Below are 43,245 nucleotides of genomic sequence, written 5' to 3'. Positions count from 1 at the left end.
ATCAATGCGGCCAAGGACATCCAGCAGACGGCGAACCAGAACATCCAGGTGATCGCCGGTGAAGAGATCCTGCTGACGGCAGGCGGCGGTTACATCCGGCTCAAGGGCGGGAACATCGAGATCCATTGCCCGGGGAAGGTGGATGTGAAGGGGGCGGATCACAGCTTCAGCGGGCCTGCCAGCTTCACATATTCCTTACCGTCGTGGACCAGTACCAACAAGAACCTTCCTTGCGCCGCTGCGGCCGCAAAGCAGGGTAGCGCTTTTGTGAAAATGAAATGATCAGAGATTCCAACGAATTCACCGAGCTGGCTTCGGATGACGATTTCCGTGTCTGGCTTCCAAAGGCACTGGGGCAGGAGGAGGCGGACGACAAACCGCTGTCGCTGTATCTCATGGTGGATACCGCAAGGTGCACGACCGATGAAGAAAACAGGCGTCTGGACGACATCTGCCAGGGCAGCGTCTGGACGGGGCTGTACGACGATTTTGAAGGCGACGAATGGAAACGTCTCGGCCCCCGCCTGATCCGTGTTGCCGACGTGCCGGAATTGATCGGGGGCACGTCTTTGGGTCTGCCGCGACAGGCCGTCAGCTATCTGCTCGCGCGGGATTCCCTGCCCTCGCTGAACGCGCACTTGCTGAAACTGCGGGAAATCGTCCTGCCTGACGGCGGGCGGTCACTGTTCCGTTTTCAGGATGCAATCGTGCTGCGGGAACTGGGCGGGCTGCTGAACGCAAGGCAAATCGCGATCATGCTGGGCGATGCGTCCAGCTGGGCGGTGCCATGCGCCTGTGGTGGATTTGGTGTTTTTGCAAGAAACACCGACCCGGTGAGTGGCGAGCTGGTGCTGGCCAAGGCTCAATTCGAAGCGCTGAACGAGCGGCTGTTGCCGTATTCGATAAAGGCCGAGGTCGACGAGGTCGATTCGGCCATTCTGCTCGGCAAGGATCCGTGTCAGGTCATCACCGATCTTCGTTCAAGAATCGAAGTCGCCAGATCGCATGGCATCGATCTTGACGATGATGTTTCGCTCTTCTGCGTTCTGGGTCTGCAGCTCCCGGCGGGATTCGAGGACGTAAAACCATTCAGCCGGATCTTGCAGTCCGTCCGACGCGACGGCAGGCGTTTTTCCGTCGAGGTCGGAAAAGTCACTGCTGAAGAGTGGGAGTCTTTTGAAGGCGCAGTCGGATTCGACGTCAATGCTTGAATCGGGTACGAGGAATTGTTTCATGATGAAGATGGTCGGTATTTTGTTCGCGCTTTCACTTTCCGCCTGCGGGGCGGAGTCGGCAAAGCTCAGTCGCATGTCGCTTCAGGTGTACAACTATTCCGGCGAGGACATCATGTCCGTAAAAACCGGCAATGGCGAAGGCGGCATGATCGGTTTGGACGGAACGAAACTGGGGGGCGTGACCGGGACCGGCATCATTTGCTGTTTGAGTGTCAAGAGCGGTGCAAAGGAACTGGATCTGCTTGTTGAATACGCGGGCAAGAAGCAGGTTCTGATCAAGGCGCCGGTCGAGCAGAATCCGTGGCCGGCGATGCCCGGTTATCTGACGCTTCACTTCCTGCCCAGAAACGAGGTGGTTGCGGAAATTTCGCCTATTCATGCCTTTCCGCGCCGGGACCTGATCGAGCGGCAGATGAAAAAGTACAAGTTGAAACAGGAAGTGCCATTCAGCGATGTCATGGACAACGGGCCTGTTGTTTCGGGACGGTGAGAAGTCATGGATGCAATCAAGCCGAAAGTCAGGTCGGTAGAAAACATGGTCGCGCGTGCGCAAGCCATTGCCGGAAAAAAGAAAGGTGCAGGGCCTGCCTGCCCCACTTGTCATGTCAAGCTGTGGTTGAGTTTCTTTTTCGACGGAACCGGCAACAACAAATGGAACGACTTTCCAAACAGTCATTCCAACGTGGCAGCCTTGTTTGACGCGCACGCCAATGATCCGGCCAACGGTATTACGTCGTTTTACTATGAAGGTCTGGGCACGCCGTTCGAATTTTCGCAGCGTTACGAGAAAAGGACCATCCACAACCCACGCGTCGGTCCTGTTGAAGTCGAGGATATCGGATACAAGGAAAGCGGAAACAGCAGCCTGGGGCTCGGCTTTGCAAACGGCATTACGGAGAGGCTTGAAAAGGCCCTGTTCGACTTTGACGTGGCCATTCAGAACTGGCAGCTGAAAAGGCGGGTGGATGAAATCAACCTGACCGCGTTCGGATTTTCGCGGGGCGCTACCGAAGCGCGTGCGTTCATGCACTGGATTGCCGCGCACAGCAAAGTCCAGAGCAGGGGCGGGAAGCTGAGCTATGACGGCATTCCGCTGAATGTGAAATTCCTGGGGATCTTCGATACGGTCGAATCCGTCGGGATGGCGGCGGACAACAAGATGCCGGAATTGATCAAAACGACCATTCCCGCGTATGTCGAAAAATGCACGCATATCGTTGCGGCAAACGAGCTCCGGCACGCCTTTCCCTTGACGCTGACCAATGGCGGCCAGCGGACCATCGTCTATCCGGGCATGCATGCGGATATCGGCGGGGGGTACAAGCTCATCGAGCAGGGCCGGAAAAACCACCTGGCCAGACTCGCATTGCTGCAAATGCACGACGAGGCGAGGGCGGCGGGGCTGAAATTCAAGTCCGTCGGCGAAATGAAGGCAGACTTCAGCTGGAAGGAAAAATACGCGCCGTCATTTTCGGTGCCGGAAGATGCCAGTACGACATTCAACCAGTACATGGCGGTTGCAAAACCGAGCGGGTCGGTCAGGCAGCATTTCGAAGCGCACATGAAACAGATGTGGGCGTGGATCGATTCCGGTCTGGCGCTGGAGGATGCGACATCAAAGCGGGCGAACGCCAAGTCGAAGGATGAAAAGGACGGTCTTCTGACGGTCGGGCACATTCTCCGGTACTCCGCGCGAACACCGGAAGGACGGACCGGCGTGAATCCGAAGAGGGGCAGCGTCAACCCGGTTGTCGAGAAGATGTTCGAGACATACATCCATGATTCGTTCGGACATTTTTCCATGTCAGGCGGAACCATGCAGACGGACATGTCGATTGCTGAGTACTACAAGATCCGGGAAATGAAGAACCCGACAGCATGAAGAACGGCGGCGCAGGCCGCCGTTCTTCATGCCGGGCGGATTGGCGCACGGCCATCCGGTTCAAAGCCCGTGACGCAGGCGCGCCGGGGGCTGCAGTACTTCAGCCCAACGGCCCCTGCAGGAGCCTGCCTTCCTGGTTCGCTGAAACGCGCAGGCCGTGCAGGACCATCTTCTTGTAGAAGGTGGCGCGGCCGATGCCGAGCCGGGCCGCGGCGTCGATGACGCGCCCGTTGCACGCCGCCAGCGCATCCTCGAGCAGCTGTTTTTCGAAACCGGCCATGGCGTCGGCGTAGTTCGGCGCGCTCGCCCGTTGGGGTGACGGCAGGCCGGGCCGGAGCAGCGGCAGCAGTTCGGCCGCGCCGAGCACCGGGTGGTCACTGAGCATGGTCGCGCGTTCGAGCACGTTGCGCAGTTCGCGCACGTTGCCGGGCCAGTCGTAGCCCTGCAGCAGGGCGATGCCGCCGGCGTCGATCCGGCGCACCGCGCCGCCTTCGGTCGCCGCGAGTTCAGCGAAGACCGTTGCGCACAGCGCGGCGATGTCCGAGCTGCGTTCGCGCAGCGGCGGCAGGCTGATCGACAGCACGTTGAGCCGGTAGAAGAGGTCGGCACGGAAGGCGCCGGTCTCGACCTGCTGCAACAGCCGGGCCGAGGTGGCGGCGATGATGCGCACGTCCGAACGGACGACCTGGTTCGAACCAAGGGCTTCGAATTCCTTGTCCTGCAGCACGCGCAGCAGCTTGGCCTGCAGTGCCAGCGGCAGGTCGCCGATTTCGTCGAGGAAGAGCGTGCCGCCGTCGGCGAGCTGGAACTTGCCGACCCGGCCCTTGCGGTCGGCACCGGTGTACGCACCGGCGGCCGCGCCGAATAGTTCGGCCTCGAGCAGCGCTTCGGGGATGGCTGCCATGTTCAGCGTCACCAGCGGTTTGCTGGCGCGGCGCGAGGCGCTGTGGATCGCGTGCGCGAGCACTTCCTTGCCGGTACCGGTTTCGCCGAGCAGCAGCACCGGCGAATCCATCGTCGCCGCGCGCTGCGCCTGGCGCTTGACCTCTTCGCTGGCCGGTGCGCTGCCGACGAAGTTGTCGAACGTATACTTGGCCCGGCGCGCCTGCGCCAGCGATTCGCGCGCGGCGGCGAGTTCGTCGTTCAGCCGGCCGACCTTGGCAATCAGCGGCGAAAGCGAACGGACTTCGTCGTACAGCGCGAAGCCGATCGCACCGACGATGAGACCGGCCTCGTCACGCAGCGGCAGCCGGGTGACGACGAGCGAACCGCCTCGCGTCGGCATCAGGTCGAGCAGCATCGGCTTGCCGGTGCGGACGACTTCGCGCAGCAGGCTCGACGGGATCACTTCTTCGACCGGCCGGCCGAGCGCGTCGGCCGGGTCCTTGAAGCCGAAACGGTCGGCGTAGCGGGCGTTGATCCACACCACGCGGGTGTCGGCATCGACGATGACCGTGCCTTCGCTGAAGGTTTCGAACGAGCGGAACAGCGAGGCGATCGCCCAGTCCCGCGTCTGTTCGTAATCGGCGAGGTGGGCGCCGAGGGCGGAAGCGGGCGGGAGATCGCTCATCGGTGTCAGATCCTTTCGGCGATATGACGCAACACGGTTCCGGCGAGGTCCGGCTGCTGGCAATCGATCGTCGTCACGTCGTCCATGCCGCGCAGCCAGGTCAGCTGGCGTTTGGCGAGCTGGCGCGTGGCGGCGATGCCCTTGTCGCGCAGTGCCTGTGCGCCGTAGTCGCCGTCGAGGTGTTCCCACGCCTGGCGGTAGCCGACGCAGCGCATGCTCGGCAGCTCGAGCGACAGCACGTACTTCTGCCGCAGCATCGCCACTTCGTCGAGCAACCCGCCCTTGAGCATCTGGTCGAAGCGCAGTGCGATCCGTTCGTGCAGCCAGGCGCGGTCGCCCGGCACCAGTGCGAGTTTGTGCAGTGCGTACGGCAACGGCTCGGCAGTCGGCGCGGCCAGCAGTTCGGCCATCGGCTTGCCGGCGAGGATGCAGATTTCCAGCGCCCGGCCGATCCGCTGCGAATCGTTCGGCGCCAGCCGTGCGGCGGTGACCGGGTCGAGGCTAGCGAGGCGCGCGTGCATGCCGGGCCAGCCGATCTCCTGCGCGTCGGCCTCGATCTGCAAGCGCAGCGCGGCGTCGGCCTGCGGCAGGTCGTGCAGGCCGTACTGCAGCGCGTTGTAATACATCATCGTCCCGCCGACCAGCACCGGCACCTTGCCGCGCGCCGAGATGTCGGCCATCAGCGCCAGCGCATCGCTGCGGAACTGCGCGGCCGAGTACGACTGCTCGGGGCTGATGATGTCGATCAGGTGGTGCGGGGCCCGGGCGAGTTCGGCGGCGTCCGGCTTGGCGGTGCCGACATCCATGTCGCGGAACACCAGCGCCGAGTCGACCGAAATCAGCTCGACCGGCAGCCCGGCCTCGACCAGCGCGATCGCACTGGCGGTCTTGCCCGACGCGGTCGGGCCCATCAGGAAAATCGCAGGCGTCATCGTTGCAGTCTTTGCATCAGCAGGTTGGCGGCATAGCCGGCACCGAGCGCGATGGCCGCGACCGGCAACGCGGCCCAGCCGCCCAGGTGACGGGCAAGCGGTGCCAGGCACAGGAAGCTGGCGCCGGTGCCGACGAGGCCGGTGAGAAAGCCGCGCAGCTGCACCAGTACGGCGTCGCGGCCGGCATTGGCGAGCGTGAATGCCGGGATCACGGTGGCGGCAACCGGGCCGGCCGACAGCACGCCGGTCAGTGCCGGTCCCAGTGGCAAGGTCAGCGCGGTCAGACCGGCGACCAGTACGAAGGCCGCCATCATCCGGGTAGCAAGTTCGGCTTTCGGCAGCGGCACGATACGCGGTGGCGCCGACGGTTTGGGCAGCAGAACGCCGGCGGCGATCAGCAGCCCGGCAAGTGCGGCAATGCCGAGCGGCACGCTGTGCGCGAGTCCGCCCCAGGCCAGGGCGAGCGCGGTTGCCAGATAGGCGACCCAGCCGCAGGCGAGCATGCCCGGCCAGCCGAAGCGCCGGCTGGCAAAACCGAGCGCCAGCATGTAAACGATGTTGGCCCAGAGTCCGGCCGGCGCGGCACTGGCGGCGGCGAGGGCGTAATCCTGACCGTGTTCGAGCCACAGTGCGGTGATCACGCACGCGGCGATCAGTGGCAGGCCGCCGAGCAGGCCGGCGGCGGCCGGGCCCCAGCGTTTGCCGGCAAGGCTGGCCAGCCCGATGACCGCCGGGCCGGCGAACAGCTTGACCGCGATGACGCTGGTCATCACTGGCCGCGCATGAAGAGTTTGTCGAGGTCGTTCATCGTCAGCCGGAACCACGTCGGCCGGCCGTGGTTGCACTGGCCCGATCGCTCGGTGACTTCCATCTCGCGCAGCAGCGCGTTCATCTCGGGAATCGTCAGCGCCCGGTTGGCGCGCACCGAACCGTGGCAGGCCATGGTCGCGAGGATCTCGTTGCGCCGGCCGGTCAGCACCTGGCTGGCACCGACTTCACGGATGTCGGCGAGTACCGACTTCGCCAGCTCGACCGCGTCGGCATCCTTGAGCAGCAGCGGCACACCGCGGATCGCAAGATGCGTCGGCGACTGCACCGACAGATCGAAGCCGAGCTGGGCCAGCGCTTCGCCGTGGTCTTCGACCGTGGCGACGTCGAGCCGGTCGGCCGGGAACACGTGCGGGATCAGCAAGGGCTGGGTCGGCAGCCTTTCCAGATCGAGCGCGGTCTTGAGCTTTTCGTAGACGACGCGTTCGTGCGCCGCGTGCATGTCGACGACGATCAGCCCGTCGGCGGTCTGCGACAGCACGTAGACGCCGTGCAATTGCGCCAGCGCGAAACCCAGCGGCGGCACTCCACCGTCGTAATCGGCCATGCGCTTTGTCGCCTCACCTTGCCGTACGAGTTGTACTGTCTGCGGCTCGCCTTCGCGATCACGACCGATTCCGACGGCGGATTGAGACGTATTGCTCGTGCGCAGATCGCCGAACATCTTCTCGTACAGCGCCAGCGGCTCGTTCGCCATCGGCAAGGGCATGGGCTGCTGGCTGTAGGCACCGCGCGCGGCGAAGTCGGCGTAGGTCTGCGGGCGCAGTACCGGCGACTGGCCGGATGGCGGCATCAGCACTTCGCCGGTCTCGGGGTCGACGTTGGCCGGCGCCGCATCGGTCGGCACCATGCCGGCCCTGGTGTCGGCGAGCGCCTTTTTCAGCGAATGCAGCAGGAAGCGGTACACCGCCTGCGACTCGCGGAAGCGTACCTCGATCTTGGTCGGGTGGACGTTGACGTCGACGCCCTCGGGTTCGAGGTCGAGGAACAGGCAGTAGGCCGCGTGGCGGTCGTGGTGCAGCACGTCGCGGTAGGCTTCGCGCAGCGCGTGCTGGATCACCTTGTCGCGCACGAAGCGGCCGTTGACGAAGAAATACTGCGCATCGCGGCTGGCCTTGCCCAGCGTCGGGCTGCCGGTCAGCCCGTGGATGCGTAACGGGCCGGCAGCTTCGTCGATCGCGATCGCGCTGGCGGCAAATTCGTCGCCGAGAATCGCCGCGGCGCGCTTGGCCAGATCGCCGGCCAGATAGCGCTGCTGGGCGCGGCCGTTGTGCGTCAGCGTGAACTGCTTGTCCGGATTGGCCAGCGCCAGCCGCTGCACCATGTCGGCGCAGTGCGCGTATTCGGTCGAGTCGGATTTGAGGAATTTGCGCCGTGCGGGCAGCTGGTAGTACAGGTCGTGGACTTCGATCGTCGTGCCGACCGACAGCGCCGCCGGCTCGGGCTCGGTCAGCCGGCCGTGATCGGCCTCGACCCGCCACGCGTGCGAACCGTCACGTTCGCGGCTGGTGAGCACCAGTCGAGACACCGAGGCGATCGACGCCAGTCCTTCGCCGCGGAAACCCAGCGTCGCGACGCGCTGCAGGTCGTCGAAATCGCGGATCTTGCTGGTCGCGTGCCGGTGCAAGGCCAGCGCCAGATCGTCGCGACCGATGCCGATGCCGTCGTCGATCACCTTGATCAGCTTGGTACCACCCGCCATCAGCTCGACGTTCAGGTTTACCGAGCCGGCGTCGATGCTGTTTTCGAGCAATTCCTTCAGCGCGTTCGCCGGCCGCTCGACCACCTCGCCGGCAGCGATCTGGTTGACGAGGGTATCGGACAGGACCTGGATGCGGGGCATGGCTGGGACGGCAGGGCAAAACGCCATGATAACAGTTGCCGTTTCGTGCATCGGCCCGCCGCACCGGCAAACGGGGGCGGGTGGTGCTTTGTCCGGTTTTTTTGCATGGATTGCCGCAGTTGTTGAAAAAATCATGAAAGCAGAACTGTTTTTTTTCTTGATTTTTTCTGGCATCGGTACTATCGCAGTCCTGAAAAAACAGACCTGAAAAAGGGGAGAGAACAATGAGTGCAAGATTGAAGCTGGGCGCGGTTGCCGCCGCGCTGCTGGCCCTGACCGCCTGCGGCGGGGGCGGTGGTGGAAGCGATTCGTCGACCACGGCGCCGGTCACGACCCCGGTGGCCAATGCCGGCAAGTTGAGCGGCAGCGCCGCAACCGGCAGCGCGCTGTCCGGTGCGACGGTGACGCTGAAGGACGCCAACGGCAAGACGCTGACGACGCAGACCAACGCCAGGGGCGAATACAGCTTCGACACCAGCGCGCTGGCCGCACCGTTCATCCTCAAGGTCGAGGGCGGCACCGTCGTCACCTCCGGCCAGCCGAACCAGGCCGTGCTGTACTCGATCGCGATTCCGGGCGAAACGACCGCCAACCTCACGACGCTGACGACGCTGATCGTCGCGCAACTGGGCAAGCAGTTGCCGCAGGACGCGTTCGCTGCCTTCAGCGGTGCGTTGCTCGATGCCGCGAAGACCAGGGACGGCATCGTCGCCGCCAACAACGCGGTGCTCGATTATCTGCTCAACACGCTCAAGCTCGATGCCCGGAGCATCGGCAACCTGATTACCGCGAAACTGGATGCGACGGGCGGCAACGATCCGTACGACCAGATGCTGGAAAAGGCCCGCCTGATCGAGCCGAACATCGTCAACCAGGCGGTGGCGCTGGTGAAGGCGCTGACCGGTACGGTCAAGATCGATACGGCGAACGAAACGCTGGGCCAGTGCATTGCCAGCCTCGACCTGCCGGCCGACCTGAAAACGGTGGCGACGAACGACAGCGATCTCGCCGTGTATACCTGGGACGGCCAGAAGAAGGTCGACTGGAGCGGTGCGCAAAACTACAAGTCCGGCTGGTTTGGCGGCATCCAGAAAAGCTATTTCGGCCGCAATGGCGAGCAGGTGGCGCTCGATGGCCAGCAGGTGACGCAGACGTTCGACGAGGTCGTCGTGCAGGAAGATGCCACGATGTACACGCCCGGCGCATCGAAGACGCAGTTCCCGTTCAGCTACAAGAACTATGTTTACACCTCGCTTGATGGCCGGCAGAAACTCGGCTGGCGCGAAGATCAGTACGACCTGAACGGTGTCGCCACCGGCTACTGGCTGCAGAAGCTGCCGCTGGCCGGAGGCGGATCGAGCTTTGCTCAGACCTACGAGCTGAAGCTCAAGTCGCCTGCCGCGAACAGCTTCACACGCAGGTCGATCGGCAACTGGTACAGCGACAAGCCGCGGACCGAAATGCTGGACGAGGAAATCGTGTTTGCCGGTCGTGAAACGGTGGATACGCTGATTGGCCGCTTCCAGGCGTGCAAGTCCGAATACAAGGCGACGATGACCCAGAAGGACGGCGACGGCAAGACGACCGCCGCGACGGTCTGGACCGAAACCGTGTGGCACGTGCCCAAGCTCGGCGCGGTCAAGCGGACGACGACGGATCTGGAAAACGATGACAAGGGTACGCTGGTCTATCAGGACGTCCGCAACTACGACCTGGCCGGCGCCCGCCGGATGGGCCAGCGCTACGGTGCGTATGACGTGTGGTTCGGTACCCAGACCGGCACCACGACGACCACGGCACAGGCCGGCAGCCAATGCGACTACAGCGTGAACGGCTACACGATCGGTTTCAACTGGCTGGTCAAGCCGGGCAGCGACGGCAAGTCGGCGCAGTACCGGGTCTGGGACGGCAACGCGACCGCCATGCTGCCGATCGCCTATCCGGGGGTGACGGCGCTGAACAAGTTCAGGACCTCGGCGGGCGGCGATGTCACGCTGTCGTATTCGCAACAGCTCGACTTCAACCTCGCAACCGGCGTACTGGGCGGCACCTACAGCCGCACCGAGCAGTACACCGGGGCCAGCTGCACCGGCCAGTACGACTACCGGATCAATGCCGCACGGGTTCTCTGAGCTCCTGATCCGTTGAACACGACGCCACCTTCGGGTGGCGTTCGTGTTGGTGGGCGCATTGCGGGCATCTGGCACAATGCGTTTTTGCCGACCGGTGCCGCACGTGTCCCATTCCCTGCCGCTTTTCACCGACATTCCCCGTTACGGCGCCGACGACGACACCGAACAGGTGTGGCAGTGGTTCCACGCCGTCTGCCAGCTGGTCGCGACCGAGCTGGCGGCGCAGCGTCCCGGCACGCTGGCGCTGGTCGACGACGGTGACGAGGTCTACTGGCTGACCGAGCAGGACGGCTTCCGCCATCTCGCATGTGCACCGACGCACGACGGCGAGGTCGTGATCGCCGCCGCCGCGCGGGTGGCCGATCTGGCCGGCTTCGGCGTCGACGAACTGAACCACAAGCGCGAGACGCTGACGCGCTGGCTGATGAACCAGGCGACGATGCGCGTCGGCGATGCCCGGCTGTTGCGTTTGCCGCCCGTTCAGCGCAACGACGACTGAAACAGACCCAGATCCGGCGTCGCAGGTCATCCATCTGAATAACCGATGGTTCCTGACTGGATCGATATTGCACAGCGGATAGACTGGGGCCTTCATTCACGAAGGAGACCACTGTGCGCAACGTCGCCGACCGCATCCGCCACGCCCTGATGTTCGAGGTGTTTGGTGTGCTGCTGGTGATTCCCTACGGCTTCCTGCTGTTCGATCTGCCGCCCGCCAAGATGGGCGTGATCGGCGTGGCCAGCGCGCTGGTTGCCACGGTGTGGAACTACATCTACAACCTCGGTTTCGACCGGCTGATGCTGCGCCACGCCGGCACGACGCGCAAAACGCTGCGGCTGCGCATCGTGCACGCGCTGCTGTTCGAAGGCGGCCTGTTGCTGATCCTGCTGCCGGCGATGGCGCTCTATCTGCAGATCAGCCTGTGGCAGGCGCTGGTGATGGATCTGGCCATTGTCGTTTTCTATTTGGTCTACGCCTTCGTGTTCAACTGGGCTTACGACTGGGTGTTCCCGGTCGCCGAGCCCGCACCGCCTGCCGTCAAGGCGGCCTGAAGGAGATGACCATGCCGAATGCATTGCGATTGCGCCCGCTCGAGCGCGACGACCTGCGCTTCGTCCACGCGCTGAACAACGACGCCGGGGTGATGCGCTACTGGTTCGAGGAACCGTACGAAACCTTTGCCGAGCTGACCCAGCTGTACGAGCAGCACGTGCACGACCAGCGCGAACGCCGTTTCGTCGCGGTCGATGCGGCGGACGAACCGGTGGGCCTGGTCGAGCTGATCGAGCTCGACTACATCCACCGCCGTGGCGAGTTCCTGATCATCATCGCGCCGGGCGCGCAGGGTCGCGGTTACGCCACCCGCGCCACCGAACTGGCGATCCGCTATGCGTTTTCGGTGCTGAACCTGCGCAAGCTGTACCTGGTCGTCGACGTGTCGAACAGGGCGGCGATCCACATCTACGAGAAATGCGGCTTCAGCACCGAGGCCGAGCTGATCGAGGAGTTCTTCAGCAACGGCCGTTACCACAACGTGCTGCGGATGTGCCTGTTCCAGTCGGACTATCTGGCCGCCAGGGCTCAGCCGGCCTGAGCGCTGCCACCTGGCCCGGACCGCAGCGCGTCGGCGACGAAATCGCTGAAGGCCCTGACCCTGGCCGCCTGTGCGCGGGCACGCGGATAGACCAGATGGATCGGCGGGCTGGTCGCCACCCAGCCGGGAAGCAGCCGGACCACCTCACCGCTGGCCATTTCGGCGTCGAACAGCCAGCTCGGCGAGTAGGCGATGCCCATGCCGGACAGCACCGCGCTGCGGATGACCTCACTGCTGTTCGACTGCAGGTTGCCGCGCACGCGGATGGTCTGCGTCGTCCCGGCCGCAACGCCGGCACCTTCGCCGGCGGTAAACAGCCAGGCATTGCCGGCGCTGAGTTCGGTGTAGACGAGGCAGTTGTGCCGGGCCAGATCGGCCGGGCTGCGGGGCGCCGCCGGCAGCGACGCGAGGTAGCCGCGGCTGGCCAGTGCCATCCGGTACGAGGTGCCGATGCGCCGCGCGATCAGGCTGCTGTCGCCGAGCTCGCCGATCCGGACCGCGACGTCGACGCCCTGTTCGACCAGATCGACAAAGCCGTCGTGCAGGCGCAGGTCGATCGAGACGTCGGGGTGGGCTTCGAGAAAACGCTGCACCAGCGGCATCAGCTTCAGCCTGCCGAAGCCGACGGCGGCGGCGACGCGCAACGGACCGACCAGGCGCTGTTCTCCCTGCCGCAACGCGGCTTCGAGGTCGTCCACCTCGGCGACGAGCCGCCGTGCCTGTTCAAAGTAGTGGGCGCCGGCCTCGCTCAGCGCCAGAGCCCGGGTCGAGCGGTTCAGCAGGCGTACGCCCAGCGCGTGTTCGAGCGCGGCGATCTGCTTGCTGACGGTGCTCTGCGTGGTGTGCCGTTCGCGCGCCACGGCCGAAAAACTGCCGGTTTCGACGACGCGGACGAAGGTGTGCATGGCCTGAAGCCGGTCCATCGGTATCGTCCATCAAGTCCGTTCAGGAATGAATGATAGGCGATCCGGCCTGCTTATCGGTTTGAAAGGAATGGGTGACGATCGGCATCACCATCCGACCCCGAGGAGCAACACCATGAACAAGCCCGTCGTCCTGATCACCGGTGCACTGACCGGCATCGGTCGTGCCACCGCCATCGCCTTTGCCCGTGAAGGTGCCCGGCTGATCGTCAGCGGCCGTCGCGACGCGGCCGGCGCCGCGCTGGTGGCCGAACTGCACGCGCTCGATGCCGAAGCCGAATACGTCCATGCGGACGTCCGCAACGAGGCCGACGTGCAGCAGCTGGTGGCGCGCGCCGTTGCGCGTTTCGGCCGGCTCGACGTCGCGGTCAACAATGCGGGGATCGAAGGAGCGTCCGGCCCGCTGACCGGGCAGACCGTCGACAACTACGAGGCGACGTTCCGGACCAATGTGCTCGGCGTGCTGCTGGCGATGAAGCACGAGCTGGCGGTGATGTTGCCGCAGGGCAGCGGCGCCATCGTCAACCTGTCGTCGATCGCCGGCCAGGTTGGCATGGCCGGTGCCTCGGTCTATGTGGCGAGCAAGTTCGCCGTCGAGGGGCTGACGAGGAGTGCCGCACTCGAAGCCGCGCCGCACGGCGTCACCGTCAACGCCGTCGCACCGGGACCGGTGCGGACCGAGATGTTCGAGCGCTTCACCGGCAACGATGCGGCCGTCCAGACCGGCATGCTCGCGTCGCTGCCGAATCCGCGCGCGGCCGACGCCGACGAGATTGCCCGGACGATCATCTTCCTCGCCAGCGGCAAGGTCCGTTACCTGAATGGCCAGAGCGTGGCGGTCGACGGCGGTTACACCGCGCGCTGACCGATGCTGTTGAACGAGAAAACGCGGTCGGGTGCCGCGTTTTTCGTTGAGTCGAAGCGTCGCGGCCAGCCCGGCCGCGCATCGGCGCCTGCAGGGGGTTACTGGCCGCAGCCGGCGTACTTCTGGCCGGCGGTGACATTGGGCAGACCGAGGAAGTCCAGCACGTGCGGCGTGACGCCGTTGACCTGCGTCAGCGTGACCGCGCTCAGGTCACCGCTGCAGTACGGCGTCTTGCCGCTCTTCTGCCAGGTGTTGTTCAGGATCAGGATGGCGTCGCGCTCCTGCGCGGTCTGGCCGCCGTGGCTGCTGTTGATGCCGCCGTGGTCGGAGGCGACGACGATCAGCCAGTCCTCGCTGGCGTAATTCGGCCGGGCTGCCAGCGCGTTCAGCACCTGCTGGATCTGTGCGTCCTCGCCGGCGATCTTGCTCTGGTAGTTGGCGTTGAGCGGATCGTAGCTGGCGGCGTGGATGTCGACGTTGTGCAGGTAATAGAAGATCGCCGTCGGGGCGTTGCTCATCGCCAGCCAGCGTTTCACCGCATCGGTGGCCTGCTGCGAGTTCTTGGCTTCGTTGCTCACCACGTAGTCGGCCTGCTTCGGCAGCAGGTTGTGAGTGAGGTTGGCCCAGTCGGCGACGACGGCCGTGGTCGCCGTCGGGTAGCCCTGCTTGATCTGGTCGAACACATGCGGCTTGAGCAACGGCTGGGTGATGTCGTTCGACGTCACGCCGTGCTGGTCGGCCCAGAAACCGGTGAAATTGGTCGCCCAGCCGGGGCCGCTGACGGTGGCCTGGCTGCCGCCGGCCAGCAGGTTGTGATGCACCGCGCCGCCCTGGATCAGCGCGCTCAGCGCCGGCGTGGCGACGCAGCCGCTGCAGCCGATCGCGTCACCGCGCAGACCGTCGATGCCGATCAGCAGCACGTGCCGGTTGCCCGGCAGCGGGTTGGGCACGCCGTCGACCGGTGCCCATGAATAGTGGTCGTACGGATTGCCGCTGTAATCGGTCTTGAGGCCGCCGATGTCCCGCGCGCGCTTGTCGCTCAGGTCGCATTCCTGCGTCGTCCTGTTGTAGTCGAACGAGCGACACCAGTTGCTGCGGCTGCCGTCCAGACAGGCACTGGCGCAGGCGGCGGGCGAGACCCCGGTCAGGCGCTCGGTGTTGTAGCCGGCAATGGCGGCATTGGCGGTGAAGGTGAATGCGCGCAGCACGTCCTTGATGCCGTAGTGGTCGTACGGGTTGCCGGCGTAGTTGGTCTTCAGCCCGCCGACATCGGCCGCGCGCTTGTTGCTCAGGTCGCACTCCTGGGTGTTCTTGTAGTAGTCGAACGACACGCACCAGTTGGCGCGCGAGGTGGCGAGGCAGGATGAAGCGCACTGCTCGGGCGTGACCTGGGTCAGGTGCTCGGTGTTGAAGCCGGAGATGGCGGCGTTGGCGGTGAAATCGAACGAATCCAGTGCGGCGGCACTGGCGAGCGTGCTGACCAGAACGGTACAGAGCGCGAGGGCAAGCTGTTTCATTGCAGACTCCGGTGAGGGTGAGAGAACGACGAAACGGCAGCGGTGCGCGCCCACCGGGCGTGCGGAGCCGCCGCCGGTGTCGGTTCACCGCCGTAGTGCAGGGCACGCCGGCCGCCTTTGGCGGCAGCCGGCGTACCGGTGGTGCCCGGGACGGATCAGGGGTGTTCGCCTGCCCTGATACGGCGGTCGACATCGATGACGACCTCGCGCAGGTCGGCCACCGATTCGACGATGTAGTGCGCACCGGCGCCGCGCAGGCGTGCGCCGGCGTGCGCGCAGCGCGCGCTGATGTCGTCGGGATGTGCCTGCGCCAGCTCGTCCGGCGAGTAGCCGACCTCGTTGCCCGACAGCGTCACGCCGACGCACCACATGCCGGCGCGGCGGCCTTCCTCGATGCCGGGCACGGTGTCGTCGATCTTGATGCAGCGGCGCACATCGCCGATCGCCAGCCCCAGCACGTTGGCCAGCGCCATGTACGGGCCCGGGCGACCGCCGGCGGGCAGGTCGTCGCCGGCGACGACGCAGTCGGGCGAGATCCCGGCGGCGTTGGACTGCGGCAGCAGCACGTTCATCACTTCGCGCGGGTAGCCGGAGCACGAGCCGACCTTGATGCCGGATTCGCGCAGCCAGGCCAGCGTGTCGCGTGCGCCGTCAATCGGTTGCGAGTAGTCGCCGACCCTGGCGAGCTGCAACGGCATGAACCGACGGTACATCGCGTCGACGTCCTCGTCGGTCGAGGCGCGGCCGAAGCGTGCCTGCCATTGCTGCTGGATGGCCGGCACGGCCAGCAGGGTCCGGATGTGCTGCCACTTGGACAGCCCCATCGGGCCGCGCGCCTGGGCCAGCGTGATGTCGATGTCGAACTGGGCAAACACCTCGACGAAAATCTGCGTCGGTGCCAGCGAGCCGAAGTCGACCAGGGTGCCGGCCCAGTCGAAAATGGCCGCTTCGACGGCGAGGCTGGAAGTGGGGGTGGTCATCGTGTGTATTCCTGATTTCAGCGCGTCGCGCCGGTGGTGATGAAGTTGCGGCCGCGCGGGCCTTGCAGCGCCTGGTCGACCCGCTGCGGCCATTCGGCCTCGTCGAGTCCGTAGCTGCCCGGGTCGGTACTGACGCCGAGTCCTTCGAGAAAGCGGGTCAGCCGGTCGATGGCGGCGTCGGTGCTGTCGGCGTCGAAGATGCGCAACAGCAGTGCATCCAGCGCGTCGTCGGCACCCATGGCCAGCGCCATGACGCGCGGCAGGCTGAACGAGCAGGCAATGCCGTGGACGACGCCGTGTTCCAGCGTCAGGTCGTACGACAGCGAATGCGCCAGCGCCGTCTTGGTGTTCGAGAACGCCAGCCCGGCCTGCAGTGCCGCCACGGCCATCCGCTCGCGCAGCGCCACGTCGTCCAGCCGTGCCAGCAGCAGCGGCAGCGTGGTGATGATGTCCCGCGCCGCGCTGACGGCGAGGCTGGCCGAAACCGGATTGCGGTGGACATTCCACAGCGACTCCAGCGCGTGCGACAGCGCATCCAGCCCGCTGGCCAGCGTGCTGCCGCGCGGCAGGCTCAGCATCAGGTCGGCATCGACAATGGCGGCCTCGGGCCACGACCACGGCTGGTGCAGCGAATGCTTGCGACCCCGGGCCTGATCCCACAGCGTCGCCCACGGCGTGACTTCGCTGCCGGTGCCGGCGGTGGTCGGGATGGCGATCAGCGATCTGGGCCGACCGGCATCGGGGGCGGTGGCACCGGCCAGCAAGGCCAGCAGCTCGGCAAACGTGCCCGACGGCGTCGGCGCCAGCATGGCCTTGGCACAGTCGATCACGCTGCCGCCGCCGACGGCGATGATGCAGTCGACGTCGGCGTGATCGCGCCACAGCCGCTCGTACATCGGCGCCAGCCAGCTGACGTCAGGATTCGGCTGCACGCCGGTTTCGACCGCAGCCAGCTGATCACCCAGCAGGGAGCGCAGGCGGGCGTCGAGCCCCAGCGCGACCGCTTCCGGAAAGGTGATGACCAGCGCACGCCGGCCCTGTAGCAGTGCCGGCAGTTGCGCCAGCGCGCCGCGCCCGGCATGGATGTCGACCGGATTCCGGTAATGCCACATCGTTGTGCTGCCTTCTTGCGAAATGCCGGGGCCGCTCATGTCCGTGCCCCTTGCTGGATGAGGCGGCGCAGCCGCGAAGAGAGCAGGTCGGCCGCGATCACCATCACCGCGATCACGATGATGCAGGTCGCCGATTCCTGGTACTTGAACAGCTTGAGGCTGCTCAGCAGCTCGAAGCCCAGCCCGCCGGCGCCGACCATGCCCAGCACCGTGGCCGAACGCAGGTTGACCTCGAAGCGGTACAGCACCACGGCGATCCACGCCGTCAGCACCTGCGGCAGCACGCCGAACACGATGACCTGCAGCGGCCGCGCACCGGTGGCCTGCAAGGCCTCGATCGGACCGGCGTCGATTTCCTCGATGCTTTCGGCAAAGAACTTGCCGAGCATGCCGACGCCGTGCAGCGCCAGCGCCAGCACGCCGGGGAAGGGGCCGAGGCCGACTGCCGAGACGAAGATCAGCGCCAGAATCAGCTCGTTCACGCTGCGGATCAGGTTGAACAGCTGCCGCGCGCCCTGATGCAGCGGCCACGGCATGTGCAGGTTGCCGGCGGCCAGCAGCGACAGCGGTGCCGCAATCAGCGCGGCCAGCAGCGTGCCCCACAGCGCGATCTGGATGGTTTCCAGTGCCGGCGTGACCAGCCGTGACAGCACGTCGAGATCGGGCGGAATGGTCCGGCTGATGAAATCGGCAATCTGCGGCAGCCCGGCCAGCAGGTCCTGCCAGCTCATCTGCGCCCCTTGCGCGCTCCAGTGCAGCGCGTAGCCGCCCAGCAGCACGGCGGCGAACACGCCGAGCCAGCCGGCGTTGCTGCGCGGCATCCAGACCAGCCATTGATAGCGGTTCATGGCGCGACCTCCAGCAGTCTGCCGTAGACCGGGGCCGGCGCGTCCTCGTGCGGGGCCGGCGCCGTGGCATCCGTTTTCGGGTAAATGCGCTGCAGGTCCGCGTCGGTCAGCGGACCGTTGCGGCTGTCGTAGACAAGCCGGCCGTGCGCCAGCCCGACGATGCGGTCACCGAACTCGCGGGCGTAGTCGACCTGATGCAGGTTGCAGACCACGGTGATGCCGAGCGCGCGGGTCGCGTCGCGCAGGCACTGCAGCACCATGCGCGCACTCTGCGGATCGAGGCTGGCCACTGGTTCATCGGCGAGGATTACCCGTGGCGACTGCGCCAGCGCGCGGGCAATGCCGACGCGCTGCATCTGCCCGCCCGACAGCGTATCGGCACGGGCCGACGCCTTGTTGGCGAGGCCGACGTGTTCCAAGCACAACTGCGCGAGCGCAATGTCGTCGTGGCCGAACAACTGCAGCACCGAACTCCAGGTCGGCAAATGGCCGAGACGGCCGGTCAGCACGTTCTTCAGCACCGATAGCCGCGGCACCAGATGGTGATGCTGGAAGATCATCGCGACCTGACGACGCAGGGCGCGGGTCTGTCCGGGACGGGTCGCGTCGAGCCCGGCGACGTGCAGCTCGCCGCTGTCGGCGCAGACCAGCCGGTTCAGGCAGCGCAGCATGGTCGACTTGCCGGCACCCGACTGGCCGAGCACGACGAGGAACTCGCCGGCGGCCACGTCGAGGTCGATGCCGCGCAGCACCGGATTGGCGCCGTAGGACTTATGAAGCTGACGGATGCGGATCATTTCATTTTCCGCAGATCGAGGTTCAGCACCTTGGCGGTATCGCGCACCACGTCGTACGCGCCGTCGCTGGTGGTCTGGAAGCCGTCGAGCATGCCCTGGTCGCCCCAGGGCAGATCCTTGATGTTGGCGAAGGCCTTGCTCAGTTTGTCCTTCAGCGCCGGATCGAGGTCCTTGCGCCACACCATCGGCGATTCCGGAATCGGCCGCGAGGTCCAGACCACCTTGAAGTCGTCCTGCTGCACCACGCCCTTGGCGATGGCCGAGGCGAAGATGCGGTCGGCCACTGCGGCGGCGTCGACCTTCTTGTTGGCGACGGCGAGGATGCTGGCGTCGTGCGAGCCCGAGAAGATCGTCCGCGAGAACAGCTTGTCGGTGTCGTAGCCGGCCTGCTGCAGCCCGGCCTTCGGGAACAGGTGGCCCGAGGCCGAACTCGGATCGACGAAGGCGAAGGTGTGGCCCTTGAGTTGCGGCACGCTGTCGATGCCGGCGTCCTTGCGGGTGATGATCAGGCTCTTGTAGGCGCTTTTGCCGGTTTTCCTGGTCACGGCCACCGAGAACGCCTCGACCCCGGCGACCTGGTTGGCCAGCACGTACGAGAACGGGCCGAGGTAGGCGATGTCGAGCTTCTTCGAGCGCAGCGCTTCGATGATGCCGTTGTAGTCGGTCGCGACGAAGGGTTTGATGGTCAGGCCGGTCTGCTGCTGCAGTTGTTCGAGCACCTGCTTGCTGCTTTCGATCATCGCCTGAGCGTCCTCGGACGGGATCAGGCCGACATTCAGCGTGGCCGGTGCGGCAAAGCCGGAGGCACAAGCAAAGAGCGGCAGCAGGGCGGTCAGGACGGCACGATGTACGACGGTCAGACGCTTCATGGCAATTCCGGTTAGGGTGAAAGTGCCGCGACTTTATCGACGTCATGTGACAGTCATCTGCTTGATTCAACATGTGTTTCGATACGAAAACATAGAGAGAATCTATAAATGAGCACCGCCCGACTGCGTGCCTTTCTTGCGGTGGCACGGCATGGCAGTTTCAGCGCCGGTGCGCGTGCGCTGGGGCTGAGCCAGCCGACGCTGACCGCCCAGGTCCAGGCGCTGGAGCGACAGCATGGGGTTGAGTTGTTCGTGCGGCGGGGACGCTCGCAGATGCTTAGCACGGTCGGGCAACAGCTGCTGCCGCTGGCGCAACAGCTTTCCGCGCTGGAGACCGAGGCCTACAACCTGTTGCACGATTCGGGGCAGCTTGTTCGCGGCCAGCTCCGGCTTGGCGCGGTTGGCCCGTTTCACGTCATCGAGATGGTCGACGCTTACCGACGGGTTTATCCGGGCGTCGACGTGTCGATCCGGATCGGCAATTCCGCCGCGGTCCTCGCCGATCTGGACAACTACGTCACCGATGTCGCCGTGCTGGCGGGGCGGCACGACGATGATCGATGGGCGCACATGCGCTATGCACGCCACCCGCTCATCCTGTTTGCACATGTAGACCACCCGTTTGCCAGGCGCGCGAGCGTGCGGCTGGCCGAGCTGCACCGGCAACCGCTGCTGCTGCGCGAAGCCGGTTCGACGACCCGCGATGCGCTCGAGCGGGTGCTCCGTGAAGAGGGGGTGCAACCGCAGATCGCCATGGAAATCGGCAGCCGCGAGGCGCTGCGTGAAGCGGTGATCCGCGGCCTGGGGCTGGGCACCGTGTCGGAGGCCGAATTCATCGCCCATCCGCAGATCCGTCCGGTGCGCATCGAAGGCGATCCGGTCTGTACCGAAACCTTCGTCTATTGCCTGCGGGAGCGTCGCGACAGCCTGCTGGTTTCGTCGTTCTGGGAGGCGGCGCTGAAGGCGCAGCCGGCCTGAACCGGCTTGCCGCATGCTGTTGCGGAAATGGTGGCGGAGCGGCAATTCAGTCCGCCGTCCGTCAGCGACAACCGGTTGCGGTCGCCAACCAGACCACCGCGCGGTTGCGCCGGAAAGCGGCTTGGCCGTCGACGATCGGCCGGCTGAACGGGTTTGGCTGCGGCATGGCCAGTCGGCCGGCGCGTAAACCCACCGCGCATTTGGTTGACACGGTTTGTCTCCTGCCAGCGGTCGTTGACGCGACATGAGCCGCTTCAGGTTAATGGCGGGGCACCGATTCATGGTGCGAACGCAAAGAAGGTCAATCTCTATTCGGGACGGCTTCTCGAATCCGGTCCGGACGGCATGGCCAGCAGGCCGCCGACAGCGATTGGCCACAAAAAAACCTGAGTGGAGATGTTCCGAGATGATGCACATCAAGAGGATGGCCTGGGCCGTGTTGCCTGCCGCCATCGCAGCCTCGTACGCCGCAGCCGCATATCCGGTCTGGCAGGAAGGCCAGACCTACACCGCCGGCACCTATGTGTCGTACAACGGCAATGATTATCAGGCGCTGGTGACCCACACCGCCTACGTCGGCACGAACTGGAATCCGGCCGCCAGCCCGACGCTGTGGAAGCTGATCGGTGCCAGCACCGGCACGCCGAGCCCGACCCCGACCCCGACCCCCGCACCGACGCCGGCTCCTACGCCCGCACCGACCCCTGTTCCGACCCCGGTCCCCACACCGGCACCGACGCCTGCGCCGACACCTTCGGCAGGCTGCACTGCCGCCGCCTGGGCGGCCGGCACGGCCTACAACGGCGGCGCTACCGTCAGCTACAACGGCCACACCTATTCGGCCAAGTGGTGGACGCAGGGCGACGTGCCGTCGAGCAGCACCGGTGACGGCAAGCCGTGGAACGATCTGGGTGTCTGCGGCCCGGTGAGCCCGACGCCGACGCCGACGCCGACGCCGACGCCGACGCCGACGCCGACCCCGACCCCGACGCCGACGCCGACGCCGACCCCGACCCCGACCCCGACCCCGACACCGACACCGACACCGACACCGACACCGACACCGGCTCCGGCTCCGGCTCCGGCTCCGGCTCCGACGCCGAGCGGCACGGCACCGAAGTTCATCGACAGTCCGTACAAGGACGTCACCGTGAACACCGACTGGAATACCGACGGCATGCGCAGCCGCAATGCCAACGGCACCGTCGTCGATGTGACCAGCGCCATGCCGGCGAACCTGTCGACGCTGACCTGGGCCTTCGTCACCGGCGAGTGCGGCTCGACCTCGCCGTCGCCGGTCGGTGAAAACCTCGCCGGCATGGTGCCGGCGACCTTTGCCGCGACCAACATCCCGATGTTCGTCAACGCCGGCAAGAAGTACGTGGTGTCGACCGGTGGTGCTGCCGGCGCGTTCACCTGCGGCACCGACGCGGGCTTTGCCAAGTTCATCAGCAACTATTACTCGGCCAACATGATCGGGATCGATTTCGACATCGAAGCCGGCCAGAGCCAGGCGCAGATCGTCGAGCTGGTCAAACGCGTGATCGTGGCGCAGAAGACCTACCCGCAGCTGCGCTTCAGCTTCACGCTGGCAACGCTGGCGACCAGCCCGGCCGGCGCCTCCGTCGCCACCGACATGGGCGCGAACTCGCCGAATCCGCTCGGCGATACCGGCAAGGTCGTGATGAGCGCGATCCAGAGCCAGGGCCTGACCAACTACACGATCAACCTGATGACGATGGACTACGGCAACCCGCCGTCCAACGGCATCTGCGTGGTCAGCGGCGGTCAGTGCCAGATGGGCCAGTCGGCCATCCAGGCGGCGATGGACCTGCACAACTACTACAAGCTGCCGTACAGCCAGATCGAGCTGACGCCGATGATCGCCGCGAACGATGTCGGTGGTGAAAACTTCACCCTGGCCGATGCAGATGTCGTGTCGGCGTTCGTGAAGCAGAACGGTCTGGCCGGCGTGCATCACTGGTCGTTCGACCGTGACATTGCCGGCACCAACGGCGGCGCCAATCTGGCGTTCACCAACCGCTTCCTGACCAACCTCGGTCAGTAAGCGGTTCGGCGGATATGGCGGCGCGATCCGCCATATTCGCCATCCGCCCCCGCATCCCGGGCCACAGGAGCGCTGGCATCCTGCCGGGACGGCCCCCTTCCGGAAGCCAGCCTTTTCGGGCGGGGGCTTCCCGCTTCCCGCTTCGTGCGGGGAAAAGCGGTGGCCAGGTGCAGCGACGCTCCGGCTTCTCGGTCAGCCGGCGCCGGAGGCACTAGTCTGCTATGACAAACGTCAAACCCTCGATTCAGCGTCACTACATGCGGAGTTCCAATGACCACTTTTGCCCTCATCATCAAGCACAAGACCCAGCCAGGGAAACGGGATGAGGTTTGGCACGTTTGGGAAAAGCACATGGCGCCCGCCGTTGCAGCCAATCCGGGGCATCTCGCGTATTTTTACTGCTTTGACAACGCGGATCCGGATTCAATCTGCGCCTTCCAGCAATATGCAAGCGCCGAGGCTTCGCAGGCGTTCTTGAAGACCGACAACTATGCCGCCTACCTGAAAGACGTCGAGCCGCTTCTGCTTGGCCCGCCGCAAGTCACCGCGCTGAATCCGGTGTGGTCGAAATCGGGCTGACGATTCATTCATGCCGGGGCCACTTTGCGACCCGGCCGAATGAAGGTGTCGGGGCGAACGAGGACTGGCGGAGGCAACGATGAAATTTGAAGCGCGGGTCATACCCTCCGGCAATGCCACCGCAATCGCGCTTCCGGAGGACGCGGTGACTGCACTTGGCGGAGGTGCAAGGCCTGCCGTCGCGGTCACGATCAACGGCCACACCTGGCGAACCCGGGTCGCGCGGATGCGGGGCTTGTGCATGATCGGCATCAGCGCCGGAAACCGGGCTGCAGCCCGGATCGCCGAGGGCGAGAACGTTGAAGTCGCCATCGAACTGGACGACTTGCCAAGGGAAGTGCCGGAGCCACCGGATTTGAAGAGCGCGCTGGACGCCGATTCATCGATACGTCGCGCGTTCGAGAAACTGCCCTTCGGGCTACGGCAGAAGCACGTGCGCCATCTCGAGGAAGCCGGGTCAGCGGAAACGCGAGACCGGCGATTGGCCAGGCTCGTTTCCGCGCTTCATGCGGATTCGGCCTGACCCGGCCATCGAACGGAAGTCTTTCAGCCGTCGTCAATGTCATACGTTGACGGCCATGCGCGAACGGTTTCAGGCGGTCCACGCCGCCGGAGGCGGCGTTCCCGATGACGGAGCCGGTTGAATGAAACCGTGCAATTACAGCGGAGCGGACGTGCAATCCTTGCCCAAATGCCAGTCCAGCCGTGGCTCAGGCATGTGAATGCCTGAACCACGGATCAAGCCAGTACGGCTTATTTTTTCGACTTCTTCGCCGCGCCGGCTTTCGGCGCCTTCTTGCCACCAGCGGCTTCGTAGACGGCATGGGCTTCGGCCGCGATCTTGCGGATTGCCGCACCGATCCGGGCGTAGTCCGACTCGTTCAGGTTGGCGAGCGAGACGCGGCCCGACGGGTTGGTGGTGCCGAAGCCCTTGCCCGGCAGCAGGACGATGCCGGTCTCCTCCGCCAGTCGCAGCAAGCCCTCGTTCGGCTTGAGCGAATCGAATAGCCAGTCGGCGAAGTCCTTGTCGTACAGCTGGGTCAGGATCGTTTCCCAGTCGAGCAGGTGGTAGTAGTCGATGTTGTTCGGATCATGCGGCACCGGCAGGCCCAGCTCGCGGTACAGCGCAACCTTTCGGCGGCGGACGATGCGCTTCATGGCGTTCTTGTACGCCTCCGGCTCGTCCATCAGCGCGAACAGCGAAAACAGCGCCATTTGCGCCTGTACCGGCGTCGAAAGGCCTGCCGTGTGGTTGAGTGCGACGGTACGGCTGTCGGCAACCAGGCGATCAATGAACTTCAGCTGGCGCGGTTCGGTGGTGATCGAACCGTAGCGTTCGTCCAGCTGCTTCTTCTTGGCTTCCGGCAGCCTGGCGATGGAAGCGTCGAGCACGTTGTCCTCGTGCGTCGCGACCACGCCCAGACGCCAGCCGGTGGCGCCGAAGTACTTCGAGTACGAGTAGACCAGGATGGTGTTGTACGGGCAGATCGCGAACAGCGAGACAAAGTTGTCGGCGAAGGTGCCGTAGACGTCGTCGGTCAGGATGATCAGGTCCGGGCGCTTCTTGACGATGCCGGCGATGTATTCCAGCACTTCGTCGCTGATCTTCGTCGACGGCGGGTTGCTCGGGTTGACGAGGAAGAAGGCCTTGACCTTCGGGTCGAGCAGCTTGTCGAGCTCCTTGGTCGTGAACTGCCAGTTGTTTTCCGGCGGCGCATCGATATGCACGACGTTGAGCTGGTAATCATTCAGCTCGGGAATTTCGATGTACGGCGTGAAGATCGGCATGCCCAGCGCGATCGTGTCGCCTTTTTCGATCAGGTGGTTTTCGCGCAGGCTGTTGAACAGGTAGGTCATCGCCGCCGTGCCGCCTTCGACCGCATACATGTCGAAATGGCCCTTGAACGGGTAGGTGCCGATCATTTCGCGGTGAATGTACTGTGCAACGATCTTTTCGCTCAGTACCAGCATCCGGTCCGGCACCGGGTAGTTGCAGCCGAGGATGGCTTCGCACATTTCATAAATGAAATCGCCGGCCGACAGCCCGAGCTGGTCGCGGACATACGAGACGGCGGATTCGATGAAGGCGATCCCCGGTACGCCGGCGTGGGCCTTGGTGAAGATCTCGAAGCGTGCCTCGATCCCGTCGCGCTGCGGGAAGCCGCCGACGCCTTCGGGCATGTAGACGAAGGAACGCTCCGATTCGGTCATCGCAAACAGGCCGAACTGGAAGAAACCGTGCCGCGGCACCGTCGCGAGGAAGTTCGGATTGCCGCGGCCGGCGTTGAGCATCAGCTTGTCGCTCTGGCGGGCCGCCTTGATCAGCACGTCCTTCAGCTCGAACGGGCTGAGGCCGGAGAAGTCGTCGATGTTGGTGAAACTCATGGTGTACTCCTTGTTGGTTCGTGCTTGGACCGGCGGGGATTACATGAAGGCGATGACCAGCGGACCGAGCAACGTGAGCAGCACGTTGGCCAGGGCATAGGTGATCGCAAAAGGAACGGTGGGAATCGAGTTCTCGGCCTTGTCGAGGATTTCGCCGAAGGCCGGGTTGGCGCTGCGCGACCCCGACAAGGCGCCGGCAAATACTGCGACGTTGTCGTAGCGCAGCACGTAGCGGCCGAACAGCATCGTCAGCAGCAGAGGGATGATGGTGACGGCGACGCCGACGAGGAAGATCGTGAAGCCGTGTTCGCGCACGGTTTCCACCGCCTGCAGGCCCGACGACAGGCCAACGACGACGACAAAGCCGGCAAGACCGAGGTCTTTCAGGATCTGCACCGCACCGCCGGGCATGGCGCCGAAGGTCTGCTTCTTGGCGCGGTACCAGCCGAACAGCAGACCCGAGAGCAGCGCGCCGCCGCCGCTGCCCAAGGTGAGCGGAATCGAGCCGATCTTGACGACCAGCAGGCCGATCAGCAGGCCGACCACCAGACCGGCGCCCATGTAGACGAAGTCGGTCTTTTCGGTATGGATCACGGTGTAGCCGACCACGCCGGCCACGCGGCTCACGTCCTTTTCCGCGCCATATACGGTCAGCACGTCGCCGGTCTGGACGATGGTTTCCGGTGCCATCGGCAGCGGCTTGCCCATCCGGGACAGGCCGACCGCATAGACACCGTGTCGTATCTCGGGCGAGGCTTCTGCGGCGATCTGGCCAAGCGACTTGTTCTGCAGCCGCTTGCTGGTGATCACGATGTCGATGCGCTGCATCGCCAGATCCATGCCGGTTTCACCGTGAACCTCGGAACCGATCACAGCGGACTGTTCGAGCACGGCGGTGCGGCGGCCGACCAGCAACACGATGTCGTCCTGCGACAGCACGAACTCGGCCGAAGCGGCGATGATCTGCCCGCCGCGTTTGACGCGTTCGATCGTGGTCGGCGGCGTCGACGATTGCTCGATCTCGCCCACGGTCCGTCCGGCGGCCTTTTCGACGCGGTACACCCGGCCGACCAGTTGCGGCACTGCGGCGAGCTGCCCCGGTCCGAGCACCTGTACGCCGGACTGCATCGCGCTTTCGGCCGCGATGGCGTCGTCACGGATGCTGCGGCCCATGAACTTCGGCAGGATGTTGACGCAGACGATGATGGCGCCGAACGAACCGAACACATAAGTCACCGCATAGCCGATGGCGACGTTGGCCTGCAGCTGCTTGAGCTCCTCGGCCGGCAGGCCGAGCTTGGCCAGCGCGTCACCGGCCGTGCCGATGATGGCCGACTGCGTCAGGCCACCGGCGGCGATACCGGCGGCGAGACCCTTGTCCAGCCCGGTCAGCTTGGCCAGCACGACCACGGTCAGCAGCCCGGTGGCGGAGAGGACGATGGCGAGAATGATTTCGCGGATCGACTGCTTGCCGAGCGAGTTGAAGAACTGCGGTCCGCTTTCGTAACCGACCGCGTAGATGAAGAGCGCGAACAGCACCGATTTGACGCCCGGGTCGATCGACACACCGACCTGGCTGACCACGACCGCGACCAGCAGCGAGCCGGCGACACCACCCAGCTGGAACTTGCCGAAATTGATCTTGCCGATCCGGTAACCGAGCGCCAGAGAGAGGAACAACGCTATCTCTGGTGATCGCTTGAAGATTTCGTGTAACCAATCCACGGTGCGCACCTCTTTTTAGTTGGTTTACTGCAGGACAAGCAGGTCAGTGAACGACGATCTGACCTGCCAGAAAAATGATCAGCGGCCCCATCAGCGGCAGCACGATGTTGGAAATGGCATAGGTGATCGTGTAGCCGAGCAGCGGCGTCGTGTTGCCGGCTGCGTTGACGACGGCGCTCAATGCCGGCGTGCTGCACTGCTGCCCGGCAATCGCGCCGAGCAGCACCGGGCTGTCGAGCTTCAGGATGAAACGCCCGAGCAGCAGTGACAGCGTCGCCGGCACCAGCGCGATCAGCACGCCGGTGATCGGCAGCGCGATGCCGTAACTCTTGACCAGCGCCATGGCCTGCGGCCCGGAGGACAGCCCGACGCAGGCGATGAACATCGCCAGGCCGAGGTCTTTCATCAGTTCGATTGCGGAAGCCGGAATGTGCCCGACGCCAGGGCGCAGCGCCTGAAACCAGCCGAACAGCAGGCCGCTCAGCAGCGCGCCGCCACCGGTCCCGAGCGAGAAATTGACGCCGCCGACCTTTACGCCGAGCGCGCCCACGAGAATCCCGAGCACGATGCCCAGCCCGGCGTAGGTAAAGTCGGTTTCGTCGGACTTGTCGATGCGCTGGCCGATGTGCGCACTGACCTTGGCGATGTCGCGCGGCGAGCCCTGCAGGCGGACGACGTCGCCGGGCTGAAGGCGCAGGTCGGGCAGCAGCGGCAGCGGCTCGCCCAGCCGGCGTATTTCCAGCAGGTGGACGCCGTCGCTGATTCCGGTCCGGCGGAACTCGCGGCGCAGCTCGCCCAGTGCCCGGTTCGCCAGATCGCGGCGGTTGAAGACGATGTCTTCGATCTCCACCGCGAAATCGAGCCCGGCGACGTGCGCGACTTCGGGGCCCAGCAAGGGGCTGCAGGCCAGAACGCTGTCGCGCTGGCCGGTGAGCAGGACGGCGTCTCCCCGCTGCAGGACCAGTTCCGGTGTCGCATCGATCAGTTTGCCGTGGCGCCGGACTCGTTCGATGCTGGCCTTGCCGTCGACGCCGGCCTCGATGTCGGCCACCCGCTTCCCGGCCGCGGCATCGATCCGGTAAATGCGTCCGACTACCTCGGGGGCGGCCTGCAGGTCGGCGTCATCGTCGTCATTGTTCAGTCCGCCCATCTGCTGCAAGAGTGCGTCGGCGTCCTTCCTGAGGTTGATCTTCAGCAGCAGTGGAAACAGCTGGCTGGTGGCAATGACGATCGCGATCAGGCCGAATACATAGGTGATCGAGTAGGCCGTCACGACATTGGCCTGCAGCTTCTGGATCAGGTCCGGAGCCAGCGGCAGTTTGGATACGGCATCGGAGGCCGTTCCGACCACGGCGGATTCGGTGGCGGCGCCGGCCATCAGGCCCGCGGCGGTGCCCTGATCGAGGCCGAAAAGCCAGGTGGCACCCATCACCAGGGCCAGTACCGCCGCGACTTCAACGGCACACAAAAGCCCGAGGCGCAGGCCTTTTGCGTTCAGGTTGGCGAAGAATTGCGGCCCGCCGGCGTAGCCGAGCGCGAAGATGAAGAGGGCGAAAAACAGCGATTTGATGCCCGGCGCAGGCTGGACTTCGACGAAGTTGCCGATCAGCAGCGCGGCAAGCAGCGTGCCGCAGACGCCACCGAGCTGGATCGGCCCGAAACGGACCCGGCCAAAGGCGTAGCCGGCCGTCAACGCAAGGAACAAGGCGATGGCCGGGTTCTGCTGCAACAGCAAGAGCGGTGATTCGGGCATGCGTCGACAGTCCCTCAGATGCTTGACTTCTGGATCACAGGTGCTTGCAATTTGCTTTTGCAGCTAAGTTATAAAACTTACACTATGCCACCTTCATGTAAAGTTTTAGTTTCAATAATGCGAAACTTTGTTGTTATTGATACTTTTTTTTTGTTGATTAAATGCCTGAAGCCGGTGCGAACTGACCATCCGCTGCAGATTCGACAATCTGCAGGCGAAGTGCTTGCGCTGAGCAGGGCACAGCAAGTCGAATCGTGGATGCCTCCCTTTTGAGAGGGATGGACGCGGTTCGGATTTCCGGGGGTGGGATTTGTGACGGAGGCGCGAGGCCGAAGGCGGTGCGGGTTTCAATGGAAGTGGGTGCCGCGCGGAGCGGCAACGACAGCAATGGCCGCGGCCCCGCTTAATGGGGATTAAAGCCTTGTCGCGATGCGCCAATCGTTCGGCAGCGCAACGCGCGTACGTTTTTGTCGATTCGGCTGAGGATGCTCGGAGCAGGAAATGAGCAAATCAGCGGGTTTTTCGGTTGCTTCAGCGCATATGCGTGCAACACCTCGAAAAACTGAAAGGGCGTCAAGCCTTTACAAGCAGACAAGGGCCATCCCCATCGAACGGGGAAAAATACTTGTCGCGTGGCTTGGCGTTGCGGCAATCGGCATCGGGCAGGGGCTTGGTGGCGCGTGCCATAGGTATACGATTTTCAAATCGAATCAGCGTATTCCTAAACGTATGCCTGACGATGCTGGAGGTGAACGGACTTGGCTGGCTTCCCTTGGACGCAAAAAACCCCCGGAAGCTAGGCTTTTCGGGGGTTCTCCGGACTTCCCAGGAAGCCCTGGGAAGGATGACTGGTGCCCAGGGTCGGACTCGAACCGACACGCATTGCTGCGGGGGATTTTGAGTCTCGTGTGTTCTTTTTTTAAATCATGGGTCTAAGTGCGATTTGCAATAACCTGTAAGGAAGTGGGTGAGGCTGGAACCCGCGTCGTTGCTGTGGTTATTTTGGTGTTATTGCAGGCATTTGTTCGCAAAAATGCTTGTTGGTGCATCAAACAAACAGTTTCCTCTGCTGCCAGTGGCACAGATTTTCATGATCCTTGATGCCTTTGTGGCGCAGTTTATGAACCGCGCATAATTGCGTCACTACTGACCACCGACAGTAGTGTTCCCACTGTTTCGAGTAGAACAACTTTGAAGTCCAGTTCATACCTGTACAACGTCTAACTAAAAGCGCCCACCCGGGCGCTTTTTTCATGAACGTACAACCGGGCGATCACGCCGCCACGTGCAAACCGTCGCTCAAGGACAGCCGGTACGCGCGCCATGCCGGAACGAAGCTGACCACCAGCCCCGCCAGCAAGGTGCAGCCCATCAGCAGCCATTCGCTGGCGGTCGGCCAGCCCGGCGTGATCAGCAGCGTCATGTGGTCACGCAGCAGCGGCCCGGCAACGGCCAGCGCGCCCTGCAGCAGCGCGCAGCCGATGGCGATGCCGCCGACCAGCAGGCAGGCCGTTTCGCCGACCACCAGCGCGAACAGCTGCCACGGCCGGGCGCCGACCGAACGCAGGATCGCCATTTCGCGGCGGCGCTCGTTCAGTCCCACCAGCAGCGCGGTCATCATCCCCAGCAGGCCCACCAGCAGCACGAACCACGACAGCACCTGCAGCGCCTGTTCGGCCACCTTGAGCAGCTGCCACAGCTCGGACAGCGCAACACCGGGCAGGATGGCCATCAGCGGTTCGCCACGGAACTGGTTGATGGCGCGCTGGACGCCGAACAGCCCGGTGCGCGATTTCAGCCCGACGTAGAACGCGGTGATGCTGTCCGGCGGCGGCACCGCGCGGTCCTCGTCGGCCGAGAGCGCGCCGGTGGTCGCCAGCAGCGAGGCACTGCCCGACTCCCAGCCCTGGTGGATCGCGGTCAGGCCATCGAGCGAGATGTGCAGCGTGTCGTCGACCGGGGTGCCGGTCGGCGCAAGGATGCCGGTGACGGTGAAAGGCTGATCGGCATGTTCGGTGAGCGCGCCGTCGCCGCTGCCGTGGGTCAGCACCAGTTTCTGCCCGAGCTGGTAATGCAGCCGGCGGGCGATGTTGGCGCCGAGCACGACGTCGTGCAGATGGCTGAACTCGTGGCCGCTCTGCATTTTCAGTGGCTGGTTGTCGCCGTAACGCAGATAGCGGAAGTAATCGTGGTTGGTACCGAGCACCGGATAGCCGTGGTGGCTGTCGCCCAGCGAGACCGGAATGGTCCAGGCCACGCGCGGATCGGCCGCCAGCTTCTGGTAGCTGTGCCAGTCGATGTTGTTGGTCGCGTTGCCGACCCGGAACACGCTGTACAGCAGCAGCTGGATCGAACCGGTACGCGCGCCGACGATCAGGTCGGTGCCGCTGACGGTGTTGGCGAAGCTGGTGCGCGTTTCGTTGCGGACCCGGTCGACGCCCAGCAGCATCAGCGTGGCCAGCGCGATGGTGGCGATGGTCAGCACCACGGTCAGCCGGCGGCTGCGCAGACTGCGTAAGGCAATTTCAAACATGGTCGACCTGGCTTGCTGTGTTCAGTTCGGAAAGGTTCAGGCTGCGATCGAAGCCCTCGGCCAGCCGCGGATCATGGCTGACCAGCACCACCGCCGTGCGCTGTTGCTCGGCACACGCGAACAGCAGCGAGACGAAGGCATCACGGCGGGCTTCGTCCAGCGCCGACGTCGGCTCGTCGGCGATCAGCAGCTCCGGCGCACCGATCAGTGCCCGGGCCACGGCGACCCGCTGCTGCTGCCCGACCGACAGCGCGCGGGCCGGACGATCGGCCAGATCGCCCAGCTCGAGTTGCGCGAGCAAGGCCAGCGCCTGCTTTTCCGGCGAGCCGGCCAGTCCGGTGGCCCGCTGGCGGCGCAGCCGCGAGAACTGGCAGCCCAGCAGCACGTTCTGCCGCACCGACAGATACGGCAGCAGATTGAACTGCTGGAACACGTAGCCCAGATGGTTGGCGCGGAAGTGATCGCGCTGCGGTGCACTCAGTTTCGCCAGATCCTGGCCCAGCACGGTCAGTTGCCCCGAGTCGGGGCTCTGGATGCCGGCCAGCAGCGCCAGCAAGGTGCTCTTGCCGCTGCCGCTGGGGCCGTGCAGGAACAGTTTTTCTTCGGCAGACAGGGAAAACTGCGGGATGCACAAGGTATCCCGCGGATTGCCCGGCCACTTGAAATGGAGGTCGCGCAGCTCGATCAGCATCGGATCAGCGCAGGTTCAGCGTTTGGCCCGGCTTGAGCCTGAGCTGGCGCTGGCCCTTGTCGGTGGCGATGTTCACGACCAGTTCGCGGATGTTCGGATACTGCTTCCACAGCGGCAGCGCGATGCTGGCCGGCGCACGCTGGCACTTGAAGCTGTAGTCGGCATCGATGTCGACATGGGCACCGGTGCTCCAGTCCGGCGCGGCCACCTTGACCGGGCTGGTCTTGCAGCCGGCAGCGGCCTCGGGCACGAACAGATTGGTCGCGAGCGACAGCGTTTTGGTCATCTGGTCGATTTTCTTGCGCTCGGCATCGGTCTTGGGCGCGTGCTCGAAACCGAGCACGTTGTCGGCCGGGCTGGCGAAGTCCAGCGCCAGTTCGCCCTTGTCGAACGCGACATCCAGCGTCGCCACACCGTGCTGGTGCGGACCGTGTTCGTGATGTTCGTCATCGTGTGCCCACGCTGCAGCGCTGGTCAGCGCCAGCAGTACGATCCACTTCTTCATGGGTCCTGCTCCTTTGCTTGCGGAAATGCTATTTCTTGTAGGCCGTGACGGCGTCGGCCGACATCTGGTAGCCCGATTCGACCATCGCTGCGCCGTCGACCAGTGACAGGTTGCTCTTGCTGTGGCCGACCTTGAGCTTGCCCCTGATCGTCACCGGCGCGAACAGCTCGCCCTGTTCATAGCCCTGCGGATAGCGCACGACGATCATCTGGTTCGGCGGCGGCGGCGGGACGTGGATGCAGGCGCCGACGATGGGGACCAGCAGGAACTCGGTGACCTTGCGGTCGCTCTGCGTCAGCGGCAGCAGGTAGCCGTCGATCTGTACGTCCTGCTGGTTCAGCGACGGCTTGAGATCGGTGATGCGGCGTTTCTCGAAGGCGTTGAGCTGATCGACCATCGGTGCAAGATCGCTCAGGTCTTCCTTCAGCAGCTTGCGCTCCCACTCGCCCAGCGCGTCGGGCTTGGTGCCCTGCTCTTTCATGCTCAGCTGCAGCTTGCGCTGCTGTACCGCGCGCACCAGCCGGCTGCGCTGGTCGCTGCTCATTGCCGCAACCTTGGCGCGCAAGGCCGGGTCGTCGGGTTGCAGGTCGTTCCACTTCAGTTGTGTTGCGGCGAATGCGCCCGTGCTGAACACGAGCAGCAGCACACACAGGATCTTGCGGACCATTTTCATCTCCTACCAGGAATGCGCAGTGCCAGTGCAGTGCCAGCGCACTGCGAGGGAGCCGAACCATCCGCCAATGCGAATGGCAGCATCAACGGCAATCAGTGGCGTAAGCGTTCACATGCGCTACTTTTTGCCGGAATCAGAACAGGCTGCCGTTGAACGCCAGATCGACCGTTTCGCTGGACTTGCCGGTGAAGGACACCAGCTTCGCATCACGCGCTTGGGCGAAGGTCATCTGCTGTGACAGCAGCGCCGACAGCGTGGCCTCGCTCAGCAGCAATACCGAGTCGCCGGGTTGCGGCGTCTGGTGCGACTGCATCAGCACGCCGGCGCCCGAGCCGTCGAAACGGGTCCACAGCCGGCTGTCGACCAGATAGACCGCGAACTTCGTCTTCATGCCGCTGCTTTCCAGCTGCGTGCGCACCTGGTTGAGCCAGCCGCTGGCGCGCGCCAGACCGGCGGTGCCGGCCAGCGGCTGCAGCGCCTGAAGCTGGCCCTCCACGATCGCCTGACGCGTGCTCAGGGCGATGTCGAACGCCCCGGGATAACCCTCGGTAAACGGGTTGTCGAACAGCATGTCGTAGCCGCAGGCCATGGTCTGGCCAGAGATCAGGGTCGCGCAAAGCAGCGCGGCCAGTGTGTGCTTGGTGAATGTCATGGGCTTCCTGTCGCGATCGGCCAGTGCGGGACACGGCCTCCAAGTCGATGCGCCGGCGGCAGCATGCGACTGTGCGCAAAGCGGCCGGGCAAGGCCCGAACCACGATCAACAATCCCGCGTGCTACGCGGGTTCGGCCTTCGGCCTGCGGGCGCCCCCGGCAGCGCGTCATTCGCGCAGCCGGTGCCCCCGATGGATTCGTCGCCCTTGCACATCTGCGTCAAGCGCGCCGAACCGGTATCCGTATGTATTCGAGCTTTGCTCGTCCCTTCGCCTCAGCGAGGGGGTAGCAGGTGCGGCATGAAGCCGCACCTGCCTGTCGTCGTCATCAAGTACGTGGCGCCGGGGCGCCGCGCATGCCTGATTAAGGCGTGACGATGTTGAACCAGAACTCGAAGCTGTCGAGGTAGCTCATCAGCTCGCCCAGCTTCTTGCCGTTACCGTCGATCTTGACGTCGCCTGCCGTGATCGCCTGCTCGAGCGTAATTTCCTTGAGCATGATCTTGTTCAACGCATCACGGGTCAGCTGGATCGTTGCATCCGGCTTGTCGGACTGGGTGTTGGCGGTGTTGTTCAGCACACCGTTTTCCAGTTCGAGCTCGTACTTCTCCTTCGTATCGGTGAAGTTGAAGTTCAGCGCGATCCTGGCGTTGCCGGCCTTTTCGCTGTTCAGGCGAACACCCAGATAGTCGAAGAACATGTCCAGCGTCATCGCCTTGATGGTGTCCGGGCTGGCCGTGTTCGGCGTGGCCACCTTGTTCACGCCTTCACGCAGTTCCTTGGCACCGCTCAGATAGAAGTTGCGCCACGGACCCGACTCGGCCTGGTAACCCAGCTGCTCGAGTGCATCGGCTTCGAGGTTGCGCGCGGCCTTGTTGTTCGGATCGGCGAACACGACATGCTTGACCACCTGGGCAACCCAGCGGTACTCGCCCTTGTCGTAGGCTTTCTTCGCGTTCTTCAGCACCGCATCGGCACCGCCCATGAACTCAACGTACTTCTTGCCGGCTTCGACCGGCGGCAGCTCGTTCAGCGTGGCCGGGTTGCCGTCGAACCAGCCCAGATACAGCACGTAGGTGGCCTTGACGTTGTGGCTGATCGAACCGTAATAGCCACGGTTTGCCCAGACCTTGTCCAGGCTGTCCGGCAGCTTGAACTTCTCGGCGATTTCGTCGCGGGTGTAGCCCTGGTTGGCCAGACGCAGCGTCTGGTCGTTGATGTAGCGGTACAGGTCACGCTGCGACTTCAGCAGGGTGTTGACGTCCTTGTTGCCCCAGGTCGGCCAGTGGTGCTGACCGAACATCACTTCGGCCTTGTCGCCCCACATCGTCACCATCTGGTTGATGTACTTCGACCACGGCAGCGGTTCGCGGATCTTGGCTCCACGCAGTGAGTAGGTGTTGTGCAGCGTGTGGCTGACATCCTCGGCGGCGGCGATCGCCTTCTTCTCCTGGATGTACCACATCATTTCTGCCGGCGCTTCCGAATGCGGCGCCATCAGGAACTCGTAGGTCAGGCCGTCGATGACGACTTTCTCGCCGGTCTTGGTGATGTAGTCGGTCGGCGGAATCAGCGTTACGGTACCGGCCGAAGTGGTCGTACCCAGACCGGCACCGACCTGGCCCTTCGCGTCCGGTGGCAGCACGTTGCCGTACATGTAGCTGGCGCGGCGGCTCATGACGTTGCCGGCCATGATGTTCTCGGCCACGGCGGCTTCCATAAAGCCTTCCGGTGCGTAGACCTTGGTCTTGCCGGCCTTGACGTCTGCCTCGCTGACCACGCCGCGCACGCCGCCGTAGTGGTCGACGTGGCTGTGGGTGTAGATCACGGCCTTGACCGGCTTCTTGCCACGGTTCTTGAAGTACAGCTCCATGCCGATGCGGGCGGTTTCTTCCGAAACCAGCGGGTCGACCACGGTCACGCCTTCCTTGCCCTCGATGATGGTCATGTTCGACAGGTCGAGGTTGCGGATCTGGTAGATGCCGTCGGTGACCTGGAACAGGCCGCTCATGCCGATCAGCTGGGACTGGCGCCACAGGCTTGGGTTGACAGTGGCCGGGGCCTTCTCGCCTTCCTTGATGAAGCCGTACTTGTTGGGATCCCAGATCAGGTTGCCCGCTTCGCCCTTGATGACGTCGGCCGGCAGCGCGGCGATGAAGCCCTTGTGCGCGTTCTTGAAGTCCGAGGTGTCGGAGAATGGCAGTGACTTCAGCAGCGCGTCGTTGGCGGCCTTGGTCGCCGGCGCAGCGTCCTTGCGCAGGTCATTGGCGGCAAAGGCCGGTGCCAGCAGACTGCTGGCAACGCCGGCGAACACCAGCTGCGTCAACATCGTTTTTAGTTTCATGTGGCTTCCTTTGCTATTGGAGGGAGTGTGGGGCACTGAAGGTTGGAAACTTTTTCATAACTCAGGGCATGCCAAGTTAGTTTGCAGTTTATTTCGCCATTACGCCATAGATATTCAGAGTTGATCAGATATGTTTTGATTGTTCCTGCTCTCCTCTCTTACTGTGTATGTTTTTTGGGCTGGTGAAGTTTTAATGAAGGGGCGCCTATAAAAACTGAACGTCACATGTTGAATGAAATGATTGCCTTGTTGGTTCCCGTTTTAGTCGTTCCACCAGATGATTGGATGTCGGCTTCAAAGTAAACCTTGGTTGACGCTTCCTTCTGCCACTTTCGGTTTTACCTCAACTATTTACTTTGGTTATTCGGATGGCACGGTCGCCGAAGGCTTGGTCCACAAGGAGTCAAAGAAACTGGAGGCGGCGCAGGCCCGGTTTTCCGTCGAATTCATTCACTTTATGAATGGTGGACGGTTGGCGGTTGTTGAGCTTACAGAGGGGGCGCCATTTTGGGCCCCCGGTCTCATGGTCACTCAGCCACCTCGGCGGATTCGCCCTCGGCCGGCTCCTGCAGCGCAACCCAGCGCATGAAGATGATGTAGCCCAGCGACAGCAGCACCGCGCCGACGAACATCCCCAGAATGCTGGCAGCGACCATGCCGCCGAGCGCACCCAGCAGCACGACCGGCATCGGCGCATCGACACCGCGGCCCAGCAGGATCGGCTTGAGCACGTTGTCGGCCATGCCGCCGATCACCAGCAGGATCGAATACACCACCGCCATCACGGTGCCGTAGTCGCCGCTCATCCAGATGTAGGCAATCACCGGCAGCGAGATCAGCAGCACCGGCAGCTGCGCGATGCCCAGGATCAGTACGACGACGGCCAGCGCACCGGCGAACGGCACCTGCGCCACCATCAGCACGAGGCCGATGATCAGGGCCTGGATCAGCGCCACGCCGATCACGCCCTGCGCAACGGCGCGGATCGTATTGGTCGACAGCACGACCATGCCGTCGCCGTGTTCGGCACCGGCCAGCCGGCGGCCGATGGCGGCCATGCTCTGCGCGCCCGCCTCGCCGTAGGCCATCATCACGCCGGCAATGATCAGCGCAAAAACGAACTTGAGGATATCGCCACCGATACCGGCCACAAAGCCCAGTGCCGACTTCGATAGATCCCCGATCTTCGGTTGCATCGAGTGGATCAGTCCCGGCAGGTCTGTCGCGGCCATGTGCCACACCGAGTAGATCTTTTCGCCCACCAGCGGCCAGGTTGCGATCCGCTCCGGCGGCAACGGCAGGTGCAGCGCGTTGTTCTGCACGGCATGCACGACACCGGTGACCGAATCAGCCAGCGAGCTGGCGAGCAGCGCCACCGGAACGATGATCAGCGCGAAACCGCCGATCACGATGGCCGTCGAGGCCCGGCCTTCACCCAGTTTGGGGGCGAGTTTCCGGTGCAGCGGATACAGCGTGACCGCCATGATCATCGCCCAGAGCATCAGCGTCAGGAAGGGCGAGAAGATGCGGTAGCAGACCACCACCATGGAAATGATGAGTGCCGCCTGAATCAGCACGTCAAGCAGTTGTCGCGAGAACAGCTTGCCCAGCTTTTTGGGATCGAACATGGAATCTCCGAGCTTTAAGGATATCGGTTTTGTTATATATATCACCGTCGCATGACAAACGCTGTCGGCGTTACTGCATATCGACGTAATCAAGTTGAAAAGGAATGGTCGGGCTGCGCAAAGACATCGGGAGCAATCCGGCACTTGCGCGGCCCGGTCGTACCTCGGCGGGGTGTGCGTCAAATCGATTGAATGGCGCAGGAGGCGGTGGGTTCGCCTTGGCCTGCGGCGGTGCTTAGTGCGGCGGGTTCACGACCACATACTGGACGTTGGTGCCCGAGTACTGCGGCTGGTAATAGGTGTTGCCGCATTGCTGGTAGGTGATCCCCGAGTAGGGATATGGCGCGCAGTTGGGTGGCAAGGTGCGGGTGATCGAGCCGATCACGGCAGCAGTCAGGCCAACGGCAGCCGTCACGCCCGCGGCGGTCGCGATCGGATGGTAATCGTCGTCACCGTACCAGCCGTTGTGATGGTTATCGACATCGACGTGAACGTTCTGGTTGACGTTGATGTTGTGGTTCACGTTGCGGTTGCGATTGATGTCGCGGTTGTGGCTGACATTGGTGCTGCGCACATGATTGTGGTCCACGCGATTCGCGTTGGCCCGACCGTTACGCGCCTGAGCCAGTTGCGGCACGACCATCGATGCGGTTATCAGGGCGAACATCAAGGTGGAAAGGGGACGTTTCATAGGGGGCTCCTTTGCGTGTCGCGCCCGGGCGGTTGGACCGCGTTCAGCACGAGTGGATGGCATCTCCTCCGGATATTGCCTATTGCGCCAGTTATGACGAAATTTGAAATACCTTAACATGTGGCAGACATGAGAAACTGTTAAATAGTTGCAAAAAGCAACAATATAAGAAATTGCTGTTTTTGAGGATGAAGCTGGTGTGTGGAATGCGAAACAAGGCAAGGTTGGTGGATGGTTTTCTTGAGGAAATCAGCTAGGGAATATGCCTTGAACTGGTATTTACCATTCGGCTTTTGTTTCGAGGTGGTGCGAAGAAACCTAGCCATCCACGAATGCCGGGTATTGAACACTGGCAATGGTCGGCGGATTGCTGGTGAAGGGCCCCCGAATTGCCGTCAACACATGACGACGGTGCTTCGGGTTAAGCGAGCTTGCATCGAAGCAGAGCCGGACTCAGTTGAAGCTGTGTGCGTAGTTGACGGAGAGGAAGTAGAGATGGCCGGTATCGAATTCGCCGTTGAACAGCGGGTTCTGCACCGTGCTGCCCTGCATGCGCAGGTATTCGAACGCGGCGCCGACGCTGGACTGGGCGTCGAGCTTGTATTGCGCACCGACGCCAAAGCGCCATTCCGCACCGGTCGGGATCGTCAGCGAGGTATCGGACTGGCTGGCGTAGATCGACGAGTCATATGCGATGCCGCTGTCGAAACGCCATTTTTCATTCGGCCGGTACTGGACGCCCACGGCCGCGTGCCAGGTGTCCTGCAGCTTGTTGCCGCTGCTGACCTCGTTGCCCGCGGCTTCGATGGTGCTGTCGCCGAAACGCGACCAGTCCTGCCAGCCGAGGTTGCCCATCACCGCCCACTGGTCGTTCAGCTCGTGATAGCCGCTGAACATGACCTGTTGCGGCGAGTTCACCATCGCGGCCAACGGCAAGGACCATGACCGGTTGATGTTCGCCGAGCCGATCGAGTGGTTGAACGACAACTGCGGGTCGATGGCAAAGTCGTACCTGGTCTCGCTTGTATAGGTAAGGCCGAAGCGCGTACGTGCGTCGAGGTCGTACAGCATGCCCAGATGCGCGTTCGCCGCCCAGTCGTAGTCCTTTTCCTTCTGCTCGCCACCGGCTGCATCACGGTTCAGTGCAAAGTAGCCGTAACTGATGCCCATGCCGGCGCCCACCGACCATTGTTCGTTGACGCGGTACGCCACCGTCGGCTGGACATTGAACGCGATGATCCCGGCGTCCTTGACGAAGCCTGAGCCCGCCCAGTCGCCGTAATGCGCGGCGAGGCCGAAATTGCCGTAGGCGCCGATACCGACCTTGAGCCGGTCGTCGATAGAGTGGCTGTAGAACACGCTGGCCGACGGCAATGGCGAAAGCACATTACCCGGGTTGTTGCCATCGAGCAGTGCGTCGTCGGACATCGAGTACTCGCTGTTGCCAAGCAGCAGCTGTGTGCCGACGCTGATCTGGTCGCCGGCCAGATGCGTCATGCCCGCAGGGTTGCCGAGAATGGTCGTGGCATCCTGTGCGCGGGCCGCTTGGCCGGCACCGGCCAGACCGATTTCAGGTCCGCCGGTTTCATAGAACAGGAGGCCGGCAGCGGATACGGAGGGAGCACTCAAGCCGAGCCCGGTCGCCAATACAAAGAGTGTGCAAGTCATCTGCTTAGACCTTTGCAACAAGCCACTATCAGTCAGTTTGTGACGTAGTAACTCTCGCTCTTGGGTGTGGCGCACGGGTTCATCTCCTTTGTGCAAAGCTTGTCCATGTGTCAGTTTAAACAAATAAATCAATGCTATCTCTATCTTTATACCTTGCTTGTTGAGATATTTTGTCGGATTGATGCCCTCTTGGATTTGTCCAGTTTTAGAAGCGCTAAACCGTACCAATGTTTGAAAAATTTGAAGGAAAGCGATTTCGCCGTTCAGGGAGGTCGATTTAATCCTTGAGTCAAAAATAGCGCCCATTCCTAGGGGCAATCAGACTGCACCCGCTTTTGCGGGGTTGAGGATGTTGGTGGCTCTTTCAGCCGCGCAGCCCGCTACTGGAGTGAGGCGTCGGCTGAACGGGTGTCGGAGTGATGTCAATCGTGTATTTGACGATGACCTAGTAGTGGCGCTCGCCTTGAACGATGCCGATGACCTTCTCGACTTTCGAAACTGACAGATTCTGGTAGCCAGCCAGCGTCGAGAGGACGGCTTGCTTCGCTGCCGGGAGAACCGCTGGAGCAACAGTCGAGAGAAGTTTGGGGCCACACTTCAGTGCTGCAGAAAATCGGGTCACCTGAGTGTGTTCGCTCAAGCTGCAGAGTTGAAGCACCGCCGTCCCGAATCTGCGCGCGCCTACTTAGCCCCGGTGCCCAGTCGTTCCAACGAACTGGCCAGCTCGCTGATACGTGATTTGGTTTGATCCACCAGGCTGCCGATTTCGTGCGCGGATTCGGCAGAGCGGGTTGCCAGGTTCCGTACTTCGTCGGCAACGACTGCGAAGCCCCGGCCGGCCTCACCAGCACGCGCCGCTTCGATTGCAGCATTGAGCGAGAGCAGGTTGGTTTGCGAGGCAATGCCATCAATGACGGTGACGATGGCACCGATCTGCTCGCTGGAAGCGAGCAGGGCGGCCATGGCGGTGTCGGTTGTGGTGCGGGCCTGGTGGATGCCGTTCACGTCCTTGACGAAGGCTGTATAGGCGATCCTACCTTCCAGACGGACCTTGGAAAGCGAGAGCTGCCCCCAGACCTTGCTGCCGTCCTTGCGCTCGATCTCGACTTCGCGACTGGTACCGACAATTTTGTCCTGTCCCGTCGTGCGGTTTGCATTGACCAGGCTGTCATGCCGATCCTGGATGGCCGCCGGGACGAGCTTCTTGACGTTCTGGCCGATGACCTCGGCCCGGCCGTAACCCCAGAGTTTTTCGGCTGCAGCGTTGAACGAGGTGACGTTGTTGTGTTCGTCGATCGTCACGACGGCGTCGAGCGCCTGCTCGAGTGACTGATTCATCATTTCACGTGCTTCGCGCTCGCGGGTGATGTCCTTGACGAAGGCGGTGTAGCTGATCCGGTCACCCAGCTTGATCCGCGACAGCGACAGGCTGCCCCAGACCGTTGAACCATCCTGTCGCTCGATGCAGACCTCCCGGCTGGTGCCGACGATATGGTCGCGTCCGGTTGCCCGGTTCGTGTTCACCAAGCGGTCGTGCTCCCCCTGGATGCCCTGCGGTACCAGCATCTTGACGTTCCTGCCGATGACCTCGTCACGCTTCAAGTTCCAGAGCTTCTCGGCCGCAGCGTTGAAGAACGTGNCCTCACGCGCTTCGCGCTCGCGGGTAATGTCTTTCACGAAGGCGGTGTAGATGACCTTGTCACCCAGTACGACCTTCGAGAGCGACAGACTTCCCCAGACCTTGCCGCCATCTTTGCGCTCGATCTCCACCTCGCGGCTGGTGCCGACGATCTTGTCCTGGCCGGTCGTTCGATTGGCATTCACCAAACCGTCATGGGCGGGCTGAATGCCGCGTGGCACCAGCATTTTCACGTTCTGGCCAACGACTTCACTTCGCTCGTAGCCCCACAGGCGTTCGGCCGCGCTGTTGAAAAACGTGACCACATTCTGCGTATCGATGGTGACGACTGCATCGATGGTTTGTTCCAGTGTCTGCGTGATGATTTCGCGGCTCTCATGCTCGGCGGTGATGTCGCGTACGAAGGCCGTATAGCCAGCGCGGTTGCCGGTGCGGACCCGGGACAACGACAGGCTGGCCCAGCAGGCTGTGCCGTCCTTGCGTTCAAGCATGACCTCTCTGCTGGTCCCCACGATCCGGTCTTCCCCGGTGCGGCGGTTGTGCTCGACGAACTCGTCATGTTTCGACTCGATCGACCGAGGTACCAGCATCTTGACGTTACGGCCCATCACTTCATCCCGACGATAGCCCCAAAGGCGTTCGGCTGCTGCGTTGTAGAAGGTGATGCGATTCTCGCCATCAATGCTCACCACGGCATCGACCGCCTGCTCCAGAACCTGCTGAACCTCGGACTGTCGCGAGCCGAGTGCGAGCCATCCGAGCATGGCGTGAAGTGAACGACGCGGATTGGCAGTGCGATGCATGGC

Annotated in this window: 38 protein-coding genes; 14 read left to right on the top strand and 24 right to left on the bottom strand. The window is 63.6% G+C overall.

Annotated elements, in window-relative coordinates; genetic code table 11:
* The 4 genes from IE097_RS18920 to IE097_RS18905 form a co-directional block, all read left to right on the top strand.
* Nucleotides 1–282: DUF2345 domain-containing protein (locus IE097_RS18920; protein WP_189462456.1), on the top strand; the 282-nt coding region annotated here is incomplete at its 5' end.
* Nucleotides 279–1,211 (top strand): DUF4123 domain-containing protein, encoded by a 933-nt coding sequence (locus IE097_RS18915; protein ID WP_189462455.1) that lies wholly within the window; start codon nt 279–281, stop codon nt 1,209–1,211. The genes IE097_RS18920 and IE097_RS18915, both read left to right, overlap by 4 nt.
* Nucleotides 1,212–1,233: 22 nt before the next feature.
* Entirely contained in the window at nt 1,234–1,725 is a 492-nt protein-coding gene (locus IE097_RS18910; RefSeq protein WP_189462454.1) for a hypothetical protein, read from the top strand.
* Between the two features lie 6 nt (nt 1,726–1,731).
* Nucleotides 1,732–3,117 carry a T6SS phospholipase effector Tle1-like catalytic domain-containing protein gene (locus IE097_RS18905; RefSeq protein WP_189462453.1) on the top strand — a complete coding sequence of 462 codons (1,386 nt, stop codon included), beginning with the start codon at nt 1,732–1,734 and terminating at the stop codon, nt 3,115–3,117.
* 100 nt (nt 3,118–3,217) lie between these two features.
* Here IE097_RS18905 and IE097_RS18900 read toward each other — a convergent pair whose 3' ends face one another.
* From IE097_RS18900 to mutL, 4 genes are read right to left on the bottom strand one after another with little or no spacing between them, the layout of a single operon-like run.
* Nucleotides 3,218–4,687 (bottom strand): sigma-54 interaction domain-containing protein, encoded by a 1,470-nt coding sequence (locus tag IE097_RS18900; RefSeq protein ID WP_189462452.1) that lies wholly within the window; start codon nt 4,685–4,687, stop codon nt 3,218–3,220.
* Nucleotides 4,688–4,692: 5 nt separating this feature from the next.
* Complete coding sequence (gene miaA, locus IE097_RS18895; protein ID WP_189462451.1) at nt 4,693–5,619, bottom strand: tRNA (adenosine(37)-N6)-dimethylallyltransferase MiaA; 927 nt, start codon at nt 5,617–5,619, stop codon at nt 4,693–4,695.
* Entirely contained in the window at nt 5,616–6,389 is a 774-nt protein-coding gene (locus IE097_RS18890) for a hypothetical protein (RefSeq protein WP_189462450.1), read from the bottom strand. The genes miaA and IE097_RS18890 overlap by 4 nt, the downstream gene beginning before the upstream one ends.
* On the bottom strand, nt 6,389–8,290 hold the full coding sequence (gene mutL, locus IE097_RS18885) for a DNA mismatch repair endonuclease MutL (protein ID WP_189462449.1): 1,902 nt from the start codon (nt 8,288–8,290) through the stop codon (nt 6,389–6,391). The genes IE097_RS18890 and mutL overlap by 1 nt, the downstream gene beginning before the upstream one ends.
* On the opposite strand from mutL, the gene IE097_RS18880 reads away from it, so the two are divergent.
* The 5 genes from IE097_RS18880 (at nt 8,289) to speG (ending at nt 12,017) form a co-directional block, all read left to right on the top strand.
* Entirely contained in the window at nt 8,289–8,498 is a 210-nt protein-coding gene (locus IE097_RS18880; RefSeq protein ID WP_189462448.1) for a hypothetical protein, read from the top strand. The genes mutL and IE097_RS18880 overlap by 2 nt on opposite strands.
* 16 nt (nt 8,499–8,514) lie before the next feature.
* Entirely contained in the window at nt 8,515–10,422 is a 1,908-nt protein-coding gene (locus tag IE097_RS18875; RefSeq protein WP_189462447.1) for a hypothetical protein, read from the top strand.
* A gap of 103 nt (nt 10,423–10,525) precedes the next feature.
* A complete protein-coding gene (locus IE097_RS18870; RefSeq protein ID WP_189462446.1) occupies nt 10,526–10,921 on the top strand; it encodes a hypothetical protein in 396 nt (131 codons plus the stop codon).
* 113 nt (nt 10,922–11,034) lie between these two features.
* Nucleotides 11,035–11,475: a PACE efflux transporter gene (locus IE097_RS18865; RefSeq protein WP_189462445.1), complete on the top strand. Its 441-nt coding sequence runs from the start codon at nt 11,035–11,037 to the stop codon at nt 11,473–11,475.
* A gap of 11 nt (nt 11,476–11,486) precedes the next feature.
* Nucleotides 11,487–12,017, top strand: coding sequence for a spermidine N1-acetyltransferase (gene speG, locus IE097_RS18860; RefSeq protein WP_229797669.1), 531 nt, complete (start codon nt 11,487–11,489; stop codon nt 12,015–12,017).
* Here the strand turns inward: speG and IE097_RS18855 are convergent.
* On the bottom strand, nt 12,005–12,940 hold the full coding sequence (locus IE097_RS18855) for a LysR family transcriptional regulator (protein WP_189462443.1): 936 nt from the start codon (nt 12,938–12,940) through the stop codon (nt 12,005–12,007). The two genes, speG and IE097_RS18855, sit on opposite strands and share 13 nt — an antisense overlap.
* A gap of 115 nt (nt 12,941–13,055) precedes the next feature.
* Between IE097_RS18855 and IE097_RS18850 the strand changes: the two genes are divergently transcribed.
* A complete protein-coding gene (locus IE097_RS18850; protein ID WP_189462442.1) occupies nt 13,056–13,805 on the top strand; it encodes an SDR family NAD(P)-dependent oxidoreductase in 750 nt (249 codons plus the stop codon).
* Nucleotides 13,806–13,903: 98 nt separating this feature from the next.
* Here IE097_RS18850 and IE097_RS18845 read toward each other — a convergent pair whose 3' ends face one another.
* From IE097_RS18845 to phnD, 6 genes are all read right to left on the bottom strand, one after another.
* Nucleotides 13,904–15,322 carry a PAN domain-containing protein gene (locus IE097_RS18845; RefSeq protein WP_189462441.1) on the bottom strand — a complete coding sequence of 473 codons (1,419 nt, stop codon included), beginning with the start codon at nt 15,320–15,322 and terminating at the stop codon, nt 13,904–13,906.
* A gap of 155 nt (nt 15,323–15,477) precedes the next feature.
* A complete protein-coding gene (phnX, locus tag IE097_RS18840) occupies nt 15,478–16,302 on the bottom strand; it encodes a phosphonoacetaldehyde hydrolase (protein WP_189462440.1) in 825 nt (274 codons plus the stop codon).
* 17 nt (nt 16,303–16,319) lie between these two features.
* Entirely contained in the window at nt 16,320–17,453 is a 1,134-nt protein-coding gene (psrA, locus tag IE097_RS18835) for an iron-containing alcohol dehydrogenase PsrA (protein WP_229797668.1), read from the bottom strand.
* The gene (gene phnE / locus IE097_RS18830) at nt 17,450–18,262 is read right to left on the bottom strand and encodes a phosphonate ABC transporter, permease protein PhnE (RefSeq protein ID WP_189462439.1); all 813 of its coding nucleotides are present in this window, start codon (nt 18,260–18,262) and stop codon (nt 17,450–17,452) included. Before phnE ends, psrA begins: the two co-directional genes overlap by 4 nt.
* Nucleotides 18,259–19,059, bottom strand: coding sequence for a phosphonate ABC transporter ATP-binding protein (gene phnC, locus IE097_RS18825; protein ID WP_189462438.1), 801 nt, complete (start codon nt 19,057–19,059; stop codon nt 18,259–18,261). Before phnC ends, phnE begins: the two co-directional genes overlap by 4 nt.
* Nucleotides 19,056–19,928 (bottom strand): phosphonate ABC transporter substrate-binding protein, encoded by an 873-nt coding sequence (gene phnD / locus IE097_RS18820; protein ID WP_189462437.1) that lies wholly within the window; start codon nt 19,926–19,928, stop codon nt 19,056–19,058. Before phnD ends, phnC begins: the two co-directional genes overlap by 4 nt.
* Nucleotides 19,929–20,036: 108 nt before the next feature.
* Between phnD and IE097_RS18815 the strand changes: the two genes are divergently transcribed.
* The 4 genes from IE097_RS18815 (at nt 20,037) to IE097_RS18800 (ending at nt 24,076) form a co-directional block, all read left to right on the top strand.
* Entirely contained in the window at nt 20,037–20,906 is an 870-nt protein-coding gene (locus tag IE097_RS18815) for a LysR substrate-binding domain-containing protein (RefSeq protein WP_189462436.1), read from the top strand.
* Nucleotides 20,907–21,315: 409 nt separating this feature from the next.
* The gene (locus tag IE097_RS18810) at nt 21,316–22,974 is read left to right on the top strand and encodes a carbohydrate-binding protein (RefSeq protein ID WP_444542879.1); all 1,659 of its coding nucleotides are present in this window, start codon (nt 21,316–21,318) and stop codon (nt 22,972–22,974) included.
* A gap of 270 nt (nt 22,975–23,244) precedes the next feature.
* Nucleotides 23,245–23,553 carry a putative quinol monooxygenase gene (locus IE097_RS18805; protein WP_189462434.1) on the top strand — a complete coding sequence of 103 codons (309 nt, stop codon included), beginning with the start codon at nt 23,245–23,247 and terminating at the stop codon, nt 23,551–23,553.
* Between the two features lie 79 nt (nt 23,554–23,632).
* Entirely contained in the window at nt 23,633–24,076 is a 444-nt protein-coding gene (locus tag IE097_RS18800; RefSeq protein WP_189462433.1) for a YdeI/OmpD-associated family protein, read from the top strand.
* Nucleotides 24,077–24,306: 230 nt separating this feature from the next.
* On the opposite strand, the gene IE097_RS18795 is transcribed toward IE097_RS18800, so the two are convergent.
* From IE097_RS18795 to IE097_RS18735, 13 genes are all read right to left on the bottom strand, one after another.
* Nucleotides 24,307–25,938 (bottom strand): bifunctional aspartate transaminase/aspartate 4-decarboxylase, encoded by a 1,632-nt coding sequence (locus IE097_RS18795; protein WP_189462432.1) that lies wholly within the window; start codon nt 25,936–25,938, stop codon nt 24,307–24,309.
* Between the two features lie 39 nt (nt 25,939–25,977).
* A complete protein-coding gene (gene aspT / locus IE097_RS18790; RefSeq protein ID WP_189462431.1) occupies nt 25,978–27,663 on the bottom strand; it encodes an aspartate-alanine antiporter in 1,686 nt (561 codons plus the stop codon).
* Nucleotides 27,664–27,706: 43 nt separating this feature from the next.
* Nucleotides 27,707–29,416, bottom strand: coding sequence for an aspartate-alanine antiporter (gene aspT / locus IE097_RS18785; protein WP_189462430.1), 1,710 nt, complete (start codon nt 29,414–29,416; stop codon nt 27,707–27,709).
* A gap of 1,273 nt (nt 29,417–30,689) precedes the next feature.
* On the bottom strand, nt 30,690–31,949 hold the full coding sequence (locus tag IE097_RS18780) for an ABC transporter permease (RefSeq protein ID WP_189462429.1): 1,260 nt from the start codon (nt 31,947–31,949) through the stop codon (nt 30,690–30,692).
* Nucleotides 31,942–32,640: an ABC transporter ATP-binding protein gene (locus IE097_RS18775; protein ID WP_189462428.1), complete on the bottom strand. Its 699-nt coding sequence runs from the start codon at nt 32,638–32,640 to the stop codon at nt 31,942–31,944. Before IE097_RS18775 ends, IE097_RS18780 begins: the two co-directional genes overlap by 8 nt.
* 4 nt (nt 32,641–32,644) lie before the next feature.
* Nucleotides 32,645–33,145 carry a ZrgA family zinc uptake protein gene (locus IE097_RS18770; protein WP_189462427.1) on the bottom strand — a complete coding sequence of 167 codons (501 nt, stop codon included), beginning with the start codon at nt 33,143–33,145 and terminating at the stop codon, nt 32,645–32,647.
* Nucleotides 33,146–33,173: 28 nt separating this feature from the next.
* Nucleotides 33,174–33,812, bottom strand: a complete 639-nt coding sequence (locus IE097_RS18765; RefSeq protein ID WP_189462426.1) for a DUF3299 domain-containing protein — start codon at nt 33,810–33,812, stop codon at nt 33,174–33,176.
* A gap of 139 nt (nt 33,813–33,951) precedes the next feature.
* Nucleotides 33,952–34,470: a hypothetical protein gene (locus tag IE097_RS18760; protein ID WP_189462425.1), complete on the bottom strand. Its 519-nt coding sequence runs from the start codon at nt 34,468–34,470 to the stop codon at nt 33,952–33,954.
* 363 nt (nt 34,471–34,833) lie between these two features.
* Nucleotides 34,834–36,813 carry an alkyl/aryl-sulfatase gene (locus IE097_RS18755; protein ID WP_189462424.1) on the bottom strand — a complete coding sequence of 660 codons (1,980 nt, stop codon included), beginning with the start codon at nt 36,811–36,813 and terminating at the stop codon, nt 34,834–34,836.
* Nucleotides 36,814–37,340: 527 nt separating this feature from the next.
* The gene (locus tag IE097_RS18750; RefSeq protein WP_189462423.1) at nt 37,341–38,441 is read right to left on the bottom strand and encodes an AI-2E family transporter; all 1,101 of its coding nucleotides are present in this window, start codon (nt 38,439–38,441) and stop codon (nt 37,341–37,343) included.
* A gap of 235 nt (nt 38,442–38,676) precedes the next feature.
* The gene (locus IE097_RS18745; RefSeq protein ID WP_189462422.1) at nt 38,677–39,132 is read right to left on the bottom strand and encodes a hypothetical protein; all 456 of its coding nucleotides are present in this window, start codon (nt 39,130–39,132) and stop codon (nt 38,677–38,679) included.
* A 453-nt stretch (nt 39,133–39,585) separates the two neighbouring features.
* Nucleotides 39,586–40,761: an OmpP1/FadL family transporter gene (locus tag IE097_RS18740; protein WP_229797666.1), complete on the bottom strand. Its 1,176-nt coding sequence runs from the start codon at nt 40,759–40,761 to the stop codon at nt 39,586–39,588.
* A 720-nt stretch (nt 40,762–41,481) separates the two neighbouring features.
* Complete coding sequence (locus IE097_RS18735) at nt 41,482–43,203, bottom strand: PAS domain S-box protein (protein ID WP_189462457.1); 1,722 nt, start codon at nt 43,201–43,203, stop codon at nt 41,482–41,484.
* Nucleotides 43,204–43,245: the final 42 nt, after the last annotated feature.

This window comes from Jeongeupia chitinilytica (assembly GCF_014652315.1).
GTDB classification, from domain to species: domain Bacteria; phylum Pseudomonadota; class Gammaproteobacteria; order Burkholderiales; family Chitinibacteraceae; genus Jeongeupia; species Jeongeupia chitinilytica.
This window is presented reverse-complemented; position numbering and strand designations above follow the sequence as displayed.

Bases quoted from the DNA above. Each gene is read 5' to 3' on its own strand.
- speG (WP_229797669.1), top strand. From the start codon at position 11,487: ATGCCGAATGCATTGCGATTGCGCCCGCTCGAGCGCGACGACCTGCGC.
- IE097_RS18905 (WP_189462453.1), top strand. From the start codon at position 1,732: ATGGATGCAATCAAGCCGAAAGTCAGGTCGGTAGAAAACATGGTCGCG.
- IE097_RS18795 (WP_189462432.1), bottom strand. From the start codon at position 25,938: ATGAGTTTCACCAACATCGACGACTTCTCCGGCCTCAGCCCGTTCGAG.
- IE097_RS18845 (WP_189462441.1), bottom strand. From the start codon at position 15,322: ATGAAACAGCTTGCCCTCGCGCTCTGTACCGTTCTGGTCAGCACGCTC.
- IE097_RS18760 (WP_189462425.1), bottom strand. From the start codon at position 34,470: ATGACATTCACCAAGCACACACTGGCCGCGCTGCTTTGCGCGACCCTG.
- IE097_RS18855 (WP_189462443.1), bottom strand. From the start codon at position 12,940: ATGGACCGGCTTCAGGCCATGCACACCTTCGTCCGCGTCGTCGAAACC.
- IE097_RS18880 (WP_189462448.1), top strand. From the start codon at position 8,289: ATGGCTGGGACGGCAGGGCAAAACGCCATGATAACAGTTGCCGTTTCG.
- mutL (WP_189462449.1), bottom strand. From the start codon at position 8,290: ATGCCCCGCATCCAGGTCCTGTCCGATACCCTCGTCAACCAGATCGCT.
- IE097_RS18875 (WP_189462447.1), top strand. From the start codon at position 8,515: ATGAGTGCAAGATTGAAGCTGGGCGCGGTTGCCGCCGCGCTGCTGGCC.
- psrA (WP_229797668.1), bottom strand. From the start codon at position 17,453: ATGAGCGGCCCCGGCATTTCGCAAGAAGGCAGCACAACGATGTGGCAT.
- phnC (WP_189462438.1), bottom strand. From the start codon at position 19,059: ATGATCCGCATCCGTCAGCTTCATAAGTCCTACGGCGCCAATCCGGTG.
- IE097_RS18890 (WP_189462450.1), bottom strand. From the start codon at position 6,389: ATGACCAGCGTCATCGCGGTCAAGCTGTTCGCCGGCCCGGCGGTCATC.
- IE097_RS18755 (WP_189462424.1), bottom strand. From the start codon at position 36,813: ATGAAACTAAAAACGATGTTGACGCAGCTGGTGTTCGCCGGCGTTGCC.
- miaA (WP_189462451.1), bottom strand. From the start codon at position 5,619: ATGACGCCTGCGATTTTCCTGATGGGCCCGACCGCGTCGGGCAAGACC.
- IE097_RS18915 (WP_189462455.1), top strand. From the start codon at position 279: ATGATCAGAGATTCCAACGAATTCACCGAGCTGGCTTCGGATGACGAT.
- phnE (WP_189462439.1), bottom strand. From the start codon at position 18,262: ATGAACCGCTATCAATGGCTGGTCTGGATGCCGCGCAGCAACGCCGGC.
- IE097_RS18765 (WP_189462426.1), bottom strand. From the start codon at position 33,812: ATGGTCCGCAAGATCCTGTGTGTGCTGCTGCTCGTGTTCAGCACGGGC.
- IE097_RS18745 (WP_189462422.1), bottom strand. From the start codon at position 39,132: ATGAAACGTCCCCTTTCCACCTTGATGTTCGCCCTGATAACCGCATCG.
- IE097_RS18815 (WP_189462436.1), top strand. From the start codon at position 20,037: ATGAGCACCGCCCGACTGCGTGCCTTTCTTGCGGTGGCACGGCATGGC.
- IE097_RS18775 (WP_189462428.1), bottom strand. From the start codon at position 32,640: ATGCTGATCGAGCTGCGCGACCTCCATTTCAAGTGGCCGGGCAATCCG.
- phnD (WP_189462437.1), bottom strand. From the start codon at position 19,928: ATGAAGCGTCTGACCGTCGTACATCGTGCCGTCCTGACCGCCCTGCTG.
- IE097_RS18910 (WP_189462454.1), top strand. From the start codon at position 1,234: ATGATGAAGATGGTCGGTATTTTGTTCGCGCTTTCACTTTCCGCCTGC.
- IE097_RS18850 (WP_189462442.1), top strand. From the start codon at position 13,056: ATGAACAAGCCCGTCGTCCTGATCACCGGTGCACTGACCGGCATCGGT.
- phnX (WP_189462440.1), bottom strand. From the start codon at position 16,302: ATGACCACCCCCACTTCCAGCCTCGCCGTCGAAGCGGCCATTTTCGAC.
- IE097_RS18770 (WP_189462427.1), bottom strand. From the start codon at position 33,145: ATGAAGAAGTGGATCGTACTGCTGGCGCTGACCAGCGCTGCAGCGTGG.
- IE097_RS18750 (WP_189462423.1), bottom strand. From the start codon at position 38,441: ATGTTCGATCCCAAAAAGCTGGGCAAGCTGTTCTCGCGACAACTGCTT.
- IE097_RS18805 (WP_189462434.1), top strand. From the start codon at position 23,245: ATGACCACTTTTGCCCTCATCATCAAGCACAAGACCCAGCCAGGGAAA.
- IE097_RS18800 (WP_189462433.1), top strand. From the start codon at position 23,633: ATGAAATTTGAAGCGCGGGTCATACCCTCCGGCAATGCCACCGCAATC.
- IE097_RS18900 (WP_189462452.1), bottom strand. From the start codon at position 4,687: ATGAGCGATCTCCCGCCCGCTTCCGCCCTCGGCGCCCACCTCGCCGAT.
- IE097_RS18780 (WP_189462429.1), bottom strand. From the start codon at position 31,949: ATGTTTGAAATTGCCTTACGCAGTCTGCGCAGCCGCCGGCTGACCGTG.
- aspT (WP_189462430.1), bottom strand. From the start codon at position 29,416: ATGCCCGAATCACCGCTCTTGCTGTTGCAGCAGAACCCGGCCATCGCC.
- IE097_RS18810 (WP_444542879.1), top strand. From the start codon at position 21,316: ATGCACATCAAGAGGATGGCCTGGGCCGTGTTGCCTGCCGCCATCGCA.